Origin of the sequence: Lacunisphaera limnophila (assembly GCF_001746835.1) — a bacterium.
Lineage (GTDB): Bacteria > Verrucomicrobiota > Verrucomicrobiia > Opitutales > Opitutaceae > Lacunisphaera > Lacunisphaera limnophila.
Genome location: NZ_CP016094.1, coordinates 3,240,184 through 3,297,854 on the forward strand (window position 1 = coordinate 3,240,184; position 57,671 = coordinate 3,297,854).

General features: G+C 66.9%; 44 protein-coding genes and 2 tRNA genes (2 of these 46 only partly in view). 22 read left to right on the top strand and 24 right to left on the bottom strand.

The genetic code is table 11. The features are described 5' to 3' along the window. Window positions 1–678, bottom strand: partial view of an Mrp/NBP35 family ATP-binding protein gene (locus Verru16B_RS13535; RefSeq protein ID WP_069962779.1) — the 5' portion only. Its footprint begins 399 nt before the window's first position; 678 of the gene's 1,077 nt are visible here — the first part of the coding sequence; its start codon is at window positions 676–678; its stop codon lies off the left edge, out of view. 112 nt (window positions 679–790) lie between these two features. Between Verru16B_RS13535 and Verru16B_RS13540 the strand changes: the two genes are divergently transcribed. The 4 genes from Verru16B_RS13540 (at window position 791) to Verru16B_RS13555 (ending at window position 4,221) form a co-directional block, all read left to right on the top strand. After that, window positions 791–1,966, top strand: coding sequence for a PD40 domain-containing protein (locus tag Verru16B_RS13540; protein WP_069962780.1), 1,176 nt, complete (start codon window positions 791–793; stop codon window positions 1,964–1,966). A 3-nt stretch (window positions 1,967–1,969) separates the two neighbouring features. Further along, a complete protein-coding gene (locus Verru16B_RS13545; RefSeq protein ID WP_069962781.1) occupies window positions 1,970–2,749 on the top strand; it encodes a TIGR00282 family metallophosphoesterase in 780 nt (259 codons plus the stop codon). Between the two features lie 67 nt (window positions 2,750–2,816). Further along, window positions 2,817–3,668 (top strand): PIG-L deacetylase family protein, encoded by an 852-nt coding sequence (locus Verru16B_RS13550; RefSeq protein WP_069963753.1) that lies wholly within the window; start codon window positions 2,817–2,819, stop codon window positions 3,666–3,668. A 139-nt stretch (window positions 3,669–3,807) separates the two neighbouring features. Beyond that, window positions 3,808–4,221, top strand: a complete 414-nt coding sequence (locus Verru16B_RS13555; RefSeq protein ID WP_069962782.1) for an OsmC family protein — start codon at window positions 3,808–3,810, stop codon at window positions 4,219–4,221. A gap of 26 nt (window positions 4,222–4,247) precedes the next feature. Here Verru16B_RS13555 and Verru16B_RS13560 read toward each other — a convergent pair whose 3' ends face one another. Beyond that, window positions 4,248–4,709: a hypothetical protein gene (locus Verru16B_RS13560; RefSeq protein ID WP_069962783.1), complete on the bottom strand. Its 462-nt coding sequence runs from the start codon at window positions 4,707–4,709 to the stop codon at window positions 4,248–4,250. A gap of 193 nt (window positions 4,710–4,902) precedes the next feature. Here Verru16B_RS13560 and argH point away from each other — a divergent pair, with 193 nt between their 5' ends. From argH to Verru16B_RS13580, 4 genes are all read left to right on the top strand, one after another. Beyond that, complete coding sequence (gene argH, locus Verru16B_RS13565) at window positions 4,903–6,303, top strand: argininosuccinate lyase (protein ID WP_083270344.1); 1,401 nt, start codon at window positions 4,903–4,905, stop codon at window positions 6,301–6,303. A 175-nt stretch (window positions 6,304–6,478) separates the two neighbouring features. Beyond that, complete coding sequence (locus Verru16B_RS13570) at window positions 6,479–7,864, top strand: MFS transporter (protein WP_069962785.1); 1,386 nt, start codon at window positions 6,479–6,481, stop codon at window positions 7,862–7,864. Between the two features lie 43 nt (window positions 7,865–7,907). Beyond that, window positions 7,908–9,725, top strand: a complete 1,818-nt coding sequence (gene mutL / locus Verru16B_RS13575; RefSeq protein WP_069962786.1) for a DNA mismatch repair endonuclease MutL — start codon at window positions 7,908–7,910, stop codon at window positions 9,723–9,725. A gap of 96 nt (window positions 9,726–9,821) precedes the next feature. After that, entirely contained in the window at window positions 9,822–12,326 is a 2,505-nt protein-coding gene (locus Verru16B_RS13580; RefSeq protein ID WP_069962787.1) for a glycogen/starch/alpha-glucan phosphorylase, read from the top strand. Window positions 12,327–12,344: 18 nt separating this feature from the next. Here the strand turns inward: Verru16B_RS13580 and Verru16B_RS13585 are convergent, their stop codons facing one another. Continuing rightward, window positions 12,345–13,076, bottom strand: a complete 732-nt coding sequence (locus Verru16B_RS13585; protein ID WP_069962788.1) for a TMEM175 family protein — start codon at window positions 13,074–13,076, stop codon at window positions 12,345–12,347. Between the two features lie 113 nt (window positions 13,077–13,189). Between Verru16B_RS13585 and Verru16B_RS13590 the strand changes: the two genes are divergently transcribed. After that, window positions 13,190–14,644 (top strand): intermembrane phospholipid transport protein YdbH family protein, encoded by a 1,455-nt coding sequence (locus Verru16B_RS13590; RefSeq protein ID WP_083270345.1) that lies wholly within the window; start codon window positions 13,190–13,192, stop codon window positions 14,642–14,644. 8 nt (window positions 14,645–14,652) lie between these two features. Here the strand turns inward: Verru16B_RS13590 and Verru16B_RS13595 are convergent, their stop codons facing one another. The 6 genes from Verru16B_RS13595 to Verru16B_RS13620 all read right to left on the bottom strand — a co-directional run bounded on the left by Verru16B_RS13595 (window position 14,653) and on the right by Verru16B_RS13620 (window position 20,725). After that, complete coding sequence (locus Verru16B_RS13595) at window positions 14,653–15,255, bottom strand: energy transducer TonB (protein WP_069962790.1); 603 nt, start codon at window positions 15,253–15,255, stop codon at window positions 14,653–14,655. An 84-nt stretch (window positions 15,256–15,339) separates the two neighbouring features. Next, a complete protein-coding gene (locus tag Verru16B_RS13600; RefSeq protein ID WP_069962791.1) occupies window positions 15,340–15,759 on the bottom strand; it encodes a hypothetical protein in 420 nt (139 codons plus the stop codon). Window positions 15,760–15,853: 94 nt separating this feature from the next. Next, window positions 15,854–16,741 (bottom strand): glycine-rich protein, encoded by an 888-nt coding sequence (locus tag Verru16B_RS13605; protein ID WP_069962792.1) that lies wholly within the window; start codon window positions 16,739–16,741, stop codon window positions 15,854–15,856. Window positions 16,742–16,828: 87 nt separating this feature from the next. Continuing rightward, window positions 16,829–17,200 (bottom strand): hypothetical protein, encoded by a 372-nt coding sequence (locus tag Verru16B_RS13610; RefSeq protein WP_069962793.1) that lies wholly within the window; start codon window positions 17,198–17,200, stop codon window positions 16,829–16,831. A gap of 49 nt (window positions 17,201–17,249) precedes the next feature. Further along, on the bottom strand, window positions 17,250–20,081 hold the full coding sequence (locus Verru16B_RS13615; protein ID WP_069962794.1) for a serine/threonine-protein kinase: 2,832 nt from the start codon (window positions 20,079–20,081) through the stop codon (window positions 17,250–17,252). A 68-nt stretch (window positions 20,082–20,149) separates the two neighbouring features. Next, window positions 20,150–20,725: an ECF-type sigma factor gene (locus Verru16B_RS13620; protein WP_069962795.1), complete on the bottom strand. Its 576-nt coding sequence runs from the start codon at window positions 20,723–20,725 to the stop codon at window positions 20,150–20,152. Between the two features lie 138 nt (window positions 20,726–20,863). Here Verru16B_RS13620 and Verru16B_RS13625 point away from each other — a divergent pair, with 138 nt between their 5' ends. From Verru16B_RS13625 to dgt, 4 genes are all read left to right on the top strand, one after another. Then, the gene (locus Verru16B_RS13625) at window positions 20,864–22,339 is read left to right on the top strand and encodes an intermembrane phospholipid transport protein YdbH family protein (RefSeq protein WP_083270347.1); all 1,476 of its coding nucleotides are present in this window, start codon (window positions 20,864–20,866) and stop codon (window positions 22,337–22,339) included. A gap of 156 nt (window positions 22,340–22,495) precedes the next feature. Beyond that, the gene (locus Verru16B_RS13630; RefSeq protein WP_069962797.1) at window positions 22,496–22,693 is read left to right on the top strand and encodes a YnbE family lipoprotein; all 198 of its coding nucleotides are present in this window, start codon (window positions 22,496–22,498) and stop codon (window positions 22,691–22,693) included. 5 nt (window positions 22,694–22,698) lie between these two features. Continuing rightward, on the top strand, window positions 22,699–23,073 hold the full coding sequence (locus Verru16B_RS13635) for a YdbL family probable chaperone protein (protein WP_069962798.1): 375 nt from the start codon (window positions 22,699–22,701) through the stop codon (window positions 23,071–23,073). 196 nt (window positions 23,074–23,269) lie between these two features. Next, window positions 23,270–24,541 (top strand): dGTP triphosphohydrolase, encoded by a 1,272-nt coding sequence (dgt, locus tag Verru16B_RS13640; protein WP_069962799.1) that lies wholly within the window; start codon window positions 23,270–23,272, stop codon window positions 24,539–24,541. A gap of 124 nt (window positions 24,542–24,665) precedes the next feature. Here the strand turns inward: dgt and Verru16B_RS13645 are convergent, their stop codons facing one another. The 4 genes from Verru16B_RS13645 to Verru16B_RS13660 form a co-directional block, all read right to left on the bottom strand. Next, window positions 24,666–25,151, bottom strand: coding sequence for an arsinothricin resistance N-acetyltransferase ArsN1 family B (locus tag Verru16B_RS13645; RefSeq protein ID WP_069962800.1), 486 nt, complete (start codon window positions 25,149–25,151; stop codon window positions 24,666–24,668). A gap of 203 nt (window positions 25,152–25,354) precedes the next feature. Beyond that, on the bottom strand, window positions 25,355–27,979 hold the full coding sequence (galB, locus tag Verru16B_RS13650; protein ID WP_069962801.1) for a beta-galactosidase GalB: 2,625 nt from the start codon (window positions 27,977–27,979) through the stop codon (window positions 25,355–25,357). Window positions 27,980–28,107: 128 nt separating this feature from the next. Then, window positions 28,108–28,731, bottom strand: a complete 624-nt coding sequence (locus Verru16B_RS13655; protein ID WP_069963754.1) for an HD domain-containing protein — start codon at window positions 28,729–28,731, stop codon at window positions 28,108–28,110. Window positions 28,732–28,853: 122 nt separating this feature from the next. Then, window positions 28,854–29,516 (bottom strand): GDSL-type esterase/lipase family protein, encoded by a 663-nt coding sequence (locus Verru16B_RS13660; RefSeq protein ID WP_069962802.1) that lies wholly within the window; start codon window positions 29,514–29,516, stop codon window positions 28,854–28,856. A 117-nt stretch (window positions 29,517–29,633) separates the two neighbouring features. Between Verru16B_RS13660 and Verru16B_RS13665 the strand changes: the two genes are divergently transcribed. From Verru16B_RS13665 to Verru16B_RS13695, 7 genes are all read left to right on the top strand, one after another. Further along, entirely contained in the window at window positions 29,634–31,763 is a 2,130-nt protein-coding gene (locus Verru16B_RS13665) for a prolyl oligopeptidase family serine peptidase (RefSeq protein WP_069962803.1), read from the top strand. Window positions 31,764–31,860: 97 nt separating this feature from the next. After that, a complete protein-coding gene (locus Verru16B_RS13670; protein WP_069962804.1) occupies window positions 31,861–32,916 on the top strand; it encodes an alkene reductase in 1,056 nt (351 codons plus the stop codon). A gap of 105 nt (window positions 32,917–33,021) precedes the next feature. Next, window positions 33,022–34,611 (top strand): phosphoglycerate dehydrogenase, encoded by a 1,590-nt coding sequence (gene serA / locus Verru16B_RS13675; protein WP_069962805.1) that lies wholly within the window; start codon window positions 33,022–33,024, stop codon window positions 34,609–34,611. Then, entirely contained in the window at window positions 34,611–35,264 is a 654-nt protein-coding gene (gene plsY / locus Verru16B_RS13680) for a glycerol-3-phosphate 1-O-acyltransferase PlsY (protein WP_069962806.1), read from the top strand. The genes serA and plsY overlap by 1 nt, the downstream gene beginning before the upstream one ends. Before the next feature lie 97 nt (window positions 35,265–35,361). Then, window positions 35,362–36,579 (top strand): aspartate kinase, encoded by a 1,218-nt coding sequence (locus Verru16B_RS13685; protein ID WP_069962807.1) that lies wholly within the window; start codon window positions 35,362–35,364, stop codon window positions 36,577–36,579. 105 nt (window positions 36,580–36,684) lie between these two features. Next, window positions 36,685–38,043, top strand: a complete 1,359-nt coding sequence (thrC, locus tag Verru16B_RS13690; protein ID WP_069962808.1) for a threonine synthase — start codon at window positions 36,685–36,687, stop codon at window positions 38,041–38,043. A gap of 203 nt (window positions 38,044–38,246) precedes the next feature. Beyond that, window positions 38,247–39,395, top strand: a complete 1,149-nt coding sequence (locus Verru16B_RS13695) for an acyl-CoA desaturase (protein WP_069962809.1) — start codon at window positions 38,247–38,249, stop codon at window positions 39,393–39,395. 274 nt (window positions 39,396–39,669) lie between these two features. Here the strand turns inward: Verru16B_RS13695 and Verru16B_RS13700 are convergent, their stop codons facing one another. The 9 genes from Verru16B_RS13700 to Verru16B_RS13740 form a co-directional block, all read right to left on the bottom strand. Then, window positions 39,670–41,121, bottom strand: coding sequence for a phospholipase D-like domain-containing protein (locus Verru16B_RS13700; RefSeq protein WP_237023420.1), 1,452 nt, complete (start codon window positions 41,119–41,121; stop codon window positions 39,670–39,672). Window positions 41,122–41,232: 111 nt separating this feature from the next. Next, a tRNA-Tyr gene (locus tag Verru16B_RS13705) sits at window positions 41,233–41,320 on the bottom strand. 164 nt (window positions 41,321–41,484) lie between these two features. Next, window positions 41,485–42,204 (bottom strand): RadC family protein, encoded by a 720-nt coding sequence (radC, locus tag Verru16B_RS13710; RefSeq protein WP_069962810.1) that lies wholly within the window; start codon window positions 42,202–42,204, stop codon window positions 41,485–41,487. A gap of 42 nt (window positions 42,205–42,246) precedes the next feature. Then, window positions 42,247–43,248, bottom strand: a complete 1,002-nt coding sequence (locus Verru16B_RS13715) for a peptidylprolyl isomerase (protein WP_237023421.1) — start codon at window positions 43,246–43,248, stop codon at window positions 42,247–42,249. Next, window positions 43,245–46,742, bottom strand: a complete 3,498-nt coding sequence (gene mfd / locus Verru16B_RS13720) for a transcription-repair coupling factor (protein WP_237023422.1) — start codon at window positions 46,740–46,742, stop codon at window positions 43,245–43,247. The genes Verru16B_RS13715 and mfd overlap by 4 nt, the downstream gene beginning before the upstream one ends. A 21-nt stretch (window positions 46,743–46,763) precedes the next feature. Beyond that, window positions 46,764–47,474, bottom strand: coding sequence for a ribonuclease III (rnc, locus tag Verru16B_RS13725; protein WP_237023423.1), 711 nt, complete (start codon window positions 47,472–47,474; stop codon window positions 46,764–46,766). A 121-nt stretch (window positions 47,475–47,595) separates the two neighbouring features. Beyond that, entirely contained in the window at window positions 47,596–48,384 is a 789-nt protein-coding gene (locus Verru16B_RS13730) for an ABC transporter permease (RefSeq protein ID WP_069962813.1), read from the bottom strand. A gap of 110 nt (window positions 48,385–48,494) precedes the next feature. After that, window positions 48,495–49,307, bottom strand: coding sequence for an ABC transporter permease (locus tag Verru16B_RS13735; protein WP_069962814.1), 813 nt, complete (start codon window positions 49,305–49,307; stop codon window positions 48,495–48,497). A 100-nt stretch (window positions 49,308–49,407) separates the two neighbouring features. Continuing rightward, a complete protein-coding gene (locus Verru16B_RS13740) occupies window positions 49,408–50,199 on the bottom strand; it encodes a ParA family protein (RefSeq protein ID WP_069962815.1) in 792 nt (263 codons plus the stop codon). Between the two features lie 235 nt (window positions 50,200–50,434). Between Verru16B_RS13740 and Verru16B_RS13745 the strand changes: the two genes are divergently transcribed. Beyond that, a tRNA-Cys gene (locus tag Verru16B_RS13745) sits at window positions 50,435–50,509 on the top strand. A gap of 703 nt (window positions 50,510–51,212) precedes the next feature. Continuing rightward, a complete protein-coding gene (locus tag Verru16B_RS13750) occupies window positions 51,213–54,719 on the top strand; it encodes a glycosyl hydrolase (RefSeq protein ID WP_157772414.1) in 3,507 nt (1,168 codons plus the stop codon). 998 nt (window positions 54,720–55,717) lie between these two features. Here Verru16B_RS13750 and Verru16B_RS13760 read toward each other — a convergent pair. Both Verru16B_RS13760 and Verru16B_RS13765 read right to left on the bottom strand, forming a co-directional pair. Then, entirely contained in the window at window positions 55,718–57,082 is a 1,365-nt protein-coding gene (locus tag Verru16B_RS13760) for an MFS transporter (RefSeq protein ID WP_069962818.1), read from the bottom strand. 154 nt (window positions 57,083–57,236) lie between these two features. After that, window positions 57,237–57,671 carry the 3' portion of an MBL fold metallo-hydrolase gene (locus Verru16B_RS13765; RefSeq protein WP_069962819.1) on the bottom strand. Its footprint extends 387 nt past the window's final position, so 435 of the gene's 822 nt are visible here — the last part of the coding sequence; the start codon falls outside the window, past its right edge; the stop codon is at window positions 57,237–57,239.

Consider the following 57,671-nt stretch of genomic DNA (forward strand, 5'->3'; position numbering starts at 1 on the left):
GCCCGGAGGCAGATCCACCAACAGCACGTCGAGTTCGCCCCATTTCACGTTTTGGACGAACTGTTGAATAGTTTTCATGATCATCGGCCCGCGCCAGACGACCGGGGTGTTGTCATCCACCAGGAAACCCATGGACATGACCTTCACGCCAAAGCGCTCCAGCGGCACCAGGGTCTCGCCGTCCACCTCGGGCCGGCTGCCGCCGAGCCCCATCATGAGCGGCACGGACGGGCCGTAGATGTCGCAATCCATCAGGCCGACACGCCCGGGGAGGCCGCTTTTTTCCAAGATCTGGGCGAGGGCACAGGCGAGATTGACCGCAAAGGTGGATTTGCCCACGCCGCCCTTGCCGGAGGCGATCGCAACGGAGTGCTTCAGGCCGGCCGGCGTGGTGCCGCCTCCCAGATTGGCCTGGCCAGGGGCCGGGGGGGCCTTGGCGGCGGAAACGGCCAGCTCGATGATCACGTCCTTCACGCCTGGCTGGGCGCGGAGGCATTTCTCGATCTCCGCCTTGAGCATCGTCGGGACCTTGGGATCCGAGGTGGTGATCGCCACGGAGACCTTGGCCGTGCCGTCGGCAAAGGCCGCGGAGCGCACCAGCCCGAAGGACACGATGTCCCGGCTGAAACCGGGGTACTTCACTTGCTTCAGGGCTTCCTTGATGGTGTCGGCGGTCACAGGGATGGGAAAATGGCTTGGAAAACGAGGCGCTTTGACCTTGTGAGTAGGGTGCGGGGAGTAAAACAAAAACCCCGTCGAACTTTCCTCATTACTTTTCGTCCCACCTTCCATGCGTAACGCTATTTCCTTCCTCCTGGCCTGCACCCTCCTGGTCTCCGCCTTCGCCCAGCGCGACATCGGCGTCATCGACGTCAAAGGCGACGCCAACGTGCTCGGCCTCTCGCTGAGTTCCTCCTCCCCCGAACTCCAGAATCTCGCGCTCACCGCCTTCAACGCCCACGGTCGCTTCAAGCTGCTCGCCAGCGGCGCCAGCTACGCGGTGAACTTCGCCCCCGCCGGCGCCAGCTCCGTGACCGTCACGATCACGCGCGGAGGCGCCACGGTCCATACCCAGACCGTGTCCGGGACCAACCAACGCAACGCCCTGCTGCGCGCCGCCGACGTGGCGGTGACAAAGATGAGCGGCCTGCGCGGCTGGTTCGCCGGCAAACTCGCCTTCGTCGGCGAGCGCACCGGCAAGCCCGAGGTCTACACCGCCGACCTGTTCTTCGGCGACCTCGTGAAGTGGACCAGCGACGGCAAGCAGGTGATGGGCCCGCGCTGGGCGCCCGACGGCTCGAAGATCGTCTACACCAGCTACCGCACGAGTTTCCCCGATATCTACCAGATCGATTTCGCCACGCGCCGCATTTCTTTGCTCGCCAGCTTCAAGGGCACCAACAGCGGCGGTCGCTTCAGCCCCGATGGCAGCCGGCTCGCCATGGTGCTTTCGGGCGAGGGCAACCCCGAGGTTTACGTGGGCAACGCCTCCGCCCGCCAGCTCCGCCGCCTCACCAACAACCAGTCGGTCGAGGCCTCGCCGACCTTCTCGCCTGACGGCGGCCGCGTGCTCTACGTGTCTGATTCCGCCGGCGGTCCGCAGCTCTACACGCTCCCGGTCAACGGCGGTTCGCCGACCCGGCTCGCCACGAACATTTCCAAATACTGCGCCGAGCCCGACTGGAGCGCCGCCGACCCGTCCAAGATCGTCTTCACCGCCGGCGTGGGCCGCGGTTACCAGTCCGCGGTGTTTGATATGAAGGCCGGCTCCAGCAAGATCATCACCAAGGCCCCGACCGATGCGATCGAGCCAGTCTGGCTCGCCGACGGCCGCCACTTCATCTGCACCTTCCGCGCCGCCAACACCAAGAGCCTCTACATCGTCGACTCCGAGTCCGGCAAGGCGACCCGCCTGAGCCCCGCGGCTTTCGGCAACGCCGGCAACGCCAGCTACCTCGCGCCGTAGTTCATGAGGCTCCTCTTCATCGGCGACATCGTGGGCAAGCCCGGGCGCGAGCTCGTCACCGCCACGGTCGGCCGGCTGAAGGCGGAGCGTGGCATCGATTTCATCATCGCCAATGGCGAGAACGCCGCCGCCGGTTCCGGCATCACCGGCGCCATCGCCTCCAGTCTTCGCGAGGCCGGGGTCGACGCGATCACCCTCGGCGACCACGTCTGGGACCAGAAGGGTTTCGAGGCCGACATCAAGACGCTGGAATACGTCTGCCGGCCGGCGAACCTGCCCGCGGGCAATCCCGGCCGCGACCACCTGATCGTCGCGAAGGACGGCTTCCGTTTGCTCGTCTTCACCGTGCTCGGCCGCACCTTCATGGGCCTGAAGGCCGAGTGTCCTTTCCTCGCGGCGGATGCGCTGCTCGCCAGACTGGCCGGTACCTATGACGGCGCCATGGTTGAGATCCATGCCGAGGCGACATCCGAGAAACAGGCGCTGGGCTGGCACCTCGCCGGCCGCGCCACCGCCGTGCTGGGCACGCACACCCACGTGGCCACGGCCGACACCGCGGTCCTGCGCGGGCACACGGCCTTCCAGTGCGATGTCGGGATGACGGGACCGCACGAATCCGTGCTGGGCCGGCAGATCGAGCCCGTGCTCGGCCGGTTCCTCGACGGGATGCCGCGACGCTACGAGATCGCCACCGGCGACAACCGGCTCTCCGCCGCGCTCGTGGAGTTCACCGCCACCGGCCAGGCGACCTCCGTCGAGTGGCTGCAGGTCCGGGCCGGGTAGGGGATCTTGGCGTGGTTCATGGATTCCCTTTTTGCGGTATTTGTGCTTTCTGTGGCCGATCCCCTTCATGAAATTCTCCCAACCCGCGGCTGATGTCCTCGTGCCGGACCGCCGGCCCCTCGCCGCGGCGCTGGCGCGCACCACGCATCTCTGCCTCGCCGCGCACCAGGACGACATCGAGATCATGGCCTATCACGGCATCGCGACCTGCCACGGCCGGAAGGACCGCGGTTTCACGGGCGTGGTCGTGACCGATGGCGCCGGCAGCCCGCGCACGGGCCGGTTCGCAAACTATACCGACGAGCAAATGAAAACCGTGCGCCGCGACGAGCAGCGCCGGGCTGCTCGGCTGGGGAAATACGCGGCGGTCATTCAGCTCGCACACCCGAGTCAGGTCGTGAAGGACGCCAAGGACGACCGCGTGCGGACGGAGCTGGCGGCCATCCTGCGCGCCGCCGCCGCGGAGGTCGTCTATCTGCACAATCCCGCCGACAAGCATGACACCCATGTCGCGGTTTTCCTGCGTTGCCTCGAGGCCCTGCGCAGCCTGCCGAAGAGCCGGCGGCCCAAGCAGGTCCTCGGCTGCGAAGTCTGGCGCAACCTCGACTGGCTGGTGGACGCGGACAAGGTGTTGCTCGACGACTCGCCGCGTCCGGCCCTCGCGGCGAAGCTGATCGGTGCGTTCCAGTCGCAGATCGCCGGCGGCAAGCGTTATGACCGCGCGATTGCCGGCCGGCGCCTGGCCAACGCCACCTTCCACACCTCGCACGCCACCGACGCCGCGCAGGCCGTCACGTGGGCGATGGATCTCACGCCGCTGATCCACGATGACCAGCTTTCCGTCGAGCAATTCACCCTCGCTCACCTCGACCGGCTGCGGGCCGACATCACGGCGCGGTTGCGGCACTTCAAGATCTGAGCATCGCGAAAACGCGGAGGAGCGGAACCGCGAAAGTGGGGAAAAGTCGACTCGGTGCTTCCGTCCTTCCGCCTTTCCGCGATCAGTTTGGGTAAGATCTTTTCTGGTGTTCGGGGCGAATTTTGTGATTACCTCCGCCATGGTCAAAAGCACCGGCACTTACACGGGTGGGTTGAACTGCCAGCTCACGCACGGTCCCTCGGGCAAGGTCATCGAAACCGACGCCCCGGTGGACAACCACGGTCGCGGCGCGGCGTTCTCGCCGACCGATCTGACGGCGGCCTCGCTCGCCTCGTGCATGGTCACGACCATGGCGATCGCGGCCAAACTCAAGCTCGGGTACGACATCCCGGGTCTGCGCTGGGAGGTGACCAAGGAGATGTCAGCCGACAAGCCGCGCCGCATCGTGCGGCTCGCCGTGCAGATCTGGCTGCCCTTTTCCAAGGCCAAGGATCCCGCGGGCGTCCTCGAACACGCCGCGCTCAACTGTCCGGTCGCGGCGAGTCTCCATCCGTCGGTGGAGAAGCCGGTGACTTTGCACTGGGCGGAGTAGGTTGGGGCCGGTCGCCGGCCACGCTCTCACTTCACCACGTTGTTGAACCGGTAGGTGGTGTTGAAGATCAGCTCCGTGTCATCCACGCCGATCCGCACCTTGATCGTGCCGGTGGCGGCATTCTTTCGGTCGGCCCGGCCGGTGACATACCGGGGCTTGTTCTTGTGGCTGGTGGCCTCGCCCTTGAACTCGATGCGCTCCCCGCGGGCGAGTCGCTCCAGATCGGCGGGAGGCAGCGTGATGGTGATGCGGCCGGTTTCGCTCCAGAAAAACCAGGGCCAGACCTTGGCCTCGTAGGTGGTGGAAAACGTGTCGCCCTCGCGCCGGAACTCCCCGGTCGTGAGCGCCACGCTGCCGACGTAGATGGACGTCTTGACCGGCGCCATCGTCACGGAGTCCCACTCGCCGAGGGGCCGGGTGGTGTCCGCCCGCAGGCCGGCCACAGCGGCCAGCACCAGCAGGGAGCACAGAATCCGGATGCACATCATGGGTGAGTCACGATGCGGCGCCGAAGGTTGCAGGCAAATGGGAAAGAAGGGGCGGGCAGTTGTAGGGCGGGGTCGCCGAACCCTGCCTTCGTTCGAATGCGATATCACGTTCGAGGCGGGGTTCGGCGACCCCGCCCTACAACCTGCAAATATGCGTTGCCAAGGGAGACGGCGGGCCGTTGCTTGGCCCCCTATGGCAAAGCAGGCTCAAGCCACGTGGGGCGGACGGTTCTCGGCGGGTCCCGCCGGGCTGATGCTCCGTTTCAGCGAATCCGTTTCCTTTGACCACCGGCTGGCGTCCTTCGACATCGCCGGCAGCAAGGCGCACTCCGCCATGCTCGCGCACGTGGGGCTCATCACGAAGACCGAGCGGGATGCCATCCACCGCGGCCTCGACGCCATCCTGGGGGAGATCGAGGCGGGGAAATTCAAGTGGCAGACGCAGCTGGAGGACGTGCACATGAACATCGAGCAGGCGCTGACCCAGCGCGTGCCCGCCGCCGCCAAGCTGCACACCGCCCGGAGCCGCAACGACCAGGTCGCGACCGACATGCGGCTCTATTTCAAGGCCGCCTGCGCCGACCTCATCGCGCGGATCACCGGCGCCCAGCGGGCCATCCTGCAGGTGGCGGAGAAAAATGCCTCCGTCCTGATCCCCGGCTACACCCACCTGCAGCGCGCGCAGCCGGTGTTCCTCGCGCACCACCTCTTCGCCTACCTGGAAATGCTCGAGCGGGATGCGGAGCGTTTCGCCGCGATTGCGGACCAGGCCAACTGGTGCCCACTCGGCTCGGGCGCCATCGCCGGCACCACGCTGCCCATTGACCGCGAATTCACCGCCCGGGCCCTCGGCTTTGTTGACACCCGCGGCCGGCCGCGCGTCACGCAGAACAGCATGGACACCGTCGCCGACCGCGACGTCTTCATCGGCTTCGCCGCCGCCTGCGCCACGGCGGGCGTGCACCTTTCCCGGATGGCCGAGGACCTGATCCTGTGGATGAGCGCGGAGTTTGGCTTCGTGGATCTGCCCGACACCTTCTGCACCGGCTCCAGCCTGATGCCGCAGAAGAAGAACCCCGATTCGATGGAGCTGATCCGGGGCAAGTCCGCGCGCCTGCAGGGCAACCTGCACACCCTGCTCGTGCTCACGAAGGGCCTGCCGCTCACTTACAACCGGGACCTGCAGGAGGACAAGCCGCCGGTTTTCGACAGCCACGACCAGACGGCCCTCTGCCTCGACGTCCTTGCCGGCACCTTCGCCGGGATGACGGTGAAAACGAAACGCTGTGCAGCCGCCGTGGCCGATCCCGCGCTGCTCGCCACCGACCTGGCCGATTATCTCGTCCGCGCCGGGGTGCCGTTCCGCACCGCGCACCACGCGGTGGGCGCGGTCGTCAAACTCGCTGAACAGCAGGGCGTCGCCCTCAACGCCCTCGCGCTCGCCGACGTGCAGACGGTGCACGCGGCGTTCAAGGCCGATTGGGTCGAGTGCTTTGACCTGACCAAGGCCATGGCCCGCCGCACGGGCACCGGCATGCCCGGCCCGGCCCAGGTCCGGCGGCAGTTCGCCCGCTGGCGGAAGTTGCTCGGGTGATCCCCTGAAATCGCGGAAACGTGGAGGCGGACCTTCGCAAAATGCCGTCTCACGCAAAGTCGCAAAGCCGCGAAGGAGGGTACCCTGTCCATGATGAATAGTCTTCTTTGCGTCTCTGCGACTTGGCGTGCGCACAGGTATGGATGGCACGGGCCGAACCTCGGCCGCTGACGCCATGGCGTTCTTCACCCCGCAGCGCGATCCCGGGCTTTATCCCTACCGCCAGGGGCTGTACTTCGCGTTCTTCAACGCGATGAACTGGCAGATCGCCACGGCCACCCCGACCGTGTTGTTCATGGCCTACCTCGGGGCCGACTCGTTCGAGACCGGTCTGGTTTATGCGTGGCCGCTGTTGCTGACTCCGATCCAGGTGTTTGCCACGGTCCTGCTGCCCCGGCTTGGCTTCAAGCGTCTGACTCTGGCAGGGTGGGGGGCGCGGAGCTGGTTTTTGGTCGTACCGCTGGGCATTGCCCTGTTGGCACCGGCCAAACCCCTGCCGTGGATGATCCCGGCGATGGTGGCCGCGATGTTCTTTTACTCCGTGAGCCGGTCGGTCGGCGCGGCGGCCATCACCACCTGGCTGCAGGGTCTCGTGCCCGCCGAGGTGCGCGGGCGCTACTGGTCGACCGACCAGATCATGGGCGGGGCCGCCTCCATCGGCACGCTCCTGCTGTGTGCGGCGACCTTCACCTGGCTGCCGGCGTCCACGGCGTTTTCCCTGCAATACGTGTTCAGTATCGCCGGGGCCTGGCTGGCGTTCCGGTGTCTGCGGGCCTTGCCCGATATCGAGCGGCCGACGGTGATGAGCCTCACCACCATTCGGACCGAGACGCCGCGGCATCTCTTCGGGCCGGGCCTGTTCCGGCCCTATCTGTGGTTGGCGGTGTTGTTCTACGTCGTAACGATCCCGCTGGTGCCGTTCGGGGCTTATTACCTGAAGGTCGCCGAGGGCATTTCCCCGGCGGTGATCATGGGTTGCACGATCGTGCAGTATACCGGCGTGATCACAGGCAACTGGTTCATGCGTTCACGCATCGACCGGACCGGGGCAAAACCGTTTCTGCGGGCTTCCTTTGTGCTCTACGCGCTGGTGGCCGCCGGTTGGCTGGCGGGCCTGCAGTGGCGTCCCGTCCTGCTCGGCCTCATGCCGGTCCTGTATTTTCTGCTCGGGGCCGGGGCGGGCATCTTCACGGCGGCCAACGTCAGTTACCTGGCCAAGATCCTGCCCCTCGCCGAACGGGCCCTGCCGGTCTCCCTGCATGGGGCGATGTGCTTCTGCCTCGGCGGGCTGGCGCCCATCGCCTGGGGCCTCCTCCTGAAGGGCGAGGGGGCCTTGCCCTCTGTGAACCTCGGGGCGTTCCAAGGGTTCTTCGTCTTCACGCTGGCCGGGGCGCTGGGGCTGGTGCTGCTGGTCAACCGGTTGAAGGAGGACCCCGGGCACGTGGACCCGCTGCTGGAGGGTGACTGGCTGTTCCGGCCCTTCCGCGTGGTGGCCTCGCTGGTCAAGCTCTCCGACCCGGTGCGGACCCCGGGCCAGCCGCCCGAACCCGGGCAACGATAGACTCGCCGTCGGCGGTATTTTTCTGCACGTTGCGCTTTTTCCCATGCCCACGATCCGCATCCTCACTGACCGCGTGGCGAACCAGATCGCCGCCGGCGAGGTGATCGAGCGCCCGGCCGCGGTCGTCAAGGAGCTGGTGGAGAACTCCCTCGACGCCGGGGCAACGCGCATCGAGGTCGAGTTCAGTCACGGCGGGCGCAGCCTGATCCGGGTGGAGGACAACGGCTGCGGCATGTCGAAGGATGACGCCCTGATGTCCCTCGAGCGCCATGCCACCAGCAAGCTCGTGGAGACGGCCGACCTCGACCAACTCGACACCTTCGGCTTCCGCGGCGAGGCGGTGCCGTCCATCGCCAGCGTCTCGCGCTTCGAGCTGCGCACGCGGCGCGAGGATGCGGCCGGCGGCACGGAGATCCTGGTCAACGGCGGCAAACTCGTGCACGTGCGCGAATGCGGCTTGGCACCGGGCACGCGGATCACGGTGGCGCACCTCTTCAATTCCGTGCCGGCGCGGCGCAAGTTCCTCAAAAGCGACGCCACCGAGTCGGCGCACATCATCCAGACGGTGCGACTCTACGCGCTGGCCTGTCCGCAGACCGCCTTCACCCTCATCGAGGACGGGCGCGTGCTGTTCCAGTCGCCGAGCTGCACCACGCTGGAGGAGCGGGTGGCCGAGATCTTCGGCCGGCAGCTGGCGGCCGACCTGCTGCCGGTGGAGGCCAGCGAAGCCGGGCTGCGGCTCACGGGCCTGATTGGCCGGCCGGGGGTCAACCGTTCCACCCGCCACGAGATGATCATGTTCGTGAACCGCCGGCCGGTGGACAGCCGCACGCTCACCTATGCCGTGATCGAATCCTATGCCACCTCGCTGGCCAAGGGCCGTTACCCGGTGGCCATGCTGTTTCTGGACATGGAGCCCGCGGCGGTGGACGTGAACGTGCATCCGGCCAAACGCGAGGTGCGCTTCCGGAGCGAGGGCGCCGTGCGGGGATTTGTGATCCGGGCCGTCCTGCAGGCGCTGCGCGAACTCGGCGGTCCGGCGGCGGACCCCGCGCCAGACGCGCCGCGCAGTCCGACGCCGAGCGAGCCCATGCCGGGTGATCCCGTGCCGCCGGCCGCGGCTGCCCCCGCGATGCCGGCCCCCGTGGCCGCCGCCCCCACGGTGATGGCGCAGCCTTTCCGCTCGTACGCCCCATTGCCGGTTGCGCCCGCCCGCCCGGCGGCGCTGCCGGCGAATCCGGGGGTGACGCCGGTGACACCCGTGAAACGCGGGGATCCGGCGGCGCTGATGAATTGGCGTTTCCTGGGGATCGCCCACGGTGACTACGCCCTGTTCGAGGCTCCGGGCGGCGTGGTGGTGCTGGACCGGCGCGCCGCGGATGAGCGCGTGTGGTACGAACGCCTGCAGGCCCAGTTTGCCATCGGCGGCGTGGCCAGCCAGCGCCTGCTCTTCGCGGTACCGGTGGAACTCGACGCGATCGCCAGCGCGCTGCTGCTCGACCGGCTGCCTTTCCTGCACCGGCATGGACTCGAGGTGGGGGAGTTTGGCCGCAATTTTTTCCGCATCGAGGCCGTCCCGGTCTGGCTGGAGCCGGCCGAGGCCGAGGATTTCCTGCGCGATGTGATCGGGCTGATGCGCGAAGGCCGCTTTGACGAGAAGCGCGCGGACCTCGCCCGCGACGAGTTGGCCCGGTTGGCCGCCCGCAAGGCGGTGCGGCTGTCCGCCTCGCTGCGGGAGGAGGAGGCCTTGGAACGGGTGGCGCGGCTGTTCGCGTGCCAGCACCCGCACACCAGCCCGACGGGCCGGCCGACGCATTTCGAGCTCAGCCGCGGGGAGCTGTCCCGGCGCTTTCAGCGCTAGGGCATTACAAACTCCCTGCGGTGACAGTTTGGTGGCGCCCTGAGTCCCGCCTTGCCTGCGGGGTTGGCACGGCATGTGATAGCAATCCCTTCCTTTATGCGCACCGCCAAAGCCGCCAAGCCCGCCAAGAAGCCCGCCGCCCCTGCCACCAAGACGGTGGATTCGCCCGAAGAGCGCCTGCGATCCCTCATCCACCGCCACCTGGTCTCCACCCTGGCCCGGCACGAGGGTTCGGCTTCGTCCCATGACTGGTGGGTCGCCACCGCCCTGGCCGTGCGCGACACGATCCATGAGCGCATGATCGCCACGCAGGCCGTGCACAACGACCAGAACGCCCGCCGCATCTACTATTTCTCCCTCGAGTACCTCATGGGCCGGCTGTTCGGCAACAACCTGCTCGCCACGGGCATGCTCGACTGCGCCCGCTCGGCCCTCGAGTCGTTGGGTCAGGATTTTGAGAAGATCCGCGAAGCCGAGGTCGACATGGGCCTGGGCAACGGCGGTCTCGGCCGCCTCGCCGCCTGCTTCCTCGATTCCCTCGCGACGCTCGACTACCCGGCCCTGGGCTATGGTATCTATTACGAATTCGGCCTCTTCCGGCAGCAGTTCGTCAACGGCAACCAGGTCGAGCATCCCGACAATTGGATGCGTTTCGGCAACCCCTGGGAAGTGGTGCGCCCGGAATATGCGCAGGTCGTCCGCTTCTTCGGCCGGGTCGAGAACGTCTTCGACGACCGCGGCAACTACCGTCCCCGCTGGGTCGACACCAAGACGATCCTCGGCGTCCCGCACGACATCCCCACGGCCGGCTACGGCACCAAGACCGTGAATCTCCTGCGCCTCTGGGCCTCGAAGTCCACCGAGGACTTCGACCTGGCGGCCTTCAACCGCGGCGGCTACTTCGAGGCCGTGCGCGAGCAGACCTCGGGCGAGACGGTCTCCAAGGTGCTTTACCCGAACGACAAGACCGAGAACGGCAAAGAGCTGCGCCTGATGCAGCAGTATTTCTTCGTCGCCTGCTCGCTGCGTGACATCATCCGCCGCCATCTCCGCAACCCCGCGAACTCGTGGGCCAACTTCGCCGACCAGGTCGCCGTGCAGCTCAATGACACGCACCCGGCCATCGCCGTGGTCGAGCTCACCCGCATCCTGGTGGACGAGGAGGACATGTCCTTCGAGGCCGCCTGGGAGATCGTCGGCCGGACCTTCGCCTACACCAACCACACCCTGCTCCCGGAAGCCCTGGAGAAGTGGAGCGTCGGCCTCTTCGAGAAGGTGCTGCCGCGCCACCTGCAGCTCATCTATGAGATCAACCGGCGCCTGCTCGACGCGGTCGAGGTGAAGTGGCCCGGCGACAACGACAAGAAGCGCGTGTGCTCCGTCATCGAGGAAAACGGCGGCAAGCAGGTGCGCATGGCCAACCTGGCTGTCGCCGGCTCGCACACGGTCAACGGGGTCGCCGCCCTGCACACCGCACTGCTGAAGCAGGACCTCTTTCCCGAATTTGATGCGCTCTATCCGGGCAAGTTCCAGAACAAGACGAACGGCATCACGCCCCGCCGCTGGTTGCTGAAATGCAACCCGCGCCTCTCCGACCTCATCACGCAGCGGCTCGGACACGAGAATTGGGTGCGCGACCTCGACCTGCTGCGCGGGCTGGAGAAGTCGGCCGATGACCATGCCTTCCAGAAGGAGTTCATGGCCGTCAAACGCGCCAACAAGGTCGAGCTCGCCGCCATCATCAAGGCGGAGTGCGGCATCGAGGTGTCGCCCGACGCCCTCTTCGACGTCCAGATCAAGCGCCTCCACGAGTACAAGCGCCAGCACCTAAACCTGCTGCACATCCTCGCGCTCTACCGCCGCCTGCTGCAGAATCCCGGGCTCGACATCGTGCCGCGCGTGTTTGTCTTCGGCGCGAAGGCCGCCCCCGGCTACGACCTCGCGAAGAACATCATCCGCGCGATCAACGTCATCGGCGCCCGCATCAACGGCGACTCCCGCATCGGCGGGAAGCTCAAGGTTGCGTTCCTGCCCAATTACCGCGTGTCGCTCGCCGAGAAGATCATCCCGGCCGCCGACCTGTCCGAGCAGATCTCGACCGCCGGCAAGGAGGCCTCGGGCACGGGCAACATGAAGCTGTCGCTCAACGGTGCCCTCACCATCGGCACGCTCGACGGCGCCAACGTCGAGATCGGCGAGGAGGTCGGCGGGGACAACATCTTCATCTTCGGCCTCACGGTCGACGAGGTCGCCGCGCTCTGGGCAAAGGGCTACAACCCGTGGGACAAGTACAACGCCGACGAGGAGCTGCGTGCCATCATCGACTGGCTCGGCAGCGAGTACTTCACCCCCGGCGAGCCCGGGGCCTTCGGTGCGTTGCACCACAGCCTGATGGGCGGGGGTGATCCCTACCTGCTGCTCGCCGACTTCCGCAGTTACAGCGACGCGCAGGCCCGGGTGGATGCCGCCTACCGCAACCCGAAGCACTGGGCGAAGCTGGCGATCCTCAACACCGCGCGCATGGGCAAGTTCTCCAGCGACCGCACCATCCGCGAATACGCGGAGCAGATCTGGAAGATCAAGCCCGTCGCCGTGCGATAGGACTGGACGGCGCGCGGCTCAGGCCGCGCGCGCGGGGCCGGCGGCGATGAGCGCCCGGATCCGGCGGCCGAAGCGGAATCCATTCCAGGCCATCGTGAGGCCCAGCGTGCCGTAGATCATGCCGGGCAGCCACAGGGGGACCGGCAGGTAGGACAGCAGCACCGACACCAGACAGGTGCCGATGTTGATGCGCATGCCCGCCAGATCGAGGCGGGTGTACTCCACCTCCACCGCGGACAGACCCAGTTCATACCACCGCCGCAGCGCGTGCCAGTAGAGCAAGCCGAAGAGCAACCAGACCGCCGCCAAGCCGACGCCGTAGATGCGGTAGACCATGAACAGTTCGTCCGCGGTCCGCATCCCGCCGGTGCCACCGAGCCAGGCACTGAAGAGGAATTTCAACGGGTAGACCGAGAAGATGACAAAGAGCAGGATGGCGTAATTGATCACCCGGGTGAAGCCGTCTTCGAGCCCGTAGCGCCGGAAGAAGCGGTAATGGACGTTCCAAAAAACGATCAGCAGGGCGAAGCTGGCGGCGAAGGCGGGAAAACCGCGGATCACCTTCATGAGGCCGGCGAAGTCGGTCGGGACCTGTTGGGCGACCACGAGCAGGGTCAGCGAGAATCCGAAGGCGGCATCCGCCAGGTTCTCCAACCGGGACACCTCCCGTCCGCGCCAGTGAAAGTGTTCCTCGGGCCGCCGCCCGGGAAGGCGTTCGCGCCAGGACGGCTTGGATCGGTTGCGGGCCATGGCACGAAGCCAAACCGGTCGGGGCGCCTTCGCCAAGCGCGAAGCTCGGCCACGCGCGTTTCCGCGATTGTGCCATCCCGCCCGGTCCGTCAGACAGGCGGTCTTAAGCTCCCATGTTGCCCGCCCACCGTACCCGCTTGTATTGGTTTCTGGCGTTGCTCGGGCTGGTGCTGGGGACCGGCCTGGCGGTCCGGTACTGGGTGGGCGGTTATGTGGTGCGCTCGGTGCTGCGGATGGCTGGGGCGGCCGAGATCCGGCACGGGGCCATTCGGGCGACGCCGTGGCGGGTGGAGATTGAGAATCTGAATTTCAAAATCCGGAGCCAGTCCTTTGCCGCGGGGCGGGTCACGCTCCAGCGCGCGAACTGGTGGATGGCCTCGCTCGGCGATGTGCAGGTCGCGGGGGCGCGCATCCCGGTGGTGCTCGACGGCTCGCAGGTGGATCCGTGGAACTGGGCCACCTACGAGGACGGCGGGCTGGGGGACGAACCGGTGCCCCCGCCATTCCGCTCGCTGCAGCTGGAGGGGGAATTGCTCGTGCGCATGGCCAACCTGCCGGACCGGCCGGTGCGGGTGACGCTGGAGAGCCAGCCGAAGAGCGCCGCGTCGTGGGTGGGCAGCCTCGTGGCCGAGGGCGAGGGGTTCCGGCTGGCAGGTGGCGGCGCGTTGCTGCGGGCCGGGCAGGAACTTGATTTTCAGGTGCTGAGCGCGGAGTTGGACCTGGCGGTGTGGTCCGGCCAGATCCAGCGCCTGGTCCCGCTGCCGGGCGGACCGTGGGAACTCGGCGGCAGGCTGACCGGCGTGGCGGAGGGCAAGGTGACCGCGAAACGGTTTGCCGCCACGGCGCGCGTGAACCTGCGCGAGGGCCGGATGGGCGGAGGGAAGGAAGACATCGCGGTGACAGGAGCGGAGGCGGAGCTCGAGTTTTCCGACCTGTGGAAGCTGCGGACCAAGTTCGGGGCCCTGCGAGTCGCCGATCTGCGGATCGGACGTCTCCCCCTGCGCGCGGTCACGGCGGATTTTGGCCTCTGGGACGGCACCCAAATCCGGGTGAAGCGCGCGGAAGCGACTGCTCTGGGCGGGCGGGTCACGGCGGAGGATTTCAACTACCAACTGAATGAACGCAGCCTCGCGCTGGGGTTGCGCGTGGCGGACGTACGCGCGGCGGACTTGCTGGCCTTGACCGCCGGGGTGACGCCGCGGCTGTCCGGCCGGGTCTCGGGTGATCTCCCGCTGCGGATCCAGGGCGATGGCGTGCGGGTCAGCGGTGGCGGGCTGGCCCTCCAGCCGGGCCAAGGGGCGGAGCTCCAGCTCAACGCCGCCGCGTTGTTGCGCTCCGGCGCACCGATGTCCGCGGCGACCGCGGGCGTGCTCAAGGCGGCGGGATCGGCGAGTGTGGTGCTGCGGCTGGATCAGCTGCAGTTTGAGGTGCGACCGCCGGGGCTGCCCTTGGGCACCTCCGCGCGCGTGCGGGTGGCGGGCCGGGTGGATGGAATCCCGGTGGAGTTTACCTATCAGGTGAATGGCGCCGTGGAGCGATTCCTGCGCATCCTACCCGCCCGGCGCTAGGGAGCGGGTCAGGTGGGCGGGGGCGGGATGGGTTCGGGCTCGGCCGGACGATGGAAAAGCTGGTTGTCTGATCCATCGCCCACAAACGACATGTGCATGGCCAGGAGCACCGGCAGCGCCGTTTCCTGAATCTTGGTCGGAGCGTACTGCCAGCGCACCACCGCGGCGGCCACCGCGAGGGCAAACATGCGGTCGGAGTGCTGGTAGCAATGGATGGTCTTCACCTTGCCGTCGGCGCCGATCAGGACGAGGAAGTCGGCCTCGCCGCTGGTCCGGCCGCGGCGGAGCTTCGTCGGGTAATTATAGGGGATCGATTCGACCACTTTCGGCGGACCAAATTCCGGGGGCAGCACCATGAACTTCGTGGCGTCGGCGAGACCGGAAGTCTTGAGCGCCTCGGCCAGGCTGGCGGGAATCTCGGCCACCGGTTTCTCAAAGGTCAGCAGGGTCTTGGGCCCGAGGGCCTGCCGCAGGTATTGGGCGTCGAAAACCACGTCTTCGAGGGTCAGTTTGGCGGCCTTGCTCTTGGCCTTGTCGGCGGCTGAAAGCGGGAGGGCCAGCAGGAGCAGGCCCGCCGCGATCAGCCGGCAGAGCATGGGGGAGGTCTTCATGCCTCCAACAAAAAGCGCGCCCTTTCGGGCGCGCAATCTGGAAATATCCGGTGCTCGGACCGGCTATGGAGTGACTCGGTCGGCTCAGAGCTTGAACGGCACGACCACCTCAAGCGGGGCGTAACCGGCGGCGCTGAGCAGCACCTTGTCGCCACCGGAAAGATCCTTCACCGTCATCACCGCACCGGCCGCCACCGTCTGCTCGGGCAGCACCCGCGCCTTGTCCATGGCGTGATGCACGACGCTGAGCAGGACCTTGCCGCTCACGGTGAGCGCGTCATGGCCATCGTTTTTCAGGGTCAGCACGAAGGGCGTGCCCTCGGTGCCTTCCACTTTGGCGAAAGTGGCGGAGAGCGGCAGGGCCTTGTCGGCCAGCGGCTGCAGGGTCATCGCATCGGCGGCCACGACGGCGGGGGCAGCGACGAGGGTGAGGAGGGTGGCGCAGGACAGGACGAGCAGCGCGCGGGAGCGCGCAGCGAGACGGACGGACTTTGGGTTGTTCATGGGGAGAGGGGGATTGAGCCGCGAGACTGGCGGCCCGCCGGCGCATGACAAGCGCGGACCCTGTGCAGATATTGTGCTGCCCGGGTGGGCCGCGTCAGGCGCGGACGGGCTGATGGGTGAGGCCCGGGGCGTGGAGGGTGACGGGGCTGCAGAGAAACAGGATGGCGGCGGCCCCGGCATCAGCTTGAAAGCCGGGGATGTTCTGCTGTTCGCGGCCGCGATTGTAGGAACCGCCGCCGCCGCCCCCGCCGAGGGCGATCCGTCCGCCGCCACCCCCGCCGCCGCTGAAGCCGCCGCCGCCGCCGGCTCCGGCCCCGAAGAAGGAGCCTCCGCCGCCGCCGCCATAGCCGCCGTCCCCGCCGAGGTATCCGCCGAAGCGGGCCCCCGCGCCACCCTCCCATTGCCGGCCCCCCTGACAGTAGGTCGGCCCCGAGCCGTTGGCGCCGATATCAAGCCAGCCGGTGCCGCCGCCGCCGCTGTAATAGCAGGGACCTTGATCACTGGTCCCGCCGAGCCCGTTGCGTCCGCCGGTGCCGGGGCCCTGGCCCGCATCCAGGCTCACTACCGCGTCACCGCCCGGTCCATTGCCGCCGCCGCCGCCGCCGCCGGCCACGAGGAGCGGCCACACGGGCAGGGTGCCGGTGCGGGTGCCGCTCCAGATAAATGTGCCACCGCCGCCGCCGCCGCCGCGCGTCGCCTCCGGCTCACGACCAGTGCCCAGGTCGAAGGCATCTGCAGAGCCCCCCAATGCGGGGACATTGCGGCCCGGGAGTCCCGGCCGGCCCACGACGAGATGGATGATTTCGCCCTCCTTGAGATGAAACACCCCGCGGAGGAAGGCGCCCTTGCCCCCGCCCGCCAGGCCTTCGCCCCCGCCCTGGGCTCCCCGCGCCTCCAGCAGGTAGAGGCCGGACTCCGGCACGATGTAGAGTTGGAGATGGCCGCAGGCGCGGAATCGGACCGGGGGGATGATCTTGGGCATGGGAGGAGCCGGCCTGAGTGGGCCGGCAACCCCCAATGCGTAACCGCGGCGGCAAAAGGGCCACCGCGGTCAAAAATAATGCGCTGCTCAGATCGGATCGTTGCGGATGGCGGGATCGATCAGCCCGATCTCCCCGGTGGCGGTGTTCTGCACGAGCAGGACGTAGCTGTAGCTCTTGCCCTTGTCCTGCTGGCGGTTGGCGTCGACCACACTGAGGCAATTGGGCGGCAGGTTGGACGCGGGGCTGCGGTTGATCGTGATGACCGGGAATTCAAAGGCCCCCACATCGGTGTCGGGTGCTTCCGAGTCGAAAGCCGCGCCGATGAAGACAAAGGCGGTGTTGGCGATCTGGAAGACCAGGTTCACCGGGGCGTTGCCCCGCACGATGACATTGCCGTTGCTGACGCTGATCCCGGGCACGGGATTCGGGATGGTGAAGATCGCGCTGATGGGGAACACGCCCCGAGCGGACGGAATTGTGTGATGGTGATGTTGATGACGGCGGTGGTCATGGCGGCTGACTTGGGTTGGAGGTGGCGGACGATTCGGCCTCCGCGAGGTCCGCCCGGTTGAGCGGGTCGACGGAGTGGTAACCGAAAGTTTTCAGGAGGTCGGCGGGCGGTCGCGCCGCCGCGGCCAGACCGGCGAGCCGGGCGGACACCGCCGCAGGCTCCAGCAGGCGCCAGTCATGGCTGCCCGGGGTGAACGGTATGATCCGGGCATAGGCGTCGCGCCACAGTGCCTGGGCCGCATCGTCTTGGCCGGTTGCGCGGGCCACGCGGCCGGCGAGGATCGCGACGAGGGCGGCCTCGTGGCGCACCCAGGGATCCGCGCGGTTGTCCTGCAGAAGGCGTTCGAGGATTTCCCGCGCGGCTTCGAGTGAAGCCCGCGCTGAGGGGAAACGGCCGGCCGCGAAGTCCAACCGGGCGGACTGCCGGTGGGCCGCGGCCAGCAGCCGGGCAAAGTTCAGCGACGCGGGCTCGGCCGTCGCCAACGGGGTGGCGGCCGCCTGCGCCTCAGCCAGGAGAAGCGAAGCCTCCGTGGTCGAGCCCGCATCGAGGAGAAGCGCGATTTGATGCAGGTTGAGGCTGACCAGCGCGGAAAGGCGGGTCCGGTTGCTGCGGTCCTCCGCCACCAGGGCGCGCTGCCGCGTGCTGGCCTCGGCGAACAGCTGCGCCGCTTCCGCCCGGTGTCCCTGGACAGCGAGCACGCGGGCCCGGAAAGTCACGGCATGGATTTCTTCCTGTCGCCAGCGGACTACTGTCGGCTCGTCCCGCGCCAGCGCGGCGTAGCGGGCGGCCATGGCGGTGTAATGTCCGGCCGCATCCGCGAATCGTCCGTCGCGTTCCGCGACACTGCCCAGCCAGGACGCCACGTCCGCGAGGCTGTACCGCAGTTCGCCGTCGCCCGGCTGCGCCGCGAGGAGCGGCTCCAGGAGCGCCTGCTCGGCCAGGAAGCCCACCCGCGCGGCGGCGAGATTGCCGGTGTCGGTGTCGAGCACCGCCAGGTTGTGATGGGCGTAGACGGCCTCCAGCTGGGCGCGGGCCGTCGGCCCCTCGGCGGCGCCGAGGGCGCGGGCCGTGTCGCGGTAGCGGAGCAGCCACTCCCGCTGGGAATCCCGGTCGCCCCGGCGGCGGGCGGCCAGCCCCAGCCAGAACTCGGCCTGGCCGCGTTCGAAGAGCATGTCACCGTTGGCCGGGTGGCGGACGGCGAGGGCGGCGGCCCGGTCGAAGGCCGCGGTGAAGGCCTGCCCGGCGGCCGGAAAATCGCCCTGCTCGAGGCGGACCTCGCCGAGTTGGGTCAGCGCCTTGGCCTGACGGGTCAGTGCGGCGTCGCTCAGGTCGCGCGGATCCAGCGCGGTGAAGTAGGCGAGGGCCTTGTCGCCGACGGCCGCGAGGGGTTCCAGCCGGCCGGACTTTTGCAACTCCGTGCGGAAATCACCCAGCATGAAGGTCAGCAGGTCCTCGGCCTGGGCCTGGCGGCGCTGCGCATCGGTGCGGGCGAGGGTCTCTGCCTGCTGCGCGGCCCGCGCGAGGTCGCGCTCGGCGGCGGCCACCTGCTCGGCCGCGCGGGCCCGGCGGGCCTGCTGCGTGCTGGCGACAATGCCCCCGATCAGGCTGACGGTCACGAGCGCGGCACTGGCACAAGCCAGGCGGTGCCGGGCGGTGAATTTGCGGAGCCGGTAAACGGTGGAGGGCGGGCGGGCCTCGACGGGTTCCTGGCGCAGGTGACGACGCACGTCCTCGGCGAGGGCGGCGGCGGTGCCGTAGCGCCGGTCGCGGTCCTTTTCCAGGCAGCGCATCACGATCCAATCGAGGTCCCCGCGCAGGTCCGCCGTCAGCCGCGGGGCGGGGGCGCCACGCAAGCGGGCGACGCTGCGGCGATCGCTGTCGGTCAGCGTCCCGATGACGGTCGAGGGCCGCGGGGGCTCCACCTCGCGGATGATGCGCCGGATCTCGAGCAGGCCGGCGCGCACGAGTTCCTTGGGATCGTAAGGGGGCCGGCCGGTCAGCAGCTCGTAGAGGAGCACGCCCAAGGCATAGACGTCGCTGCGGGTGTCGATGTCGACGTCGCGCAGCTCGGCTTGTTCCGGGCTCATGTAGGCGGGCGTGCCGACAAGCAGTCCCATCTCGGTGAACAGGCTTTCGTCGCTGAGCCGGCCGGCGGTGGCTTTGGCGATGCCGAAGTCGATGAGCTTGGGGGCCGGCTGGCCGTCCCGGAGCGCAACGAGGATGTTCGAGGGTTTGAGGTCGCGGTGGATGATGCCCCGTTGGTGGGCGTGTTGGAGGGCGACGCAGACCCGGGCGAACAGCTCCAGGCGCCCGGCCATGGGCAGGCTGTGTTCGTCGCAAAACCGCGTGATGGGGATGCCCTCGACGTATTCCATCACGAAATACGGCCGGCCGGCGGCCGTGGTGCCGGCGTCGTAAAGGCGGGCGATGTCGGGGTGGGTCAGCAGGGCCAGCGTCTGGCGCTCGCCCTCGAACCGGGCGATGACTCGCTGCGAATCCATGCCGGGCTTGATGACCTTGAGGGCCACGGTGCGTCGCAGGGGCGTGGTCTGCTCGGCCAGCCAGACCACCCCGCAGCCGCCCTCGCCGAGGCGCTGGCGCAGGGTGTACGGACCGATGACCGTGCCCGGGGCCTCGGTGGCCGGCTCTGGGGGGCGCGCGGTGACGGGCTGTTCAAGGAAACTGCGTGCGGCGTCGTGCGCGCCGAGCAGGGCGGTGAGGCGGGCGAGTCGGACCGGATCACCTGCGCAGGCGCGCGCCAGGTAGGCGGCCCGCGCGGTGGCGGGCAGCTCCAGGGCTTCGGCAAAAATGTCCTCGTCGCGGTTCAAGCAGGGTCGGCTTCGGGACCAATGCGGAATCGGAGGGGCAAAAGGGCCATCGGGATTTCTTGCGGGGTTCAGCCGCGGAGGCGCTGGACTTCGTGGTAGAGCCAGGTGCGGGCGTAGACCCAGTCGCGCTTGGCGGTGCGGACGGAGATGCCGAGCACCTCGGCGGACTCCTCCAGGGTGAGGCCGATGAAATAGCGTTGTTTCACCAGGTCGGCCTTGCGCGGGTCGTGGGCGGCCAGGGCGTCGAGCGCGTCGTTGATCAGCAGGAGCTCGCGGTCATCGGTGGCCGCGGCGGGCAGGTCGAAGGCGGTGTCACTGGCGCTGAGTTTCTCGAGCTGGCCGCCGTGGCGGAGGGCGAGCTTGCGGCGGGCGTTGTCGATGAGGATGCGCCGCATGGCCTCGGCAGCGGCGGCGAAAAAGTGCGCGCGGTTGGCCCAGGCGGGTTGGTGTTCGCCCCCCAGCCGCAGCCAAGCCTCATGGACGAGGGCCGTGGCTTGGAGGGTCTGGCCCGGCGCCTCGCGGGCCATCCGGGCGGCCGCGAGGCGGCGCAGTTCGTCATAGACCAGGGGGAGCAGCACCTCCGCCGCCCGCGGGTCGGCCGGGTCAAGCCGCGGGAGAGGGGAGGGAGCTGCGTCGGGCTGCACGGGCCCGAGCGTGCATGGCCCCGGCGCAACCGGAAGACGAAAATCTGGCATAGCGCGGAGGTCACATTGTCATCGCCCCGCGCAGGCTTAGCGCCCAAGCATGGACCCAACACCGCCGGTTGCGGTCCCACCTCCGCCATGAACCTGACCCTTTCTCGATCCAGGCTGCTCATGTCAGCGCTGATCCTGGCCGTCCTGCTGCTGGTCGCGGCCGTCGCGGCGCGGCTGTTCCTGACCGGGCTTGCCTTTGACGCGGTGCTCAAGCACGCGGGAGCGTCGGAGATCCGGTTTGAAGTCACGCAGGCATCGCTATGGCAGGTCGTGATGAAGGATGTCGGATTCCTGCTGGACCTGCAGCCGTTCACCGCGGAGCGGGTGTCGCTCGAGCGGGCGCACTGGTGGACGCCCTCGCTGGGCTCGCTGCGCGTCGAGTCGGCGCGGGTGCCGATCCGCCTCCATGATCCCGCCCGGTCTCCGGCACCCGAACGGAAGCCGGCGGGGGCGGTGATCCTTCCCTTTGAAGAAATCTCGATCGACGGGCAGGTCGTCATCCAGGCCGATGGACAGGCGGATCAGGCCCTGACGGTCACGATTGAGGCCCGGCCGGGGCCGGGAAAAATCTGGGCGGGCAGCGCGCGGGTGAGCGCCCCGGGCTTGGCCGGGCGCGGGGAGGGCACCTACGACTTGGCGTCCGAAGCTCTGGTTTTCCGGGTGCCGGAACTGGCGCTCGATCTCAAACCCTGGGCCGCGTTTGCGCAGCAGGTCCTGCCGTTGCCCGAGAATGACTGGACGGTGGAAGGTCAAGTCAGCGGCAGTCTCGAGGGCCGCTGGGCGGACGGGGCGTTGACCGGGACCGGGCGCGTGAGTTGGCGTGACGGCCGGGCAACCTCGACCAAGCAGGCCATTACCGCGACCGGCATCGAGGCCGATCTGGAACTTTCTGACTTGGCCCAGCTGGTGGGCAAGGCCGGCACCGTGCGCATCCGCGAAGTGCAGACGGGCAAGCTCACCCTGAGCGCCTTGGCGGCGGATTTCACGATGGCGGGGATGGATCACCTCACCGTGAACCACGCCACCCTGGAGACGCTGGGGGGGCGGGTAACCGCGGAACCTTTCCGCCTGGTGCCGAGCCAGGCGGAGTTGGATGCGGTCTTTCGCGTGGAGGGCATCCAGGTCGAGCAGGTGATGGCGTTGACGGAATCCCTGCCGGCCAAAGCGACCGGACGGGTGAACGGGCGCGTACCGGTGCGCCTCACCAAGGAGGGCTTGCGCCTGGGGACCGGCTGGCTCGGGCTGATGCCCGGCGTCCAGGCGGAGATCGAATTCAACGCCAAAGGGCTGCTCACCGGCGGGGCATCCGCCGGCACGCCGACCTTTGCGGTGCTGCAAAAGATCGAATCCGGCCTGCTCAGGCTGCGAATCAGCGAGTTGCGCCTCGATATCCGCCCGACCGATGCCCCCGAGGGGCGCTCGGCCCAGCTGCACCTGAAAGGCGAACCGGTCGATCGCGAGGTCAAGGCGCCGGTCATCCTCGATCTCAACGTCAACGGGCCGCTGGAGAAACTCATCAACCTGGGCATGGATTCGCGCTTGAGCGTCGGAACCAAACCCTGAGCCACCTGACTCAATTGAGGCCAGTTAACCATGGATTGCACGATGCCCACGGATCAGCCCTTTCAGTTCCGGTCGCCCGCCCAAATCGGGCTGGGGTGAATTTAATCCGTGTCCAACCGTGAAATCCGTGGTCAAACCTAGCTGATCTTCCCTTCCATGCACCGTCGCCTGCTCCTTTCCACCACCTTCGTGCCGCTGCTGCTGGGTGGCTGTCTCAACGTCAAGACCGAGCCCATCGAGGTCAAACCGATCCACATCACGGTGGACGTGAACGTGCGGGTCGAGCGCGCGCTGGATGACTTCTTCGGCGACCTCGACGAGAAATCCACGACCATCGAACCTTCCAAATCCTGAACGCCATGCACCGCCTCCGTTTCCTCACCCTTTTGTTCGCCCTTGGTGTCGTCGCCGTGTCGGCTTTCGCCGCCGAGAGCGCCGCGGACATCCGCCGCCGCATGGAGCAACGCCTGCCGGTGATCGACCGGCTCAAAACCGCCGAGACGGTCGGCGAGAACAACCGCGGCCTGCTCGAGGTGCGCGGCGCCGGCGGCGCCGAGGCCGGGGCGGTGGTGGCCGAGGAAAACCGCGACCGCCAAGCGGTCTACGCCCTGATCGCCAAGGAGACCGGCGCGACCGCCGACTCCGTCGGCCAGGCCCGCGCCAAGCAGATCGCCGCCCACAGCCGCGGGGGCGTGTGGGTGCAAGACGCCAGCGGGGCGTGGAAGAAGAAGTGATTTTTGGCGGAACCTGACCTCCGGGCAGGTTGGCTTGCGCTGCATCACGCCACGCGACCAAGCCCACCCGGCCTGCCGGCCGTAGCCTAGGCGAAGGCTGGAGGTCGGGCTCCACCCCCGGGCAGACCTGCCGGTCGACGCCACCCCATAAGGCTGGCCTCGCGGCCCGGCACCTGCTTTCGTCCGCCTTCGACCCATGCCGAAAAACCGTTTCTACAACGCCTTTGACATGCAGGAGTGGGGCAGCAGCCGGAAGCCCGACTACCGCACCCCTTTCCAGATCGATCGCGACCGGATCATCCACGCGCACGCCTTCCGCAAGCTGCAGTCGAAGACTCAGGTCTTCCTGAGCGGCGAATACGATTTCTACCGCACGCGGCTCACCCACTCGATGGAGGTCGCGCAGATCGGCCGGTCCATCTGCGCCTGGCTGCTCAGCCGCGGCGACCCGCTGGGCGACGACTTCTTCATCGACGCGGACCTCGTCGAGGCCAGCAGCCTGTCGCACGACATGGGGCATCCGCCCTTCGGCCACAGCGGCGAGCGCACGCTGCAGGAGCTGATGAAGCGCCGCGGCGGTTTCGAGGGCAACGCCCAGACACTGCACCTGCTCTGCGAGACCATGTACCAGAACGAGTCCGGCGTGAAGGGCATGCAGCCCACGCGCGCGCTGCTCGACGGCGTGCTCAAGTACAAGAAGCTCTACACCGAGTTCGCGACCCCGCCGCTCAATCACTTCATCTACGACACGCAGGCCCCGGTGCGCGAGTGGGTCTTCGGCGGCGCCCGCATCCCCGGCCCGCTGATGCGCGGCGAGGCGCTCAACGACTTCAAGAGTGTCGAGTGCCAGATCATGGACTGGGCCGACGACGCGGCCTATTCGCTCAACGACATCGTGGACGGCGTGCGCGCGGGATTCCTGAACGTGGAGCGCGTGGAGCGCTGGGCGGCGGGTGAGGCCATCGGGGCGTTGGAGCAGCGGCACCTCGACTCGTTCTTTGATGCCGTTCGGAAAGACCGGCTGGAAAACACCTTTTCCAAGAAGATCGGTCACTTCATCCAGGCCTGCCGGCTGAAGACCCGGGACAATTTCATGGCGGAGAAGACCCACCGCTACGCCTACGACCTCGTCATCGAGGAAACCGCGCGCGCCGAGGCCGAGTTCTTCAAGAAGATGGCCAACGACATCATTTTCGAGAGCCCGCAACTCGAGCAGCTGGAGCACAAGGCGCGGGTCATCATCAACGCCCTCTTTAACGCGATCTGGGAAAACTACGTCCAGCGCAACGAGCGCGTGATCCGGATTTTGCCCACCAATGTCAGCCGGCTGATCGAGACCGAGAAGACCCAGGACGGGAAGGCCCGCCGGATCTGCGACTTCCTCGCCGGCCAGACGGATGGCATGGTGGTGCGGACCTACCGGCGGCTGTTTGACCCGGAGTTCGGATCTTTTCGGGACCTAAGCTGATTTTTCGCGGATCACGCGGATGGCCGCGGATTCCATCAGGTGGAGGGCGGGATGTCCGACGTCGGCGTGTGTGCGCTCAACCCGTCCGCAGGCCGGGTTCCACCTTTCGATCCCAAGCGGGTGATCAGAGGACCAGTTCCCAATAGCCGACGTCGATCCACTGGTCGAATTTCCAGCCGACTTCCTTGAAGTGGCCGATCTTTTGGAAACCGAGTTTCTCGTGCAGGGCGATGCTGCCGGGATTGGGAATCGAGATGCCACCGATGAGGGCGTGGGTCTTGGTCTTCCGCAGGGCCTCGATCAGCGCGGTGTAGAGGATCGTCCCCAGACCGCGGCGGGTGGCGTCGGCGGCCAGGTAGACCGTGGTCTCGAGGGAGAAGCGGAAGGAGCAGCGGGATTTCCAGCCGCTGGCGTAGCTGTAGCCGAGGACGCGGCCGTTTTCCTCCCACACGAACCAGGGCCGGCCGGTGGCGAGGACCTCGGTGATGCGCTGCGCCATTTCCTTGGCGGTGATCGGTTCCTCCTCGAAGGTCACGATCGTGTGCAGGACGTAGTGGTTGTAGATGGCCGTGATGTCGGCGGCGTCGGCGGGCGTGGCGAGGCGGAGCATGGGTGGAGAGATGGCCAAGAATGAATACGAAGCAGCGCGAATGCCAAGGCCGGGTTGGCCATCACCGACACAGTGGGGTACGGATGGGGACAGGGCAGCGGCGGATGACCGCAGGTGGCGGGCTTGCGACTTCAGTCGCGGCCCAGCGGGAGCCGGGCCCTCCATGGACCAATTGCAGCGAGGCGGGCGTCGCGAACGGCGCGTTACTTGGCGGTCAGGCTGACTTCGGCAGGGGCCAAGCCGGGGGAGGTGGCGGTGAGGGTGATCGGGCCGGTGGTGCCCGGCTGGGTACGGACGACCACCAGCACGAGGCCGTTGAAGGCGGCGCGCTCCTTGGACTGGAAGGATTCGAAGCTCGTGGGATCGCCGTTGTCGGTGGCGACGATCTCGGCCGGGCCGCTGACGGCGAAGGCCACGCGATTCTCAGCGCGGGGCGCGAGCACGCCGTCGGCGTCCTCGATCCGCACGGTGACGAATGAGAGATCCCGGCCGTCAGCCGTGAGTTCGCGACGGTCGGCCTTCGCCTTGAGACGCGCGGCCGGTCCGGCGGTGCGTTGGACCGCTTCGGCCCAGACGGCGCCCTGCTTGTAGGCGACCACCTTCACCTCGCCGGGCGCGTATTTCACGTCGTCCCAGCGCAGGCGGTATTCGCCCGGACCGCGTTGCTTGCGGCCCAGGGACCGGCCGTTGAGGAACAGTTCGGCCTCGTCGCCGGAGGTGTAGGCATGGATGGGCGTGATTTCGCCGGCGCGTTCGGGCCAGGTCCAGTGCGGGAGGAGATGGGCCATGGGCAGGTCGGGGCGCCAGCGGGCCTGGTAGAAATAGTAGCGGTCCTTGGGGAAGCCGGCCAGGTCGATGATGCCGAAGTAGGAGCTGCGGGATGGCGTGGGGATCCGGCCGAGTTCGGTGAGAAGCTGCTTCTGGCGCTCCTTCTCGGCGGGATCGGAGAAGTTGAGCAGGTTGGTGAGGTCGGCGTTGTAGGGCGTGGGCTCGCCGAGGTAGTCGAAGCCGGTCCAGACGAACTCGCCGGCGTAGCCGGGCACGGCGTCGGCGGCGCGCCACTCCACGTCAGGCGGGGTGGCCCACGGGGCGGCGTAGAGATCGTAGCTGCTGACCTGGAAGTCGGCGCGGCTGGCGGGATCGATCTTGTCGTCGCTGATCGGGAAAAAGTACACCCCGCGCGAGCTGAGGGCGGAGGCGGTCTCGGCCCCGAAGAGCGGGATGGCGGGGTTGATCTCCCGGAAGCGGGCGTACTCCTTGATGCGGTAGTTGTAGCCTATGGCGTCGAGCACGTGCTGGTAGCCGTTGTAGCCGCTGATCTCGCCGTTGAAACCGGCGCTGACCGGGCGGGTGCGGTCCTCCTCGCGGACGATGCCGGCGAGCCGGGCGGCCAGTTTCCAGCCCTCCTGGCCGTCGGCAAACCATTGCTCGATGACCTCGTTGCCGATGCTCCACAGGATGACGCTGGGGTGGTTGCGGTCGCGCCGGACGAGGGCACGCAGGTCGGCCTCGTGCCAGTCGGGGAACTGCACGTGGTAATCATGCCGGTTCTTGCCCTTGGCCCAGCAGTCGAAGGCTTCGTCCATGACGAGGAAGCCCATGCGGTCGCAGAGATCGAGCAGCTCGGGCGCGGGCGGGTTGTGGCTGGTGCGGATGGCGTTGCAGCCCATCGCGCGGAGGATCTCGAGCTGGCGCTCGAGGGCGCGGAGGTTGATGGCGGAGCCCAGGGCGCCGAGGTCGTGGTGGTTGCACACGCCGCGGATCGGCACGACCTCGCCGTTGAGGCGGAAGCCACGATCGGCGTCAAAGACCGCGGTGCGGATGCCGAAAGGCGTCTCGAGGCGATCGACGAGCCGGCCGTCCTGCGTGATGCTGGTCACGGCGACGTAGCGGTGGGGGTGGGTCACGCTCCAGAGCCGGGGTTGTGGCACGCGGAGGGTCTGGGTGGTCGAGGCCTGGCGGCCGGGCTCGATGGTGACCGTGATGGGCTGGCCGAGGGCGGCGGATTTGCGGCCCGTGTCGTCGAGGGCGAAGAGCTCGGTGCTGAGGCTGAGCGCGGCGTTGGTGGCCGAGTCGTTGTCCGTAAGGACCTGGATGCTGACCTGCGCGGCTTCGGCCGTGACCTTGGGTGTGGTGACGATGGCACCCCAGGGGGCGACGTGGACCGGGTTGGTCTTGGTGAGCCACACATTGCGGTAGAGGCCGCTGCCCGGGTACCAGCGCGAGGATTCCGTCGGGTTGTCGAGGCGGATGGCGAGGACGTTCGGCTGGCCGGGCTTGATGTAGGGGGTCAGGTCGAGCTGGTAGGAAGAATAGCCGTAGGGCCAGCCGCCGACGAACTGGCCGTTGAGCCAGACGAGGGAGTGGGCCATCGCGCCGTCGATTTCGAGGACGATGCGGCGGCCGGCATCGGTGGCGGGCAGGTCAAAGTGCTTGCGGTACCAGGCGACGCCCCACCACGGGAGTTTGCCGGTATCGCCGGGGTATTCCTGCTTGAAGGGACCCTCGATGCCCCAGTCATGGGGCAGCGTCAGCGGGCGCCAGCCGCGGTCATCGAAGTCGGCCTGCACGTGGGTGAAGCCCCCGCCGAAATTGCCGCGCGGGCGCGCGGTTTGCGGACTGGTGGGGCCGAAAAAGTCGGCGGCCGAGGCCAGCAACCAGGGCTTGGCGTTGGCGTAGTCGAGCTGGCCGAGCACCCATTCGGCGTCGGTGCGGCTGAAGAGCCAGCCCTCATTGAAGGAGAGGCGCTCCCGGGGCGGGGCTTCGGCGGCGAGGACGGAGACCGGCAAGGAGATGAGCAGGGTGGCGGCAAGCAGGAGCAGGCGCATGGCAGGGAGGGGTTGCACGGAGCATGACCGGCCGATCGTGACAGGCGAGAAAGGCGCCATGCCGTCTGCTGTCATTTACTGCCCAGAAATTGACCGGCCCGGCACCGGGCACGCGGGTCCTCCAGGAATTACTTCGGACCGGGCGCCAGGTGGCCCTTGGCCACGGCTTCGTCGATCATGCGGACGGCGTATTCCCAGATTGCGGTCGAGCCCTCGGCCACGTGGGCGTTGCGGGCGTGGACGCGGTCGTGGGTGATGCCGTGCTTCTGCCAGGCGTGGCCGTCGGTGAGGCAGTTCAGCAGCATCGGGTGGAAGCGGTCGCAGGCGGCGGCGAAACGAGCCTCGGGGGTGGCCCGGGCCTCGAACTCGTCCCACAGTGCGCGGAATTCGGCGGACTGGTCCGGCGGGAGGAGGCCGAAGATGCGGGTGGCGGCCACGGCCTCGCGCGCGTGCTGGTCGGCCATGTTTTTGGTGTCGTAGGCGAAGGTGTCGCCAGCGTCGATCTCCACGAGGTCGTGGATGAGCACCATCTTCAGCACGCGCAGTACGTCGAGGGGCTGATGGTTGGAGTGCTCGGCGAGCACCATGATCATGAGGGCAAAGTGCCAGGAATGCTCGGCGCTGTTCTCGGCTCGCCGGCTCTGGGTGACGATGGTCTGGCGGAAGATTTCCTTCAGCTTGTCGACCTCGGCGATGAAGGCGACCTGGCGGCGCAGACGTTCGGCGGGGGAGAGGACAGGTTCGGGATTCACCACGGAGGCACGAAAGACACGAAGCGGGGCCGGGGCAATGAGGGAAAGTGGACGCCGGCGGAAGGGCGTCCGGGAAGGGGGGATCTCGTTCGCGATCACCCTGGGCCGGCGGGAGACCGGCCCTACTTTAGAAACGGCGCCAGCGTCTTGGTCCAGATGGCGTAGCCGTCGCGGTTCAGGTGCAGGCGGTCGGCGTTGAACAGCGACTCCGGGGGCAGGCCGTCGGGCCCGCTCATTGGGGTGTTGATGTCCACGAAGGTGCACCGCGGGTCGGTGGCGACATCCGCGGCGATCAACTGGTTCGCCTCGCGCATCTGCGCATGGACGCCGGCCCGGGACGGGGCGAGGGTGATGGAAAGGTAGATCAGCCGCGTGGCGGGCAGCGCGGCGTGGAGCTTGGCGCGAAAGGCTTGGAAGTCGGCGAGCACCGCCGCGGGGGTTTTGCCGCTGTTGAGGTCGTTGGTGCCGGCAAACAGCACGACGATCCGCGGGTGGTAAGGGAGCACGATGCGATCCTCATAAAAGACACTGTCGGCCAGCTCGGAGCCGCCGAAGCCACGGTTGATCGGGGCGAGGCCGGGAAAGTCCTCGGCCAGGGTCCGCCACATCCGGATGGAGGAGCTGCCCACGAACACCACGCCGCCGACGGGCGGTGGGTTGGTTTCGTCCTGGGCCGTGAGGGCGGCGATTTCCTGGGCCCAGTGATCGGGGGTGGCGGACAGCGGGCCGGCGACGGCGCACACGAGGAAGAGGGCGAGGAGGCGGAGCAGGGCGGGGTACTTCACGCGACCCAGCCTGTCCGCTGCGCCCGCAGGTGCAACCCGGGAGAAGCATCACGGCTTGCGCCGGTGGGGGCCGGGGGTTTGCTTGGCCCCATGCAAATTCCGTCCCGCCTTTTCCTTATGACCCTTCTGCCTGTACTCGCCGCCGCCGCCGTCTATCCGCCGTCCCCGTCCGGCCCGCAGGTCGACGATTTCTTCGGCACGAAGGTGGCGGATCCCTACCGCTGGCTGGAAGACGTGGACTCGGCCGAGACGGCGGCCTGGGTCGGCGGGCAGAACAAGGTCACCTTTGATTTTCTCGCCCAGCTCCCCCAGCGCGAGGCGATCAAGCAGCGTCTGCTGGAGCTCTACAACTACCCGCGGCACGACCTGCCGTTCAAGGAGGGCGGGCGTTACTTCTACACCTACAACACCGGCCTGCTGAACCAGCCGCAGCTCCTGATGAAGGACCGGCTGGAGGGCGAGGCGGTCCTGCTGCTCGACCCGAACACGCTTTCGACCGACGGCACCGTATCGCTCACGCAGTGGGACGTGTCGCCGGACGGCCGCTGGCTTGGCTATGGCGTGGCGGTGGCGGGCTCGGACTGGAACGAATTCCGCGTGCGGGACGTGGCCGCACGGACCGATACGGCGGATGTGATCAAGTGGGTCAAGTTCTCGGGCCTGCAGTGGACCAAGGACAGCAAGGGGTTCTTCTACTCCCGTTACCCGGAGCCGCAGCAGGCGGAGAACCAGGTGTTCAGCGCGCTGGGTAACCAGACGATTTATTACCACCGACTGGGCACGCCCCAGAGCGAGGATGTGAAGGTGTTCGCCACGCCGGACTACCCGCAACGCGGGTGGGGTGCGTCCGTGACCGACGACGGCCGCTATCTGCTGATCTACGGATCCGAGGGCACGGACACCCGCAACCGGTTGTATTACGTGGATCTGCAAGACCCGCTGAAGCCCGATCTGAGCGGGCCCGTGGTGAAGCTCATCGATGAACTCGAGGCCGACTACAACGTGCTCGGCAATCGCGGGACCCTGCTCTTTGTGCGCACGGACCTCGACGCCCCGCGCAAGAAGATCATCGCCATCGACCTCGCCGAGCCGGCCCGGGCGAACTGGCGCACGCTTGTGCCGGAAGCACCCGATGTCATCGAGACCGCGATCATGGCCGGCGGGAAGTTTGTCATCAATTACCTCCACGATGCCCACAGCCGTCTGGCGCTGTTCGGCCTCGATGGCGCGCCGCAGGGCGAGATCGCACTGCCCGGCATCGGGACCGTCGCCGGTTCCGGTTATACCCGCGACTCGGGAGGGCTGACCGGCGACCTGGACGACCCCGAGCTGTTCTTCAAATTCGTGTCGTTCATCGCGCCCGCGACCTCCTACCGGTACGACCTGGCCACGGGCCGGAGCGAACCGGTCGAGGTGGCGAAGGTCGCGTTCGACGCAGCCCTCTACGAGACCAAGCAGATCTTCTACGCCTCGAAGGACGGCACGCGGGTGCCGATGTTCATCACCCACCGCAGGGGGCTGAAGCTGGACGGCTCGCACCCGACGCTGCTCTACGCGTACGGCGGCTTTGATATCTCGCTGAAGCCGGCCTACTCGCCGTCGGTCGTGGCCTGGCTGGAACTGGGCGGCGTCTACGCGCAGCCCAATCTCCGCGGCGGCGGCGAATACGGGCGCGAGTGGCATCTCGCGGGCACGAAGGAGCGCAAGCAGAACGTGTTCGACGACTTCATCGCCGCCGGCGAATGGCTCGTGGCCAACGGCTACACCGGCCATGACAAACTTGTGATCAGCGGCGGCTCCAACGGTGGCCTGCTGATCGGCGCCGTGGCGAATCAGCGGCCCGACCTCGCACGGGTGGCCTTTCCGGCGGTCGGCGTGATGGACATGCTGCGTTTCCACAAGTTCACGATCGGCTGGGCCTGGACCAGCGACTACGGCTCGGCTGATGATCCGGAGGGTTTCAAATACCTCTCGGCGTACTCGCCCGTGCACAACGTGAAGGCCGGAGTCCAGTACCCGGCGGTCATGGTGACCACGGCGGACCACGACGACCGCGTGCATCCCGGGCATTCCTTCAAGTATGCCGCGGCCATGCAGGCGGCCAACCCTGGCGCAAAATACCCGACCTTCATCCGCATCGACGTGAAGGCCGGCCACGGGCAGGGGAAGCCAGTCGCGAAGCAAATCGAGGAGATCGCCGACAAGTGGGCCTTCGCCCTGCATTTCACGGGCATGGGTGCGCAGTAAGGCGGCAGGACGAAACCGGCGCGTTTAGACGGCAACACTCCCGCGGACAAAATTCCGGAAGAGTTGCGGACCGCGCCGGCCTGGGTATCGAAGAGGCATGCCGCAGTTGCATGATCCTCTCCGCGTCGGCGCCCTGGCGCTGCCCAATCGCATCATCATGGCCCCGCTTACGCGGTGCCGCGCCTCCGCCGGCCGCGTGCCGAACGACCTGATGCGGGACTATTATGTGCAGCGCGCCTCCGCCGGCCTGATTCTCACGGAAGCCACCGCCGTGGATCCGATGGGCGTGGGTTATCCGGACACGCCGGGCATCTGGTCCGAGGACCAGGTAGCCGGCTGGCAACGCATCACCGCCGCGGTCCATGCGGCGGGCGGGCGGATTCTGCTGCAGTTGTGGCATGTCGGCCGCATCTCCGACCCGGTTTATCTCGACGGCCAACTGCCCGTGGCCCCGAGTGCCATCGCCCCCGCCGGGCACGTGAGCCTCGTGCGGCCGCTCAAGCCCTTCGTCACGCCGCGGGCGCTGGAATTGTCCGAGTTGCCCGGCATCGTCGCCGCCTTCCGGCGAGGGGCCGCCCATGCCTTGCGGGCCGGCTTCGACGGCGTCGAAATCCACGGGGCGAACGGCTACCTGCTGGACCAGTTTTTGCAGGACCGGACTAACCGGCGCACCGACAACTACGGGGGCAGCATCGAGAATCGCGCCCGGCTGCCACTTGAGATTACCGACGCGGTGGTCGGGGTCTGGGGCGCCGATCGGGTGGGGTACCACCTCGCGCCGCGCGGCGATTCCCATGACATGGGCGACAGCGACCTCGCGGCCACCTTTGGTCACCTCGCGCGCGAACTGGGTCGGCGCAAGCTGGCCTTCCTCTGTGCCCGCGAATCCCTGGAGGCGCCCCGACTCGGACCGCAGCTAAAACGGGCCTTCGGCGGCGTGTACATCGCCAACCAGAACTTCACGGCCGAGACCGCCGCGCAGGTGCTGGCCGCCGGCGAGGCCGACGCGGTGGCGTGGGGCAAACAATTCATCGCCAATCCGGACCTGCCCCGGCGCCTGCAGCTTGGGGCTCCTCTTAATAGCCCCGATAACGCGTCCTTCTACGGCGGGACCGCGCAGGGTTACACCGACTACCCCGCGCTGGGGGCCTGAGCGGTCAGGCGCAGGTGGGGCGCGTCATAATTGCCGTGTCCTGTACCGTCCGCCCCGTCTGGAAGGTTGCATTTTGGCCGGGGGGTCTGCTTTCCTGACCCCTCCATGAAAATCCTCGTTGCCGACAAGATCTCGCCCAAGGGAGTTGCCTTTCTGCGCGCGCAGAAGGGCTTTGAAGTAGTCGAGGCCTACGGCTCTTCCCCGGCCCAGATCCTGGAACTGGTGAAGGACGTGCACGCCATCGCCGTGCGGTCGGAAACCAAGATCACCGCCGAGGTGTTCGCGGCCGCCCCGTTGCTCAAGGTCGTGGGCCGCGCCGGCGTCGGCGTGGACAACGTCGACGTCGATGCCGCCACCGAGCGCGGTGTGATTGTGATGAACACGCCTTCCGGCAACACGATCGCCACCGCCGAGCTGACTTTCACGCACATCCTCTGCGGCGCCCGCCCGGTACCCCAGGCCGCGGCGTCCATGCGCGACGGCAAGTGGGATCGCAAGAGCTTCTCCGGCATCGAACTGTTCAAGAAGACCCTCGGCATCGTCGGCCTCGGCCGCATCGGCTCGGAGGTGGCGAAGCGCGCCCAGGCCTTCGGCATGAATGTCGTCGCCTTCGATCCCTACCTGTCGCCCACGCGCGCCAAGGCCATGCAGATCGAGGCCGTCACGCTCGACCAGCTCCTCGCCCAGGCCGATTACATCACGGTCCACATGCCGCTGACCGAGCAGACCCAGTACATGATCGACGAGGCCGCCCTCGCGAAGTGCAAGAAGGGCGTGCGCCTCTTCAACTGTGCCCGCGGTGGCATCATCAAGGAAGCGGCGCTCATCGCCGGCCTCAAGTCCGGCCACGTGGCCGCCGCCGGCCTCGACGTGTTCGAGGAGGAGCCGCTCGCCGCCGACAGCGAGCTGCGCAAGTTCCCGAATGTTTCCCTCACGCCGCACCTCGGCGCCTCGACCGCCGAGGCCCAGGACGCCGTGGGCGTGGAGGTCGCCGAGCAGATCGCCGACGTGCTCGCCGGCGGCGTGATTCGCAACGCCGTCAACATGCCGTCGCTCGACGCCGCGACCCTGAAGATCATCGGGCCTTACCTGGAGTTGGGCTCCAAGCTGGGCACGCTCGTCCAGCAGCTCGCCACCGACCGCGTGGAGAAGCTTCGCATTTCCTACTGGGGCAAGCTCCTTGAGCTCGATGCCAATGCCGTGATCCGCGCCATCCAGCGCGGTTTCCTCAGCCGCATCAGCAGCGAGGGCCTGAACTACATCAACGCCCCGTTCGTCATGGACCGCCTGGGCGTGCAGGTGGAGGTCGTGAAGTCCAACCAGGAGACGGACTACACCGAGCTCATGCTGGTCGAGGCGGTCACGGCCAAGGGCGAGGTCTTTTCCGCCACCGGCACGCTGCTGGGCAAGGCGAGCAGCCCGCGGATCGTCGCCCTCAACGGCCGCGAGGTCGAGGCCGAGCCGAAGGGCGCCCTGCTGGTCTACGAGAATCACGACGAGCCGGGCATCATCGGCATGGTCGGCACCCTGCTCGGCCGCGAGAAGGTGAACATCGCCGCCATGTCCCTGAGCCGTAACAACGCCGGCGGCACCGCCCTCTGCGTGGTGAATCTCGACAGCACGCCGACCGAGGCGACGGTTAAGGAGTTGACCAGTCATCGGGCCATCAAGCAGGCTCTGGTGGTCAACCTCTGATGTCACCAGTCGGGCTACTCGTCACCACGCTCATCGGCTATTTCCTCGGGTCACTGCCATTTGGCTACCTCGTGGCCCGGGCGTATGGCGTCGACATCTTCAAGGTCGGCAGCGGCAATCCCGGTGCCACCAACGTCAAGCGGGTGCTGGGCGAGAAGTTCGGCCCCAAGGGCAAGCGGGCGGGCAACCTCGTCTTCGTGCTCGATGCCGTGAAAGGCGCCGTCGCCGCCGCCTGGCCCCTACTGCCGGGCATCGTCCTGGCGGAGGAGCGCCTGCTCGGGCTTGCCGGCCTCATCGCCGCGGTGCTGGGACACTCGTTCTCCTGTTTTACCAAATTCAAGGGCGGGAAGGGGGTCGCGACTGCGGCCGGCGGCCTCGTGGTGTTGATGCCCGTTTCCTGTCTGGTGGGTGCGCTGGTGTGGCTGCTGACCTTCGCCACCACGCGTTATGTTTCGCTGGGCTCCATCCTGGCGGCCGTGGCGGTGCCGGCGACCAGCTGGTTCCGGCTCTACCAAGGCAAGACCTCGCTGCCCTTCAGCCTCGTGGCGACGGCGTTGGGACTTTTCGTGATCATCCGGCACCGGGAGAACATCAAGCGCCTGCTGGCCGGCACGGAGACCAAGTTCGTGAAAAAATCGCCGCCCGCGGCCTGATCACGCAAGTGGTTCGGGGCGGGCGATATGACGCAAGGTGGCCAATCGCGCCTTGCCAAGCCGCGCCCCGCCGCGTCATTCCTAACTGGTTATTCCCATGGCTCTTATCGTCCAGAAATACGGCGGCACCTCGGTCGGCGACATCGACCGGATCAAGAACGTCGCGCAACGCATCAAGAAGTCCCGTGACGAGGGACACAGCCTCGTCGTCGTGGTCTCGGCCCGCTCCGGCGTCACCAACGAGCTGATCGCCAAGGCCAAGGCCATCACCGACCGGCCTGATACGCGCGAGATGGACATGCTGCTCGCCATCGGGGAGCAGGAAACCATCGCCCTGACGGCCATGGCCCTGCATGCCATCGGCATCCCGGCGGTGTCCTACACCGGCGCGCAGGCCGGCATTTTCACTGACGAGGTGTTCACCAAGGCCAAGATCCAGAAGATCCTGCCGAAGCCGATCCAGAAGGACCTCAAGGCCGGGAAGGTCGTCATCGTCGCCGGCTTTCAGGGCATCAATGAGACCGGCCAGATCACCACGCTGGGGCGGGGCGGCTCCGACCTCACGGCCATCGCGCTGGCCGCGGCGCTCAAGGCCGATGTCTGCCAGATTTTCACCGACGTCGACGGCGTTTACACCGCCGATCCGCGCATCGCCAAGGACGCGAAGAAGCTCACGGAGATCAGCTATGACGAGATGCTCGAGCTCGCCAGCCTCGGCTCGAAGGTCATGCAGTCCCGCTCCGTCGAGTTCGCCAAGAAATACGGCGTCGTGTTCGAGGTCCGCAGCAGTTTCAACCACAACCCAGGAACCATCGTGAAAGAAGAAGTCGCCTACATGGAAAAGGTCGTCGTGCGCGGTGTCGCCGTCGACAAGGACCAGGCCAAGGTCGCCATCACCAACGTGCCGGACAAACCCGCCACCGCGGCCACCATCTTCAAGGCCCTGGCCGATGCGGCCATCAACGTCGACATGATCGTCCAGAACAGCAGCCACACCGGCGGCCTGGCGGACCTGACCTTCACCGTCCAGCGGGACGACGCCACCAACGCCGTGCGCGTGCTCCCGGCCGTGCTCAAGCAGCTCGGCGGCGGCGAGGTGAAGGCCTTCGACAACATCGCCAAGCTCTCCGTGGTCGGCGTCGGCATGCGCACCCACGCCGGCGTGGCCGCCACGCTCTTCAGCGCCCTCGGGGCCCTGGGGGTGAACATCCAGCTCATCACCACCTCCGAGATCAAGATCACGGTCGCGCTGGACCGCGCCAAGGCCGACGAGGCCGTGCGCGCCGCCCACGCGGCCTTCGGGCTGGAGAAATAATGCCGCCCTGGTGTGTGTTCGTCATCCTGAGCGCAGCGAAGGATCCAGAAATTGCGTGCATGCCCTTGGATTCTTCGTTTCGCTCAGAATGACCGTTAACGAAAGATGAAATACGTCTCCACCCGCGGCCAGACCGATCCCGTATCCTTCCGTGAGGCGGTCGCCATTGGCCTTGCCCCCGATGGCGGGCTGTTCCTGCCGGAGACGCTGCCGGATATCTCGCCCCGGCTGCCGGGCTGGCGGAACCTCAGCTACACCGAGCTGTGCGCCGAGTTTCTCGGCCTGTTCGCGACGGATGTTCCGCCGGAGGTCCTGCAGCAGCTGATCCACCGCTCCTACGGCGCTTTCACCCACCCCGAGATCGCGCCCTTGCGCAAGATCGACGACCGGCTCTACGTGCTCGAGCTGTTCCACGGCCCCACGCTGGCCTTCAAGGATTTTGCCCTGCAGTTCCTGGGCAACCTGTATGGCTGGGAGTGCGAGCAGACGGGCCGGACCATCAACGTGCTCGGCGCCACCTCCGGCGACACCGGGGCGGCGGCCATCCACGGCCTGCTGGGCAAGCCGAAGGCCGCCAGCTTCATCCTCTATCCCGAGGGCCGCGTGTCGCCGCTGCAGGAGCGGCAGATGACCTGCACCGGCGCGGCCAACGTGCACGCCATCGCGATCGACGGCAGCTTTGACGACGCCCAGCGCGTGCTGAAGGACATCTTCGCCAACAAGACCTTCGCCACCCAGCACCGGCTGTCGGCGGTGAACTCGATCAACATCGCGCGCGTGCTGGCGCAATCGGTCTACTACCTCCACGCCTGGCTGCGCCTGCCCGAGGCCGAGCGCGGCAACGTGGAATTCGTCGTCCCGACCGGCAATTTCGGCAATGTGTTCGCGGGCTGGCTGCTCCAGCAGATGGGCGTGCCCGTGATGGGCTACAAGGTGGCCACGAACCGCAACGACATCCTGCACCGGCTCTTCACCACCGCCGAGTACCGCAGCGGCGAGGTTCATCCCAGCCTCGCGCCCTCAATGGACATCCAGGTGGCCTCGAACTTCGAACGCTTCCTGTATTATGCGCTCGATGAGAACCCCACGCGCGTGAACAACGTGATGGCCCAGATCAAGGCCACCGGCGCCTACCGGTTCGACCTGCTCAACCGCTCGCTCTTCAGCTCCTCGTCCGCTTCCGACGATGAGATCACGTCCCTCATCCGCCGGGTATACGAGCGGTACCGTTACATCGTTGATCCCCACACGGCCTGCGCCTTCAAGGACATCAACCCGCAGCGCATCAGCATCGTGCTCGCGACGGCGCACCCGGCCAAGTTTCCGGCCGCCATTCGCGACGCCATCGGGCAGGAGCCGACCTCGCCGGTCCTGGAGGTGCTCAAGACGCGTCCGGTGGTGAAGCATCGCCTGCCCGCCGAGGCGGAGGCGATCAAAGCCTTCATCGCGCAGCGCGCGATCTAGGGCCGAACGGGTCCGGTTGTAGCCGGGGTCGCTGACCCCGGGAATTACCGCGCATCGCAGCGGACCGGGCTCAGCGGACCGGGCTACAAGCTAATCGACGCGCCTGCCTGGCCCGGGCGCGTTCAAAAAAAGCCGTTTTTACACCCGGAATATATCCAAAATTGCGCTCGCGCCGCCGGGGGCCGGTCACACGCTCACCCCCCGTGAAACTCAACCTTCCCTTCGATCGCATCAACTGGGTCAATAGCTCGTTCCTCATGGGAACCGCGCTGGTGACCTGCACGGTCGTGCCGTGGTACTTGTGGCATTACGGCGTGGACGCCTTCCAGGTGGCGATGTTCTTCGCCTTCTTCATCGCGACGGGCCTCAGCATCACGCTGGGTTATCACCGCCTCTTCGCCCACAACGCCTTCCAGGCCCGCTGGCCGGTCCGCCTGGCGACCCTCATCTTCGGCGCGGCCGCCTTTGAGAACTGTGCGCTGGCCTGGGTTTCGGATCACCGTCGCCACCACAAGCACGTGGACCACGACGATGATCCCTATGATATCTCCAAGGGTTTCTGGCACGCCCACATCGGCTGGATCCTCTTCAAGCTCGATCCGCCGCCCCCGTGGGACAACGTCCTCGACCTGCGCAAGGACCGCCTGGTGATGCTGCAGCAGCGTTTCTACGTGGCCATCGCGGTCGGTTTCGGCTTCGTCCTGCCGGCCCTGCTCGGCTACCTCCACAGCGGCTGGGCGGGTGCCCTCGGCGGCTTCCTGCTCGCCGGCGTGGCGCGCACGACGGCGGTCCAGCACATGACCTTTTTCATCAACTCGCTGTGCCACACGATCGGCAGCCAGCCGTATTCGAACAAGTGCAGCGCCCGCGACAGCTGGCTCATGGCCATCTTCACCTTCGGCGAGGGCTACCATAACTATCACCACGAGTTTCAGCACGACTACCGCAACGGCGTGAAGTGGTGGCAGTGGGATCCGACCAAGTGGACGATCTGGACCCTGGAGAAGGTCGGCCTCGTGCGCGGTTTGCGCCGCGTCTCCGAGGACAAGATCCTGCTCGCGCAGCTGACCGACGCCCGCCGCCGGCTGGCCGTGTCGCTCGCCTGCCCGGTGGTGAGCCGCAACGAGAAGCTGCACCAGCTGCTCCAGGCCTCCGACGCCAAGCTGCATGAGCTGGGTGAGCGCTGGTCGGCCTTGAAGCTGGAATACACGGAGAAGGCTACGGCGCTGCGCGCGGAGTACGCCGATCGCGCCAACGCCCACTTCGAGGAAGCGCGGGCTGCGCTCGAGGAAATGCGCCGCGAGGTGCGCCAGGCCACCCGCCTGCTCAAGCACGCGGGCGCCGCCGCCTGAGTTCGGGTTTATAGTGCTTTCCAGGCGGAGTCTTCGGACTCCGCCTTTTTTGTGGAGAACCGTCGCTGGACCTGATCGGGCGACACCTGAATTTCTGTGTCTGGCGCATCCTGGGGCCGCGCCGCGATGCGATGGAAAAAACGGGTGGGCGGCGAGCTTGCTCGCGCCACGAACTGGATGCCGCCCACGTGGCGCCAGCAAGCTGGCCGCCCACACTTGGATCGCGGCACTCCGGCAGGATGACCGCACGGGCGGCCGATTGCCTTGACCCGCCCTACAACAGCGGGGCCAGCAGGCGGGCGATCTCCTCGCCGAAGGCGGGGAGGAAGCGGCGGCTCTTTTTCCGGTCGGACATCGGTTTGCTCAGGGTCATGACCTCCAGCATCCATTCCCGCAGCGTCCGGGCCTCGGCGGCCGAATAGGTGACCAGGCCGATCTCGAAATTCACGAAGAGGCTGCGCAGGTCCATGTTGGCGGAACCGAACAGGGCGGTCTCGCCGTCCACGAGCAGGAGCTTGGCGTGGTTCATACCGGGCTGGTAGAGCAGGACCTTGACCCCGGCGGCTTGCAGCTCGTTGAGGTGATGCCGGCGGGCCAGGTCGGTGATGCGGTGATTGGAGCGGGCCGGTACGACGATGCGCACGTCGAGGCCGGCGCGGGCCTGGACCATGAGCGAGCGCTGGAGCACCTCGTCGGGAATGAAGTACGGCGTGACGATCCAGACGCTGCGCTGCGCCTGCTGCACGAGGGACAGGATACCCTCGTAGAGCGGGTCACCGGCGACATCAGGGCCGCTGGCGACCACCTGAAGGTCCGCCGGGCCGTCCGCGGCTGGCCAGGCTTCCGGCAGCTCCTTCAGCAGGCGGTTGAAAGGCTGGTCGCTGGCAAAGGCCCAGTCGGCGAGGAACACCTCCTCGAGCTGGCGCACGGCGGGTCCCTCGATCACCGCCCCGAGGTCGCGCCAGCGGCGTTTGAGTGGGGTGGGTCCCATGTATTCGCGGGCAAGGTTCCGGCCGCCGACGGCGGCGAAGCGATGGTCGATGATCGCGATCTTACGGTGGTTGCGGAGATTGGCCGACCAGCGGGTCTGCAGGGGCAGCATGGGCATGAACCGCACAACCTCGCCGCCGGCCTCCCGGATCGGATCGCAGAACCGGCCGCTGGTTGGGAAACAGCCGAGGGCGTCGAGGAGCAGGCGCACCTTCACCCCCGCCTTCGCGCGCTCGGCCAGGAGCTGCACGATGCGGCGGCCGACCTCGTCACGGCCGAGGATGAATGTCATGATGTGGATGCTTTCCCGGGCCTCGCGGATGCCGCGTTCGAGGGCGGCGAAGGAGTCCTCGCCGTTGAGCATGAAATTCACGCGATTGCCGCCGATCGGGGCGCTGGCGCCGTTGCTGGCGAAGACGCGGGCGGCAAAGCCGGCGTTCTCCGGCACGTCCACCCGGGTGGGGTTGACCGGGCAGAGCCGGGCCTTGCGCTCGGCGAGTTTGCGCAGCTTGCGGCCGCCGAAGAGCAGATAGAGGGGGACCCCGACATAGGGGATGAAGGCGAAGGCGAAGAGCCAGGCGAAGGTATTGCCGGGTTGCTTACGCTCGCTCATCAGCCGGGCGATAGCGAAGATCGCGAGAAGGAAGCCGACCACCGTTAGCAGGTGGGGCAGGAGGCCGTTGGCAATCGGGTGCTCCAACAGGTTATCGTAGGCCGCTTGCAGGGTGTCCGTCACAGGTGGCACAGTTGCGACCCGGGCCGCGAAGGCAAGAAGACGGCGGGGGGCTGCCGGGGGTGGAAAAGACAAAATCCCGCCCCCTTTTCAGGGGACGGGACTTTTGTAAAGTGGTGGTGGAGACTGGAGTCGAACCAGTGAACGGCAAGAGCCGAATTGATTTACAGTCAACGTCCTTTGACCACTTGGATACTCCACCAACAAGAACGAAGGGTGAAGGTATGGGGGCGATTTGGGCTTTGCCAAGCGGTTTTTTCCAAATCCTGAAAGCAGGAATCTCCGCGGATATCGCGGATTCTCGCGGATGAAGGGTTGGCTCAATCTGCGTCCATTCGCGTCATCCGCGGGAGAGGGTCGGCCGGCTTAAATAACCCCGGATTCCCGGAAGCTGTAGTAGCCGCGGCCGAGCGGGTCGGTGGGGGCCTGGCCGATGATCACGTGGTCGAGGAGCTCGATATCGAGGGCCCGGGCGGCCTCGCGCAGCTGGCGGGTGACCTGCACGTCGGCGGCGCTGGGGGCGGGGTCGCCACTCGGGTGGTTGTGGACGCAGACGACGGCGGTGGCGCCGTGGTGGACGGCCTCGCGGAAGACCTCGCGGGGATGGGCGAGCGAGCTGGTCGCGGTGCCGGAGGTGAGCTCGACCTGGCGGATGAGGCGGTTCTTGCGATTCAGGCACAGGACCCAGAATTTCTCCACGGCCAGGCCGGTGCACTGGGGCAGAAAATGGGCGTGGATCAGCTCGGGCCGGTTCAGCACGGGATTGGGCTCGCCGGTGGACAACACCCGGCGGGCGATTTCCATGACCGTGATCAGCTGCAGGGCCTTGATCCGGCCGATGCCCCGGATGCGGCGGTAGTCGGCCTCGCGCCAGCGCAGGAGGCCGGCCAGCGACCCCGCCTCGGTGATGAGCTGGCGGCTCATGCTGAGGACGCTCTGTCCCTTCTGGCCGCTGCGTAGGAGCATGGCGAGGAGTTCGGCGTCGCTCAGGGCGCCCGGGCCGTGCTTTTCCAGACGTTCCTGGGGACGTTCGCTGACCGCGAGGTCCGCGAGACGCGGGGCGGGGTAGGCGGGATCGGGACTCATGGGCCGGGGTGATAATCACCCGCTGGCCCACGGGCGGTGCACTTAGAAGTGCTTCACGTACGCGTTGCGTCGGAGCTTTTCCAGCCAGCGCTCGGTGGCGCGGCGGGAACCTTGCTGGACGAGCGCGCGCTCGATTTCCGGACGGACCTCGTCGATCGGGAGGTTGCCGGCGTGCTTGCGGTCCTCGGCGAGGAAGAGGAAGGCGCCCTCGGGCGTGAGCAGGGGTTCGCTGCGTTTGCCCTTGTCCAAGGTGAAGATCACGTCGCTGAATTCCTTGCGGAGGTCGGAGCGGCGCTGCCAGCCCCAGTCGCCGCCGCGGCTCTTGCGCGAGTCCTGGCTGTACTTGCGGGCGACATCGCCGAAGTCGGCGCCGGCATCGAGCTCGGCCACCACGGCGGCCGCCTTGGCGCGGAGGGCGTCGTCGGATTCTCCCGGGGCGCGGGCGATCTGGATGAGGCGCAGCTGTACGCTGTCCTCCTGGTAAAAGCGCTCCTTGTTCTCGTTGTAGAAATCCTCGATGCGGACCGGGCTGATGGTGCTGCCGGACTTCGACTGCTGCTGGCGCATGAAATTGTAGATCATGTCCTCCTCCAGCTCGCGGCGGTATTCCTTCTGGGAGATGCCGCGGGAACGGAGGTAGGCGAGGTACTTGCTGCGGTCGTTCTCGAACTGGGTGATGATCGTCTCGGCCAGCTGGTTGTCGATGTAGCTCGAGGGCACGCGGCGCTTCTCGTCCTTGTAGAATTCCTTCACGATCAGCACGCGGTCGATCAGGTTCTGGATGACGTCGTTCTGGAGGGCCTCGAGCTTCTCGTTGAATTCCTGCTCGGTGCGGCTCTGGCGCTGGAGCTCGGGGACGAGGGGGCCGATTTCGCGGCGGACGTCGTCGACGGTGATGACCTTCTCCTCGGCAATAGCAACTATCCCGTTGGCGTATCGCAAGTTAAGGTTGTCCACCGGGGTCTGGGCCTGGGCCAGTCCGACCATGCTGGCGGCGAGCAGCAGGCTGCAGATCGGGGTGTGGAAACGGCGGAGACTCATCATGAAGCGGGGAGATTGTGCAAGAAGGTGATGACTTCTTTCAACCTTGCAAGGGGGGTGGGGGCGGTCAAGCGGGGAAAGCGGCTGCTCAGTTGGATGAAATCATCGCGGCGGCCCGAATTGCGGAGGCACTTCAGGCGGTTGCCGTCGGTTTCGACGGATAGGATGCCCTTTTGTTCCGCCCGGACGCGGATTTCGGTGATGAGGAGGAGGGCCCGGACCGGCTCGGCAAAGCGGCCGAAGCGGTCGCGGAGTTCCTGCTCGAGTTCCTTCACCTGCTTGGGGGTCTCGGCCAGGGCCAGCCGGCGGTAGACATCGATGCGCAGGCGGGTCTCGGCGATGTAGTCGGAGGGCAGGCGGGCCTGGATGCGGTCGATCTCGCCCGCGATGCGCTCGGCTTGGCGCATGGCGGAGAAGGTTCCGGTGACCTCGGCGCGCGGCGCGGCGGTGTCGGCGCCCTCGCCGACGAACACGAAGTCGAGCTTCACGTTGGCGCGGACGTGGGCGGCGTGTTTCTCGCCCTTCAGGCGGGCCACGCTCTGGCGCAGCAACTGGCAATAGAGTTCGAAGCCGATGCCGACGATGTGGCCGCTCTGCTCCGCGCCCAGCAGGTTGCCGGCGCCGCGCAGCTCAAGGTCGCGCATGGCGATGCGGAAGCCCGCGCCGAGCTGGTTGTGCTGGCGGATGGCCGTCAGGCGCTGGCGGGCGATGTCCAGGACGCGGGCGTGCCGGTGCAGGAGGAGGTAGGCGTAGGCCTGGTGCTTGAACCGGCCGACGCGGCCGCGGAGCTGGTAGAGCTGGGACAGGCCGAAGCGGTCCGCTCCCTCGATGATGAGGGTGTTGCAGTTCGGAATGTCGAGGCCGCTCTCGATGATCGTGGTGCAGACGAGCACTTGATAGGTGCCGGCGACGAAATCGGTCATCATGCGCTCGAGGCCCTCGGCGCCCATCTGGCCGTGGCCGACGCCGATGGTGAGCCCGGGCAGGAGGGTGCGCAGGCGGCCGGCGACGGTGTCGATCGTCTGGACGCGGTTGTGCAGGTAGAACACCTGGCCGCCGCGGCGGATCTCGTGGCGGATGGCCTCGACCACCAGCTTTTCGTCATAGCTTTTGACGATGGTCTGGATGGGCAGGCGGTTGGTGGGGGCGGTCTCGATCGTGCTGAGGTCGCGGGCGCCGGTGAGGGCCAGGTAGAGCGTGCGCGGGATCGGGGTCGCGCTCATGGCCATCATGTCGACGTGGGCGCGCCAGCGCTTGAAGACCTCCTTGTGCTTCACGCCGAAGCGCTGCTCCTCGTCGATGATGACCAAGCCGAGGTCGCGGAACTGCACATCGGGTTGCACCAGGCGGTGGGTGCCGACGAGGATGTCGATCTTGCCGGCGGCGAGGGCGGCGACGATGTCGGCCTGTTCCTTGCGGGTGCGGAAGCGGCTGAGCATCTCGATGGCCACCGGGTAACCGGCCATGCGCTCGCGGAAACTGTTCAGGTGCTGCTGGGCCAGCACGGTGGTGGGCACGAGCACGGCGACCTGCCGGCCGCCCATCACGGCCTTGAAGGCGGCGCGGATCGCGACCTCGGTCTTGCCGAAGCCCACGTCGCCGCAGACCAGGCGGTCCATCGGGCGCGTGCGCTCCATGTCGGCCTTCACGGCCACGATGGCCTTGAGCTGGTCGGGCGTCTCGGTGAATGGGAAGGCGGCCTCGAATTCGCGCTGCCAGACATTGTCCTCGGCGAAGGCGTGGCCGGGCTGCGCCTCGCGTTTGGCCTGGATGGCGAGGAGTTCGGCGGCGAGGTCGAGGGTGGCGCGCTCGGCGGCCTGCCGCGCCTTTTCCCAGCGGCCGGAGCCCACGCGGCCGAGCTGCGGCTTGGCCTTCGACAGGCCGACGTAGCGGCTGATCAGGTGGGATTCCGGCAGCGGCACGTGCAGCGTGACCTGGTCGTCGAACTCGAGGGAGATGACCTCGCGGACGCCATCGGCGGTCTCCAGCCGGGTGAGGCCGCGGAACTGGGCGATGCCGTGCTGCAAGTGCACCACGAAGTCGCCTTCCACCAGTTCGGAGAAATCGAGCAGCTGGTCCACGGCCGATTGCGCGGCGATGGCGCGCTTCGGGGTGGAGCGTCGCTGGCGGCGGCGGCCGAAGATCTCGGTTTCGGAGACGACGACGACGCCTTTGGGCTGATTTGTGGGAGCGAGCTTGCTCCCGACTTCGGTCGCTTTGTCACGCGCAAGTTCGGTCCCAGCGTTGTTCCGGAACGTGATGCGGAAGCCCTCGCCCAGCGCGCCGCGCAGGTAGCGGGGTTTTAGGTTTTTGAGTTCCTTGTCCTCCTCCAGCAGTTCGCGCACGCGCTGTTCCTCACCTTCCTTGGCGATCACGAAGTCGACCGCGTAGCCCTCGCGCTGCCACGTGGCGACCTGTTCGAGGAACTGGCGGCGGGCGCCGTCCTCGGCCTGCAGGCGTTCGTGCGCGAGCTGACGCTCCTCGGGGTAGGAGCGGTGGTGGGAAAGGGATTCCGTGTCCCAGGTCTCCTCCTGCGCGGTGCCGTCGAAGAGGTCGCTGGCCAGATCGAGGTCGCTGAGGCCGAAGAGCCGGGCGGAAGAAGCGGCGAGTTGTGGGAGGAAGGCGGGAGTGCCGCCGCCCGGCGCCACCCCGGCCAGCGCGTCGGGTGGCTGCGCGCCACCGGGGGAGAGGTCGAAGAGTTCTTCGATGGCCTTGGGCTCTAGGATGGCGGTGTGCGTGGTGGGACCGAGGTAGGCGAGCAGCGTCGAGGCGGAGCCGCCGAGGTCATGCCGCGGGGCGGCCGTCAGCGTGATGGTGGCGACCGCCTCGCCGGAACGTTGCGTGACCGGGTCGAGGGTCTTGATCTCCTCCAGCGTGTCGCCGAAGAAATCCAGGCGGTAGGGCTGGTGGGCCGTGATCGGGTAGACGTCGACGATGCCACCGCGCACGGCGTACTGGCCGGGGGCCTCGCAGACGGCCTCGCTGTCGTAATCAAAGGTGCGCAGCAATTCGAGCAGCGCGGGGAAGGGGCGCGTTTCCCCGCGTTGCAGCGTGGTTTCGCGGGAGGCAAAATCCTCGGGCGGCGGCACGGGTTGGACCAGGGCGGCCGGGGTGGCGAGGACGAGCAGGGCAGAAGACGGAGGGCCGGCGACGGAGGACGGACCCAGACCGCGGAGCTTGCTCAGGACGGCGAGGCGGTCGCTGGCGGCGTTGAAGGATTCGCGAAGTTCCCGCTGCTCGACCTGGGCTTCGGGAAAAGTGAGAATCTCCAAGGGGGCCGCGGACCCGTGGGCGGCGTGGAACAGGGCGATGTCCTCGGCGAGGGTATCCGAGCGCGCGGCTTCCTCGTGTACCAGCAGCCAGACGGGGGCGGGGTGTTGGCGGAGCAGTTCCGCGAGGGCATGGGGGTGCGCTGCCGGACAAATTCCGGTGAGTTTGATCCTGCGATCGGACGGCGTGGGGCTGGAACCCATCGGGGAACGCGCTACGAAGGGCATTTCGCCCCAAAGCGCAATCCCTCAGGCTGGGTCAGCGCGGAGGGTGGCCAGGGCGACGCGGGCCGCGGCTTCCTCGGCGACCTTCTTGGAGGAGCCACCGCCGGTGCCGATCTTGCGATCGTGGAGGAAGACTTCGACCTCGTAGACGCGCGCGTGGCGCGGGCCGGTGGTGGCGCTGACCGCATAACGGAGGGCGCTGTTGCCGTGCACGGGCTGCACGAGTTCCTGCAAGCTGCCCTTGGGGTTCTCGGCGTCCTCGGACACCGCCAGCCGGGCGGGCAGGGGCCCGTACCAGGTCAGCAGCAACTGCCGGATCGTGGCGAGGTCGCTGTCGAGATAGATGGCGCCGACGACGGCCTCGAAGGCGTCCTCGAGAATCGAGGCGCGGTTGCGGCCGCCGGCATCCTCCTCGCTCTTGTTGAGGCGCAGGCCGGCGTCGATGCCCAGGTCCCGCGCCATCTGGGTGAGGAAGCCGCCCTTGGACAGCACGGCGCGCCGGCGGCTCAGGACGCCTTCGCGTTCGGTGGGGTACTCGCGGTAGAGCGCGTCGGTCAGCACGAACTGCAGCACGGAGTCGCCGAGGAACTCGAGGCGCTGGTTGTGCGGGCCGGCGGCGGGGTCGTCCTGCAGGTACGAGCCATGGGTCAGCGCCTCCAGCAACAAGGCCGGATTCACGAAGCGGTAACCAAGCCGCTTTTCCAATTCGCCGGGACTGGGATCTGTTTTGGCCACGAAAGTGAGATCACAAAGGCCCATTCCCAAACGCCAAACAAACAGAAAACGCCAGGGTCGGACGGTGGTTTGGCATTTTGACGTTTGGCTCTTGGCGTTAGCCGGACCCGACGGGACCGATTCAGGAACTTGCGCTCGAGTACCGGCGGAGCCCGCGCTGGAAGACAAACACGGCGAGACCGAACCACAAGACGGTGATGGCCAGCACCCAACCGACGATCCCGGCGTCAAAGCCGTGGAGGAGGATGCTGGCCGGGGCGTTGCTCACGATCACGACGGGCAGGATCCAGACAAAGGCGATGTTGGCCGCGCCGCGGAAGGCCTGCCGGGGCAGGCGGGAAAACTCGCTGAGGGTGAAGTAGCTGCCTTCGATGCCCTGCGCGCTGGTGATCCAGAAGGCGGGGGTGATGCAGAGCACGAGCATGCTGTAGTGAATGATGACGCCGCAGACCACGAGGAGGGCGTAAAGCGCGAGATCGGTGGCGGAGGGATCCAGACCGAGTTGCCGCGCCGCGTAGATGACAACCGACAGGGCCACGAGGGAGTTGATCATGCTGTCGGGATCGATCTTGCGCGTCGTGGCCATGAACATGACGTTGCCGGGTTGGGCGAGGAAGAAGTCGAAGTGGCCGCTGCGGATGTTGCGGCCCATCTCGAAGATGCTGCTCCAGAAGAAACCCATCAGGAAGCGCTGGATTAGCAGGGAGGTGCCGACGAGCAGCATCATCTGGTATTTGGTCCAGCCGGCGACGGTGTCGGTGTGCTGGTAGATGACGGACACCATGAGGAGGTTCACCGCCATCCAGAACAGCTCGACCAAGGCCCAGATGAAGAAGTCCGCGCGGAACATCAGCGTCCGCATGATGCAGTAGCGCGCGGAGGTGAGCCAGAGGCGGAAGTAGTGGTTCATCGGAAAAGGATGAATTAAGAATTAAGAAGGAAGAAAGGGATCAGGGGGGGGCAGACCAGGGATTGGTATTGGGTCGTTTCTTAATTCCTAATTCTTACTTCTTACTTTGCTCAGCCGCCCACGGCGGTGTGCAGGCGGAGGCCGCGGCGCCAGAGGAGCTGGCCGAGGCCGAGGATGAGCACGACCCAGGCCGCCTGGATGGCCAGGCCCTGGAGGGCCATCGCCGGGTCGTTTAGGCGGCCGGTGAAGATCGCGACGGGGAAATACATCTGGTAGTAGTACGGCAGGTACTGGGAGATCCGGAAGAGCCACTCCGGCATCAGGTCGAGCGGGAAGATCTGACCACCGAGGACGGATTCCAGGGCCATGGAGAGGATGACGAGCCCCTGGATTTCCAGAAACCAGAAGCTCAGCAGGCCGAAGCAGTAGGCGATACCGAACTGGATGAGGGCCGACATGACCAGCGCGGGCAGGCCGATGGCCAGGCGCCAGCCGTCGGTCGGCAGCACGAGGTAATCCTGCAGCAGCGGATAGGTCACGATCAGGGGAAGCAGGATGAGCCCGCCGGTGACGAGGCGGGCGGACAGGTAGAGGCTGAAGCGGTAGGCGAAGTAGTTGACCGGCTTGAGCAGGAACTGGTTGATCAGGCCGTTGCGGATGTCCTCGCTGATCTGGTAGTCCTCGTTGAAGGCGCCGATCATGAACTGCACCACGATCAGGGCGACGAAGTAGGTGAAGGTCTGGGCGAAGTTGAAGCCACCGATGCTGGCGTTGCCGCTGTAGGCGGCGGACCAGAGGATGAACACCACGATCAGGTGGAAAAACGAGAAGAAGCCGCGGATGGCGAAGTTCACCCGGTAGACCAGGTTGCTTTGCAGGCCGACGGAGAAGGCGGCGCGGTATTTGTTGAGGGTGGCGAGCATCGGACAGTAGTGGGTAGCGGGTAGCGAGTAGTGAGTAGCCAGCGGGTGGGGGATGGCAACTTCCGGCTGCTCACTCCCCGCTACTCGATGCTCGCTCCGGTCAGGCGCCGTTCTCCGTCAACTTGAAGCGTGCGGCGATTTCCTTGCCGAGGGCGCGGTAGGCGGTGGCGCCGGGGCCGTGGGGGTCGTAGGAGAGGATGGGTTTGCCGAAGCTCGGGGCCTCGCTGAGGCGCACGGTGCGCGGGATCACGGTCTCGAACAGCTTGCTGGACAGGTGCTGGCGGACCTCCTCCACGACCTGGCGGGAGAGGTTGGTGCGGCTGTCAAACATGGTCATGACGATGCCGCCGACGTCGAGCGTGGGGTTGATGCCGGCGGTCTTGAGGCGGTCGACGACCTTGAGGATCTGGCCGAGGCCCTCGAGGGCCATGTATTCGCACTGCAGGGCAATGAGGAGGTGGTCGGCGGCGGCGAGGGAGTTCATCGAGAGCATCCCGAGGGCGGGCGGGCAATCGATGATGATGGCGCGGTAGCCGCCGGAGTTGCGCAGCGGGTCGAGGACCGAGCGCAGGCGCATGAGGTAGTTGGGTTGCTGGGCCAACTCGATCTCGATGGCGGCGAGGTCGACCTCGGAGGGGATGAGGGCGAGGTGGGGCCAGGCCGTGGGCGTGAGCATCTCGAAGGCGCTGCCCTCGCCGCGGAGGGGGCCGTAGAGGCTCTTGCCCTCGGTTTTTTCGATGCCGAGGGCGCTGGTGGCGTTGGCCTGGGGGTCGAGGTCCACGACGAGGGTGTGGATCTTCTGTTCCGCGAGGGCCGCGGCGAGGTTGACCGCCGTGGTGGTCTTGCCGACGCCGCCCTTCTGGTTGGCGATGGTGAAAACAGTACAGGCCATGGGGGCGATTAATCGGCAAGGGTGGGGGCGAGTCTAGCCTGAATGCGGAAACCTTTTTCCGCCTTTCGCCATGGATTTGAACCACAGAGGCACAAAGTTACAAAGGAGGGGATTTGATCCGACCTTGGTGCCTCCGTGTCTTTGTGGTTCACTGGTTTCGGTCTTTGCAGGGGCCCGAATTTCAGTTCTTGCGGAACGTGAAAAACTGTCCCAAGTTCCGCGCTCGTTTCGGTCCGGTGCGGTAGCCAAGTGGTAAGGCCGAGCTCTGCAAAAGCTCTATTCGGCGGTTCGATTCCGCCCCGCACCTCCATTCCCTTTCAGGCCTGCAAATTCGATACTTGCAAAGGCGGGAGGCGCGAAAAGATGGAAACGGACACCAAAACGGACACCAAATCTTCTACTCCTAGAGAATTTGGGCTAACGGGAAGTAACTCGCCCGCTACCCGCTAACACGGCGGAACCGTTTTCGACTATCGTCGTGGTTGTGAATTCAACCATGAAGACCCGTTATCGCCTCACCCGCCGCGGCAGCCGCGGCGACACCTGCTACTGCGTGGACACCCGCACATCTCCGCGCTCTTCCTTTACACTTGGCCTCAATCATCATCTTCAGCTCGATCTGGGCCCTGATGCTGGGGGAGTGGAAGGACTCAGTGCCAAGGCCAAGCGGCTTCTCTTCCTCGGGCTCGCGGTCTGGTGCTGTCCACCATCGTCATCGGCTACGGCAACTACATCGGCGCCGGCACCGGGCACTGAGTCCCCTCGCGGATACGGCCCCTCATCATGCTTGCGATCCTTTCCTGGACCGACCAACGCGGGCGAACCCCATGGCGGTGGATCGGCCGATCCGATACTCTCGTGGCGGCCGGAAAGTGGCCGACGCGGCCTGATGCAGTAGGCTTGGTCGCAAACGCAAAACGACATCCATCGTGCAAATTCCCATGGCGGTGTGGGCGACCAGTCCGCTAGCATCGCCGACAATACCCCACCAGCCGCACCAGCCCCACCGTTTCATGCGATTCTACCGATTCCTTATCCTGTTCGCGTCTATCTCCGCGACTGCGGTGCTTTTTCCGGCAGAGGAGCGCGCGATGGATACCGCGACGTTCGCGGCTCCACCGCGGGCCGTATTTCCGGAGACTTGGTTCCATCTGATCGGCGGCAACGTGTCGCGCGAGGGTCTCACCGCGGACATTGACGCCGTGGCGGCGGCCGGCTTGGCGGGCATCCAGCTGTTTCACGGCGCGGGCGGGGTCTGGCCGGGAGTGACACCGCAGATCCAGACACTGAGTCCCTCCTGGGACGGCATGCTCGAGCACGTGGCCGACGAGGCGAAGCGGGCCGGGTTGCGCTTCACCATGCAGAACTGTCCGGGATGGGCGATGTCGGGCGGGCCGTGGATCACGCCTGACCGCGCCATGCGCCACCTTGTGTGGAGCCGGGTGGATGTCGGTGCGGAAAGCGTCGAGGCGTTGCGCCTGCCCGTGCCGCAACCCAGCAAAGAGGAGTGGCGGGACTATCGCGACGTGGCCGTGCTGGCCTTTCCGACGCCCGAAGGCGATACCGGAGGCAATGTCGCGCCGGTGGCGATCCGCAGCAATCGGCCGGATCTTCCTTGGGCGAAACTCTGGGCTGGATCGGAGGAGGTGCCGGACCTGCGCATCGAACCGGCTGGTGTGGACCCGGTGTGGGTCGAGGTCGAGTTCGCCGGGCCGCTGGTGCTGCGCAGCGCCGGTTTTCCGGGAATCGAGCGCTTCGCGATGCGGCGTAATTTTGATCCCAGCGCCCGCATCCAAGTGCGCGCGTTGGTCGAGTCCGCGGAGGGCGCGCCCACCTGGCGCACCGTGGCCGACCGCGAGGTGCCGCGGGGCAACTGGCAGGATCGGCCACCGCAGGAAAACGCCTGGGTGCTGGCGTTGGACGAGCAACCGGCGCGCGTTTATCGTTTCGTCTTCCATAACCGCAAGCCACTCGCGCTCCTTTACCTGCGTCTATCGACCGCTGCACGGCTGCAGGACTGGGCGGGGCAGGCCGGGTTCGTGTTGCGCAGCCTCGACCGTAGCGGCCCGCCGCGGCAGAGCCCGGCGGCGTGGGTGCGCGGGGCGGACGTGCTCGACCTGAGCGAGCATCTGCGTCCCGACGGGACGCTCGACTGGCGGCCGCGGGAGGGGCGTTGGACCGTCGTGCGCTACGGCCACGTCAACACCGGCGTGACCAACACGCCCGCACCGCCTGAGGCGACCGGGTGGGAGTGCGACAAACTTTCACCGCTGGGGGCCGAGCAGCATTTTGCCGGCTACATAGGCCGGGTCTCGGCGCCGGGCGGTCCGGTCGATGGCGGCCGGTTGCAGGGCATGCTCATCGACAGCTGGGAATGTTACACGCAGACGTGGACGCCCGCGATGGAAGCCGAGTTTGCCACCCGGCGGGAGTATGCGCTGCGCCGCTGGCTGCCGGCACTGGCCGGCTGGGTGATCGATGATCCGCTAACCACCGAGCGCTTTTTGCGGGACTGGCGGGCGACCATCAGCGACCTGCTCGTCGCCAACTATTTCGGACGGCTCGCCGAACTGGCCCGTGAGCGCGGTCTGCGCCTGTTCTTCGAGGCGGCGACGGGCGACGTGACGCCGGGCGACCTGCTGGAGTATTATCAGGCGGCCGACGTGCCGATGTGTGAATTCTGGCGGCCCAACGACCCCCACTGGGGCGGTCTGGAGGCCAAGCCGTTCTCCCTCGCGGTCTCAGCCGGTCACATCTACGGCAAGCCCGTGATCGCGGCCGAGGCGTTCACGAACATCTTGCTCGATTACAGCGAGCACCCCTTTCAGTTCAAGGCATCCGCGGACCGCGCCTTCGCTGCCGGGGTGAATCACCTGGTGTTGCACACCTACACCCACAACCCGCGGCTCGACCTCGTGCCAGGCACCTCCTTCGGCTCGCGCATCGGTTCACCCTTCATTCGTGGTCAGACCTGGTGGCAGCACATGCCGGCGTTCACGACCTACCTGGCGCGCTGCCAGGCGATGTTACAACAGGGCGTGCCGGTGGCCGATGTGCTGTGGTATGTCGGTGATGATCTCGATCAGGAGCCACGCGCCGACACGCCTTATCCGAGTGGATACAAGTTCGACCTGTGCAACCAGGATGCGCTGCTGCGCCGCATCTCGGTGGATGAGGCGGGCCGGCTGACAACACCGGAAGGCGTGAGCTGGCGCCTGCTGTGGCTGCCGCAGGATTCGGCGCGGCGACTCACCGTGCCGACGCTGCAGCGGCTGCGTGGCATGCTGGAGGCCGGGGCGGTCGTGCTGGCGGAAAGGCCGCAGCAGCGCGTAGACCTTTCCGGTGGACCCGCCGCGGATGCGGCATTCGATCAGTTGGTGTCCGCGCTTTGGGGGAACGTCCCAAGCCCCAGCGGCGAGGCTTTGCTCGGGCGGGGGCGGCTGCGTTGGGGGGTGTCGCTCGAAACCATGCTGGGGGAGATTGACTGCGGGCCCGACGTCGCCGGCGTGCGTGCGACCGAGTGGACGCACCGGCGCGTCGACGGCGAGAACATCTATTTCGTCGCGGCCGATCGGGCGACGCCGCTGCGCGCCAACGTGCGCTTCCGCGCCACCGGTCGACCCGAGCTGTGGGATGCCGTGACCGGCCAGATTCATCCGGTGCCGGTTTTCGCCAGGGTGGGCGGCGTCACCTCAGTGCCGCTCGATCTGCCGGCGGCGGGCTCCGTGTTTGTGCGGTTTCGGGCGGAGACCGCGCCCGTGGCGTGGCAGCAGGTCGAGCGGGATGGCACGGTTTTACTGGATGGGATGGATGCCACGCGCACCGAGGCCGGTGTACCCTTTCCGGTGCAGGGCCTCCAACCCGGTGCGGAGGAACAACCTTGGATACCGCAGCCGTGGCCGGACCTGACGGTGACGCCGGCAGGGCTGGGAGGAAAACTCGTGGCATGGCGTGATGGAAACTACACGATGCGCGGCCGCGGCTGGGAGCCGATCAGTGAGCGTGTCGAGGTGCGCGCCGCACAGGTCCTGAACGCTGGCTGGAAGTTGCAGTTTCCCAGTGGGTGGGACGCGCCGAGCGAGCTGAATCTCGCGGACGGCGTGCAACCCTGGTCTGCCCACGCGAATCCGGCGATCGCGGCGTTTTCCGGCACGGCGGTGTACTCCACCAACTTCACCGTATCCTCGCTAGCGGGCAACGAACGGGCGTGGCTCGACCTCGGCAGGGTGAGTGAGATTGCGGAGGTGGAACTCAACGGTCAAATTTTGCCGCTCGCTTGGACTGCGCCGCACCAGCTCGATGTCAGCGCTGCGCTGCGGGCCGGAGAGAACCGGCTGAAGGTTCATGTGACCAACACTTGGTTCAACCGGCTCGCCTACGAGGCCGGTCTGCCTGCAACCCAGAGGCGCACCTGGTCGATCAACGGTCCGGTGGCGGATGCGCCGCGGCGGTTGGCCGGTTTGACCGGGCCCGTGCGCCTGGTGTTTGGTCGCATACTGGCTGCACCGACGGCGCCGTGAGCAGGCACGTCTTTTCTTTATGCAAAGACTTCTATGCCGTTTTCAGGACCTTCACAATCGTCCAACTCATTGAACACAAATTTCGAAAGTGTGAGGTCTTCAACTGCGGGGAAGTTTATAACAACGCATCAACCGCGAAATATAGGATTAAATACGATGAATTTCAAAATAACCTGCCTCTTAGGAGTGGTATGGTAGCTTAGTCGTGACCCCAATTACAGCTTATGGCGCCAGGATAGACGCTATGGCGGAGGGCCGGTGGATCAGAACCTACGGTCTGGAAGAAGTCGTGTTGTAGGCGCAGACGGCGACACCGTCGTCTTCGGCGGGCTTAGATTCCACCTGCATGGTTGGCTTAGCAGCCTCGACCTCAATCAGCGGGTCGATGTGCTGGTGACGCACGCTCCGCCTGCGGGCTCGGCCACGGCGGTGGCCAAGAGGGGTCAGGATTTCGGGGATCCAGCGGTCCTCGACATGTTGCACATGCCGCGGCTCGTTCTATCGGGCCACGTGCATTCTCCGTTGGTCTATTGGCACAAATGGCCCGCTATGGAAACGCTGGTCCTGAATACCGGGCATGATGAAAACTCAAGCGAGCCGCTCCATTGGACCATCGGCACAGACCGTGGCATTGCCGTCCACAGCCTCGGAGAGGCTGTCCGGTTTGCTCCGTGGCCGTAGATAAAACGTGGCTAAAACCCCCTCTTTTTTCACTTTCGCCAACCATGGCTTCCCTCTGAGAGACCTACTTTATGGACGCGAAATCGACTTTCGATTCCGCCCCGCACCTCCAGCCTTCGCCGAGCAGATCGAGAACGAAGGGGCCTTTCACAGGTTTGGCAAAAGGAGCAAATTTTTCCGGCGAAATGGCCTGAGTGGCTTCGGCTGGCAGGCCAGCCCGGATGCGGAAGCCGGTAAGGGCCGCGCCGAAGTGCCGCGAACACGGGACGAAGGCGGGCAATCAGGGGCGATCACGAGGCCAACGCCTGCATGCCTGTTTATAGTGGCCGCTCATCCTCGTCCGGGATCGTTTGGATCTGGTGGAGGGGCGGGACGTTTTTCAGGGTCGGGGCGAGCCAGGCGATGAGGGCGGTCACGGCGATCGTGCCGAGGCCGCCGATGCCGGCGGCGACGACCGGGCCGAAGAGCGCGGCGGTCAGGCCGGCGCGGAGGGCGGAGATCTCGTTGGAGGAGCCGACGAACAGCTGGTTCACCGCCGTGACGCGGCCGCGGAGGGCGTCGGGGGTCATCAGCTGCACGAGGGAGTGCCGCACGACCACGCTGTAGTTGTCGAAGCAGCCGCTGAAGAACAGGGCGACGAGCGAGAGCCAGAACACGGTGGAGAGGCTGAAGAGGCTGAGTGAGGCGCCGAAGCCCGCCACGGACCAGAGCATGAGGAGACCGGGCCGACGCGCCGAGGGCCGGTGGGCGGTGAACATGGCCATGGCGATGGCCCCGGCGGCGGGGGCGGCGCGCAGCCAGCCGAGCCCGGCGGGGCCGACGTGCAGGATTTTGTCGGCGTAGATCGGGAGGAGCGCGGTGACGCCGCCGAGGATCACGGCGAAGAGATCGAGCGACATGGCCGCGAGGATGTTCGGGTTGCGCCACATGAAGCCGACGCCGGCGAGGGCGCCCTGCGCGGCGGCGGCGGTGCTGCGGGGCTGGACGGCCGGGCGCACGCCGATGAGCAGGACCACGAGGGAGAAGGAGGCCAGCACGTCGAACAGGTAGACCACGGAGTAGCCCCAGAGCGCGACGACAAGGCCGCCGAGCGCCGGACCGATCACGGTGGAAAGCTCGAAGGCGCTGGCGTTCCAGTTGATGGCGTTGCTGAGGGCCTTGGTGGGGATGAGCAGCGGCACCAGCGAGGCCCGTGAAGGGCCGGCGAGCACGCGGACCACGGCTTGCATCAAAATAATGAGATAGAGCAGCGGCAGCGCCGGGTCGTCGAAGCGCAGGCTGGCCGGGTCGACGTGGCGTTCGAAGACGAGCGCGATCTGGCGCAGGAGGCCGTTGGCCGTTTCCAAGACCGGGAGGGCGGGGATCTGGTCGTGCCAGATCGAGACGGCGGCGAGGGCGAGCGAGAGCAGGGCGGAGGCGGCCGCGCCCCGGGTGAGGATCAGGCGCCGGTCATACCGGTCGGCCAGCGCGCCGGCGGGGAGCACGAAGGCGATGAGCGGGACGACGTTCATTAGGCCGACGAGCCCGAGGGCCGTGGCGGAGTTCGTCCACTGGTAGATCTGCCAGGCCGCGGCAACGCCAAGCGCCTGGCGGCCGAGGTTGGCCAAGAAATTGCCGGTCAGGAATCGGCGGTAGCCGGCGTGGCGCAGCGCGGCATAGGGATCGTGGGCAGGCTCAGTCATGCCGCCCAAGCCTCCGGAATTTTAGCCCCGAAAAGTCGCAAAAAGGTCTGTTGTCGCAGCGAGGTGTCGTCCGTGCGCCCATAGGCGCCTCGAGGCATTGATTCCCGCCGGAACTTTTTGTGACTTCTTGTGGCCACAACCTCTGCCTGGATTTTCATCCCGCGAAGAAGGGGTTGTGCTTCTTCTCCTGCTTGATCGTGGTGAGCGGGCCGTGGCCGCAGGCGAAGACGGTGTCGAGCGGGAGCTTGAAGAGCTTCTGCTTGTTGTTGCGGAGCTGCGCCTCGTACGAGACCTGTCCGCCGCCCATCGAGCTGGCAAAGAGCGAGTCGCCGACGATGGCGAGCGGCCAGGCGAGGCCGGTCACGTAGTAGCTGGTCTGGCCCGGCGAATGGCCCCAGGTGAGCAGGGTCTTGATGGAGATTTCGCCGAGGTGGAAATGGGCGTTTTCCTGGAAAGTTTTCGCGCCGGGATGGGGGGCGGGCTCGAGTTCGCTGGCCCAGACCTCGGCACCGGTCGCGGCGAGGCGGGGGAGGTCGGCCACGTGGTCCTCGTGGGTATGGGTGAGGAAGATGTAGCGGAGTTTCAGGTT

What these genes read in the sequence shown, in the direction of transcription:
- Verru16B_RS13540 (WP_069962780.1), top strand. Translation starts at nt 791, where the DNA reads ATGCGTAACGCTATTTCCTTCCTCCTGGCCTGCACCCTCCTGGTCTCC.
- Verru16B_RS13545 (WP_069962781.1), top strand. Translation starts at nt 1,970, where the DNA reads ATGAGGCTCCTCTTCATCGGCGACATCGTGGGCAAGCCCGGGCGCGAG.
- Verru16B_RS13550 (WP_069963753.1), top strand. Translation starts at nt 2,817, where the DNA reads ATGAAATTCTCCCAACCCGCGGCTGATGTCCTCGTGCCGGACCGCCGG.
- Verru16B_RS13555 (WP_069962782.1), top strand. Translation starts at nt 3,808, where the DNA reads ATGGTCAAAAGCACCGGCACTTACACGGGTGGGTTGAACTGCCAGCTC.
- Verru16B_RS13560 (WP_069962783.1), bottom strand. Translation starts at nt 4,709, where the DNA reads ATGATGTGCATCCGGATTCTGTGCTCCCTGCTGGTGCTGGCCGCTGTG.
- argH (WP_083270344.1), top strand. Translation starts at nt 4,903, where the DNA reads ATGGCAAAGCAGGCTCAAGCCACGTGGGGCGGACGGTTCTCGGCGGGT.
- Verru16B_RS13570 (WP_069962785.1), top strand. Translation starts at nt 6,479, where the DNA reads ATGGCGTTCTTCACCCCGCAGCGCGATCCCGGGCTTTATCCCTACCGC.
- mutL (WP_069962786.1), top strand. Translation starts at nt 7,908, where the DNA reads ATGCCCACGATCCGCATCCTCACTGACCGCGTGGCGAACCAGATCGCC.
- Verru16B_RS13580 (WP_069962787.1), top strand. Translation starts at nt 9,822, where the DNA reads ATGCGCACCGCCAAAGCCGCCAAGCCCGCCAAGAAGCCCGCCGCCCCT.
- Verru16B_RS13585 (WP_069962788.1), bottom strand. Translation starts at nt 13,076, where the DNA reads ATGGCCCGCAACCGATCCAAGCCGTCCTGGCGCGAACGCCTTCCCGGG.
- Verru16B_RS13590 (WP_083270345.1), top strand. Translation starts at nt 13,190, where the DNA reads ATGTTGCCCGCCCACCGTACCCGCTTGTATTGGTTTCTGGCGTTGCTC.
- Verru16B_RS13595 (WP_069962790.1), bottom strand. Translation starts at nt 15,255, where the DNA reads ATGAAGACCTCCCCCATGCTCTGCCGGCTGATCGCGGCGGGCCTGCTC.
- Verru16B_RS13600 (WP_069962791.1), bottom strand. Translation starts at nt 15,759, where the DNA reads ATGAACAACCCAAAGTCCGTCCGTCTCGCTGCGCGCTCCCGCGCGCTG.
- Verru16B_RS13605 (WP_069962792.1), bottom strand. Translation starts at nt 16,741, where the DNA reads ATGCCCAAGATCATCCCCCCGGTCCGATTCCGCGCCTGCGGCCATCTC.
- Verru16B_RS13625 (WP_083270347.1), top strand. Translation starts at nt 20,864, where the DNA reads ATGAACCTGACCCTTTCTCGATCCAGGCTGCTCATGTCAGCGCTGATC.
- Verru16B_RS13630 (WP_069962797.1), top strand. Translation starts at nt 22,496, where the DNA reads ATGCACCGTCGCCTGCTCCTTTCCACCACCTTCGTGCCGCTGCTGCTG.
- Verru16B_RS13635 (WP_069962798.1), top strand. Translation starts at nt 22,699, where the DNA reads ATGCACCGCCTCCGTTTCCTCACCCTTTTGTTCGCCCTTGGTGTCGTC.
- dgt (WP_069962799.1), top strand. Translation starts at nt 23,270, where the DNA reads ATGCCGAAAAACCGTTTCTACAACGCCTTTGACATGCAGGAGTGGGGC.
- Verru16B_RS13645 (WP_069962800.1), bottom strand. Translation starts at nt 25,151, where the DNA reads ATGCTCCGCCTCGCCACGCCCGCCGACGCCGCCGACATCACGGCCATC.
- galB (WP_069962801.1), bottom strand. Translation starts at nt 27,979, where the DNA reads ATGCGCCTGCTCCTGCTTGCCGCCACCCTGCTCATCTCCTTGCCGGTC.
- Verru16B_RS13665 (WP_069962803.1), top strand. Translation starts at nt 29,634, where the DNA reads ATGACCCTTCTGCCTGTACTCGCCGCCGCCGCCGTCTATCCGCCGTCC.
- Verru16B_RS13670 (WP_069962804.1), top strand. Translation starts at nt 31,861, where the DNA reads ATGCCGCAGTTGCATGATCCTCTCCGCGTCGGCGCCCTGGCGCTGCCC.
- serA (WP_069962805.1), top strand. Translation starts at nt 33,022, where the DNA reads ATGAAAATCCTCGTTGCCGACAAGATCTCGCCCAAGGGAGTTGCCTTT.
- plsY (WP_069962806.1), top strand. Translation starts at nt 34,611, where the DNA reads ATGTCACCAGTCGGGCTACTCGTCACCACGCTCATCGGCTATTTCCTC.
- Verru16B_RS13685 (WP_069962807.1), top strand. Translation starts at nt 35,362, where the DNA reads ATGGCTCTTATCGTCCAGAAATACGGCGGCACCTCGGTCGGCGACATC.
- thrC (WP_069962808.1), top strand. Translation starts at nt 36,685, where the DNA reads ATGAAATACGTCTCCACCCGCGGCCAGACCGATCCCGTATCCTTCCGT.
- radC (WP_069962810.1), bottom strand. Translation starts at nt 42,204, where the DNA reads ATGAGTCCCGATCCCGCCTACCCCGCCCCGCGTCTCGCGGACCTCGCG.
- Verru16B_RS13715 (WP_237023421.1), bottom strand. Translation starts at nt 43,248, where the DNA reads ATGATGAGTCTCCGCCGTTTCCACACCCCGATCTGCAGCCTGCTGCTC.
- mfd (WP_237023422.1), bottom strand. Translation starts at nt 46,742, where the DNA reads ATGCCCTTCGTAGCGCGTTCCCCGATGGGTTCCAGCCCCACGCCGTCC.
- Verru16B_RS13730 (WP_069962813.1), bottom strand. Translation starts at nt 48,384, where the DNA reads ATGAACCACTACTTCCGCCTCTGGCTCACCTCCGCGCGCTACTGCATC.
- Verru16B_RS13735 (WP_069962814.1), bottom strand. Translation starts at nt 49,307, where the DNA reads ATGCTCGCCACCCTCAACAAATACCGCGCCGCCTTCTCCGTCGGCCTG.
- Verru16B_RS13740 (WP_069962815.1), bottom strand. Translation starts at nt 50,199, where the DNA reads ATGGCCTGTACTGTTTTCACCATCGCCAACCAGAAGGGCGGCGTCGGC.
- Verru16B_RS13750 (WP_157772414.1), top strand. Translation starts at nt 51,213, where the DNA reads ATGCGATTCTACCGATTCCTTATCCTGTTCGCGTCTATCTCCGCGACT.
- Verru16B_RS13760 (WP_069962818.1), bottom strand. Translation starts at nt 57,082, where the DNA reads ATGACTGAGCCTGCCCACGATCCCTATGCCGCGCTGCGCCACGCCGGC.